General features: G+C 68.3%; 62 protein-coding genes, 1 tRNA gene and 1 pseudogene (2 of these 64 only partly in view). 30 read left to right on the forward strand and 34 right to left on the reverse strand.

The window, feature by feature from the left end:
* On the reverse strand, positions 1-222 hold the 5' portion of the coding sequence (locus tag HNQ67_RS09160; RefSeq protein WP_183254608.1) for a tetratricopeptide repeat protein. Its footprint begins 2664 nt before the window's first position; 222 of the gene's 2886 nt are visible here — the first part of the coding sequence; it begins with the start codon at positions 220-222; its stop codon lies off the left edge, out of view.
* A 37-nt stretch (positions 223-259) separates the two neighbouring features.
* Complete coding sequence (locus HNQ67_RS09165) at positions 260-772, reverse strand: CinA family protein (RefSeq protein WP_183254610.1); 513 nt, start codon at positions 770-772, stop codon at positions 260-262.
* A 108-nt stretch (positions 773-880) separates the two neighbouring features.
* On the opposite strand from HNQ67_RS09165, the gene HNQ67_RS09170 reads away from it, so the two are divergent.
* Positions 881-1288 carry a DUF983 domain-containing protein gene (locus HNQ67_RS09170; RefSeq protein ID WP_343054867.1) on the forward strand — a complete coding sequence of 136 codons (408 nt, stop codon included), beginning with the start codon at positions 881-883 and terminating at the stop codon, positions 1286-1288.
* 15 nt (positions 1289-1303) lie between these two features.
* Here the strand turns inward: HNQ67_RS09170 and HNQ67_RS09175 are convergent, their stop codons facing one another.
* Together HNQ67_RS09175 and HNQ67_RS09180 are read right to left on the reverse strand one after the other, a co-directional pair.
* The gene (locus HNQ67_RS09175) at positions 1304-1939 is read right to left on the reverse strand and encodes an NrsF family protein (protein ID WP_183254612.1); all 636 of its coding nucleotides are present in this window, start codon (positions 1937-1939) and stop codon (positions 1304-1306) included.
* Positions 1929-2465 (reverse strand): sigma-70 family RNA polymerase sigma factor, encoded by a 537-nt coding sequence (locus HNQ67_RS09180; RefSeq protein ID WP_343054868.1) that lies wholly within the window; start codon positions 2463-2465, stop codon positions 1929-1931. The genes HNQ67_RS09175 and HNQ67_RS09180 overlap by 11 nt, the downstream gene beginning before the upstream one ends.
* Before the next feature lie 156 nt (positions 2466-2621).
* On the opposite strand from HNQ67_RS09180, the gene HNQ67_RS09185 reads away from it, so the two are divergent.
* The 4 genes from HNQ67_RS09185 to HNQ67_RS09200 are packed head-to-tail and all read left to right on the forward strand — an operon-like array spanning position 2622 to position 4949.
* Positions 2622-2915, forward strand: a complete 294-nt coding sequence (locus HNQ67_RS09185) for a BufA1 family periplasmic bufferin-type metallophore (protein WP_183254615.1) — start codon at positions 2622-2624, stop codon at positions 2913-2915.
* Positions 2915-3763 (forward strand): MNIO family bufferin maturase, encoded by an 849-nt coding sequence (bufB, locus tag HNQ67_RS09190; RefSeq protein WP_183254617.1) that lies wholly within the window; start codon positions 2915-2917, stop codon positions 3761-3763. The genes HNQ67_RS09185 and bufB overlap by 1 nt, the downstream gene beginning before the upstream one ends.
* Positions 3760-4524 (forward strand): HvfC/BufC N-terminal domain-containing protein, encoded by a 765-nt coding sequence (locus HNQ67_RS09195; RefSeq protein ID WP_183254619.1) that lies wholly within the window; start codon positions 3760-3762, stop codon positions 4522-4524. Before bufB ends, HNQ67_RS09195 begins: the two co-directional genes overlap by 4 nt.
* Positions 4521-4949 carry a DoxX family protein gene (locus HNQ67_RS09200; RefSeq protein ID WP_183254621.1) on the forward strand — a complete coding sequence of 143 codons (429 nt, stop codon included), beginning with the start codon at positions 4521-4523 and terminating at the stop codon, positions 4947-4949. Before HNQ67_RS09195 ends, HNQ67_RS09200 begins: the two co-directional genes overlap by 4 nt.
* Positions 4950-4957: 8 nt before the next feature.
* On the opposite strand, the gene HNQ67_RS09205 is transcribed toward HNQ67_RS09200, so the two are convergent.
* Positions 4958-5034 (reverse strand) — tRNA-Arg (locus tag HNQ67_RS09205).
* 312 nt (positions 5035-5346) lie between these two features.
* Between HNQ67_RS09205 and HNQ67_RS09210 the strand changes: the two genes are divergently transcribed.
* The 5 genes from HNQ67_RS09210 (at position 5347) to HNQ67_RS09230 (ending at position 9904) form a co-directional block, all read left to right on the forward strand.
* Positions 5347-7824, forward strand: a complete 2478-nt coding sequence (locus tag HNQ67_RS09210) for a helicase-related protein (protein ID WP_183254623.1) — start codon at positions 5347-5349, stop codon at positions 7822-7824.
* On the forward strand, positions 7821-8108 hold the full coding sequence (locus HNQ67_RS09215; protein ID WP_183254625.1) for an RNA-binding S4 domain-containing protein: 288 nt from the start codon (positions 7821-7823) through the stop codon (positions 8106-8108). Before HNQ67_RS09210 ends, HNQ67_RS09215 begins: the two co-directional genes overlap by 4 nt.
* Before the next feature lie 64 nt (positions 8109-8172).
* Positions 8173-8514 (forward strand): ferredoxin FdxA, encoded by a 342-nt coding sequence (gene fdxA / locus HNQ67_RS09220; RefSeq protein ID WP_183254626.1) that lies wholly within the window; start codon positions 8173-8175, stop codon positions 8512-8514.
* A 322-nt stretch (positions 8515-8836) separates the two neighbouring features.
* On the forward strand, positions 8837-9400 hold the full coding sequence (locus HNQ67_RS09225; RefSeq protein WP_183254628.1) for a CarD family transcriptional regulator: 564 nt from the start codon (positions 8837-8839) through the stop codon (positions 9398-9400).
* An 87-nt stretch (positions 9401-9487) separates the two neighbouring features.
* Positions 9488-9904, forward strand: coding sequence for an OmpA family protein (locus HNQ67_RS09230; protein WP_183254631.1), 417 nt, complete (start codon positions 9488-9490; stop codon positions 9902-9904).
* Positions 9905-9916: 12 nt separating this feature from the next.
* On the opposite strand, the gene HNQ67_RS09235 is transcribed toward HNQ67_RS09230, so the two are convergent.
* Positions 9917-10390 carry a DUF3617 domain-containing protein gene (locus HNQ67_RS09235; RefSeq protein ID WP_183254632.1) on the reverse strand — a complete coding sequence of 158 codons (474 nt, stop codon included), beginning with the start codon at positions 10388-10390 and terminating at the stop codon, positions 9917-9919.
* Positions 10391-10600: 210 nt separating this feature from the next.
* Between HNQ67_RS09235 and rpmB the strand changes: the two genes are divergently transcribed.
* The 3 genes from rpmB to HNQ67_RS13825 all read left to right on the forward strand — a co-directional run bounded on the left by rpmB (position 10601) and on the right by HNQ67_RS13825 (position 14485).
* Positions 10601-10900, forward strand: a complete 300-nt coding sequence (gene rpmB, locus HNQ67_RS09240) for a 50S ribosomal protein L28 (protein WP_183254633.1) — start codon at positions 10601-10603, stop codon at positions 10898-10900.
* Between the two features lie 250 nt (positions 10901-11150).
* Complete coding sequence (locus tag HNQ67_RS09245) at positions 11151-12848, forward strand: M1 family metallopeptidase (protein WP_183254844.1); 1698 nt, start codon at positions 11151-11153, stop codon at positions 12846-12848.
* Positions 12849-12859: 11 nt separating this feature from the next.
* Entirely contained in the window at positions 12860-14485 is a 1626-nt protein-coding gene (locus HNQ67_RS13825) for an ATP-binding protein (protein WP_183254635.1), read from the forward strand.
* Here the strand turns inward: HNQ67_RS13825 and HNQ67_RS09255 are convergent.
* From HNQ67_RS09255 to HNQ67_RS09275, 5 genes are all read right to left on the reverse strand, one after another.
* Positions 14458-15234: a transglutaminase-like domain-containing protein gene (locus HNQ67_RS09255; protein ID WP_183254637.1), complete on the reverse strand. Its 777-nt coding sequence runs from the start codon at positions 15232-15234 to the stop codon at positions 14458-14460. The genes HNQ67_RS13825 and HNQ67_RS09255 overlap by 28 nt on opposite strands.
* Positions 15235-15286: 52 nt before the next feature.
* A complete protein-coding gene (locus HNQ67_RS09260; protein ID WP_183254639.1) occupies positions 15287-15511 on the reverse strand; it encodes a hypothetical protein in 225 nt (74 codons plus the stop codon).
* Between the two features lie 77 nt (positions 15512-15588).
* Complete coding sequence (locus tag HNQ67_RS09265) at positions 15589-16152, reverse strand: HNH endonuclease (protein WP_183254846.1); 564 nt, start codon at positions 16150-16152, stop codon at positions 15589-15591.
* 130 nt (positions 16153-16282) lie between these two features.
* Positions 16283-16939, reverse strand: a complete 657-nt coding sequence (locus HNQ67_RS09270; RefSeq protein WP_425486342.1) for a trimeric intracellular cation channel family protein — start codon at positions 16937-16939, stop codon at positions 16283-16285.
* On the reverse strand, positions 16936-17592 hold the full coding sequence (locus HNQ67_RS09275) for a DNA-3-methyladenine glycosylase family protein (protein ID WP_183254643.1): 657 nt from the start codon (positions 17590-17592) through the stop codon (positions 16936-16938). The genes HNQ67_RS09270 and HNQ67_RS09275 overlap by 4 nt, the downstream gene beginning before the upstream one ends.
* A 77-nt stretch (positions 17593-17669) precedes the next feature.
* On the opposite strand from HNQ67_RS09275, the gene gluQRS reads away from it, so the two are divergent.
* Positions 17670-18518, forward strand: coding sequence for a tRNA glutamyl-Q(34) synthetase GluQRS (gluQRS, locus tag HNQ67_RS09280; RefSeq protein ID WP_183254645.1), 849 nt, complete (start codon positions 17670-17672; stop codon positions 18516-18518).
* Here gluQRS and ppk2 read toward each other — a convergent pair whose 3' ends face one another.
* Entirely contained in the window at positions 18519-19268 is a 750-nt protein-coding gene (ppk2, locus tag HNQ67_RS09285; protein ID WP_183254647.1) for a polyphosphate kinase 2, read from the reverse strand.
* A 78-nt stretch (positions 19269-19346) separates the two neighbouring features.
* On the opposite strand from ppk2, the gene HNQ67_RS09290 reads away from it, so the two are divergent.
* Together HNQ67_RS09290 and HNQ67_RS09295 are read left to right on the forward strand one after the other, a co-directional pair.
* Positions 19347-20105, forward strand: coding sequence for an extensin-like domain-containing protein (locus tag HNQ67_RS09290; protein WP_183254649.1), 759 nt, complete (start codon positions 19347-19349; stop codon positions 20103-20105).
* Between the two features lie 205 nt (positions 20106-20310).
* On the forward strand, positions 20311-20514 hold the full coding sequence (locus HNQ67_RS09295; protein ID WP_183254651.1) for a cold-shock protein: 204 nt from the start codon (positions 20311-20313) through the stop codon (positions 20512-20514).
* 17 nt (positions 20515-20531) lie between these two features.
* Here HNQ67_RS09295 and HNQ67_RS09300 read toward each other — a convergent pair whose 3' ends face one another.
* Together HNQ67_RS09300 and HNQ67_RS09305 are read right to left on the reverse strand one after the other, a co-directional pair.
* Positions 20532-21482 (reverse strand): DMT family transporter, encoded by a 951-nt coding sequence (locus HNQ67_RS09300; protein WP_183254653.1) that lies wholly within the window; start codon positions 21480-21482, stop codon positions 20532-20534.
* A 205-nt stretch (positions 21483-21687) separates the two neighbouring features.
* A complete protein-coding gene (locus tag HNQ67_RS09305; protein WP_183254654.1) occupies positions 21688-22320 on the reverse strand; it encodes a hypothetical protein in 633 nt (210 codons plus the stop codon).
* A gap of 173 nt (positions 22321-22493) precedes the next feature.
* Here HNQ67_RS09305 and HNQ67_RS09310 point away from each other — a divergent pair, with 173 nt between their 5' ends.
* Positions 22494-23030, forward strand: coding sequence for a hypothetical protein (locus tag HNQ67_RS09310; protein WP_183254655.1), 537 nt, complete (start codon positions 22494-22496; stop codon positions 23028-23030).
* A gap of 287 nt (positions 23031-23317) precedes the next feature.
* Here HNQ67_RS09310 and HNQ67_RS09315 read toward each other — a convergent pair whose 3' ends face one another.
* From HNQ67_RS09315 to HNQ67_RS09335, 6 genes and pseudogenes are all read right to left on the reverse strand, one after another.
* Positions 23318-23521 (reverse strand): hypothetical protein, encoded by a 204-nt coding sequence (locus tag HNQ67_RS09315; protein WP_183254657.1) that lies wholly within the window; start codon positions 23519-23521, stop codon positions 23318-23320.
* Positions 23522-23598: 77 nt separating this feature from the next.
* The gene (locus tag HNQ67_RS09320) at positions 23599-24720 is read right to left on the reverse strand and encodes an ATP-binding protein (protein ID WP_246347521.1); all 1122 of its coding nucleotides are present in this window, start codon (positions 24718-24720) and stop codon (positions 23599-23601) included.
* Between the two features lie 93 nt (positions 24721-24813).
* Positions 24814-25035: pseudogene (locus HNQ67_RS13865) on the reverse strand (ATP-binding protein); the annotation flags it as partial.
* The gene (locus HNQ67_RS09325) at positions 25032-26159 is read right to left on the reverse strand and encodes a DUF262 domain-containing protein (protein ID WP_183254660.1); all 1128 of its coding nucleotides are present in this window, start codon (positions 26157-26159) and stop codon (positions 25032-25034) included. The gene HNQ67_RS09325 and the pseudogene HNQ67_RS13865, both read right to left, overlap by 4 nt.
* Positions 26160-26334: 175 nt before the next feature.
* A complete protein-coding gene (uvrB, locus tag HNQ67_RS09330) occupies positions 26335-28686 on the reverse strand; it encodes an excinuclease ABC subunit UvrB (protein ID WP_425486343.1) in 2352 nt (783 codons plus the stop codon).
* Between the two features lie 96 nt (positions 28687-28782).
* Positions 28783-29814, reverse strand: a complete 1032-nt coding sequence (locus HNQ67_RS09335; protein WP_183254662.1) for a mechanosensitive ion channel family protein — start codon at positions 29812-29814, stop codon at positions 28783-28785.
* A 119-nt stretch (positions 29815-29933) separates the two neighbouring features.
* Between HNQ67_RS09335 and HNQ67_RS09340 the strand changes: the two genes are divergently transcribed.
* Complete coding sequence (locus HNQ67_RS09340; protein WP_183254664.1) at positions 29934-30494, forward strand: methylated-DNA--[protein]-cysteine S-methyltransferase; 561 nt, start codon at positions 29934-29936, stop codon at positions 30492-30494.
* On the opposite strand, the gene HNQ67_RS09345 is transcribed toward HNQ67_RS09340, so the two are convergent.
* The 3 genes from HNQ67_RS09345 to HNQ67_RS09355 all read right to left on the reverse strand — a co-directional run bounded on the left by HNQ67_RS09345 (position 30491) and on the right by HNQ67_RS09355 (position 33244).
* Complete coding sequence (locus HNQ67_RS09345) at positions 30491-30754, reverse strand: hypothetical protein (RefSeq protein ID WP_183254666.1); 264 nt, start codon at positions 30752-30754, stop codon at positions 30491-30493. The two genes, HNQ67_RS09340 and HNQ67_RS09345, sit on opposite strands and share 4 nt — an antisense overlap.
* Before the next feature lie 31 nt (positions 30755-30785).
* The gene (locus tag HNQ67_RS09350) at positions 30786-32078 is read right to left on the reverse strand and encodes an Nramp family divalent metal transporter (protein WP_183254668.1); all 1293 of its coding nucleotides are present in this window, start codon (positions 32076-32078) and stop codon (positions 30786-30788) included.
* 74 nt (positions 32079-32152) lie between these two features.
* Positions 32153-33244, reverse strand: coding sequence for an FUSC family protein (locus HNQ67_RS09355; RefSeq protein WP_183254671.1), 1092 nt, complete (start codon positions 33242-33244; stop codon positions 32153-32155).
* A 115-nt stretch (positions 33245-33359) separates the two neighbouring features.
* Between HNQ67_RS09355 and HNQ67_RS09360 the strand changes: the two genes are divergently transcribed.
* Positions 33360-34184 (forward strand): sulfite exporter TauE/SafE family protein, encoded by an 825-nt coding sequence (locus HNQ67_RS09360; protein WP_183254673.1) that lies wholly within the window; start codon positions 33360-33362, stop codon positions 34182-34184.
* Positions 34185-34193: 9 nt separating this feature from the next.
* Here the strand turns inward: HNQ67_RS09360 and HNQ67_RS09365 are convergent, their stop codons facing one another.
* Both HNQ67_RS09365 and HNQ67_RS09370 read right to left on the reverse strand, forming a co-directional pair.
* Positions 34194-34700, reverse strand: coding sequence for a TIGR02281 family clan AA aspartic protease (locus HNQ67_RS09365; RefSeq protein WP_183254675.1), 507 nt, complete (start codon positions 34698-34700; stop codon positions 34194-34196).
* A gap of 118 nt (positions 34701-34818) precedes the next feature.
* Entirely contained in the window at positions 34819-35049 is a 231-nt protein-coding gene (locus tag HNQ67_RS09370; RefSeq protein WP_183254677.1) for a DUF1289 domain-containing protein, read from the reverse strand.
* Between the two features lie 70 nt (positions 35050-35119).
* Between HNQ67_RS09370 and HNQ67_RS09375 the strand changes: the two genes are divergently transcribed.
* Positions 35120-35917 (forward strand): crotonase/enoyl-CoA hydratase family protein, encoded by a 798-nt coding sequence (locus HNQ67_RS09375; RefSeq protein WP_183254679.1) that lies wholly within the window; start codon positions 35120-35122, stop codon positions 35915-35917.
* A gap of 36 nt (positions 35918-35953) precedes the next feature.
* Here HNQ67_RS09375 and HNQ67_RS09380 read toward each other — a convergent pair whose 3' ends face one another.
* From HNQ67_RS09380 to HNQ67_RS09390, 3 genes are read right to left on the reverse strand one after another with little or no spacing between them, the layout of a single operon-like run.
* Entirely contained in the window at positions 35954-36970 is a 1017-nt protein-coding gene (locus HNQ67_RS09380; RefSeq protein ID WP_183254680.1) for an HlyD family secretion protein, read from the reverse strand.
* 21 nt (positions 36971-36991) lie between these two features.
* The gene (locus HNQ67_RS09385) at positions 36992-37744 is read right to left on the reverse strand and encodes an ABC transporter ATP-binding protein (RefSeq protein ID WP_183254681.1); all 753 of its coding nucleotides are present in this window, start codon (positions 37742-37744) and stop codon (positions 36992-36994) included.
* Positions 37741-38913 (reverse strand): ABC transporter permease, encoded by a 1173-nt coding sequence (locus tag HNQ67_RS09390; protein WP_183254683.1) that lies wholly within the window; start codon positions 38911-38913, stop codon positions 37741-37743. Before HNQ67_RS09390 ends, HNQ67_RS09385 begins: the two co-directional genes overlap by 4 nt.
* Positions 38914-39073: 160 nt before the next feature.
* Here HNQ67_RS09390 and HNQ67_RS09395 point away from each other — a divergent pair, with 160 nt between their 5' ends.
* Together HNQ67_RS09395 and HNQ67_RS09400 are read left to right on the forward strand one after the other, a co-directional pair.
* Entirely contained in the window at positions 39074-41134 is a 2061-nt protein-coding gene (locus HNQ67_RS09395) for a S46 family peptidase (RefSeq protein ID WP_183254685.1), read from the forward strand.
* 191 nt (positions 41135-41325) lie between these two features.
* Positions 41326-43410 (forward strand): S46 family peptidase, encoded by a 2085-nt coding sequence (locus tag HNQ67_RS09400; protein WP_183254687.1) that lies wholly within the window; start codon positions 41326-41328, stop codon positions 43408-43410.
* A gap of 115 nt (positions 43411-43525) precedes the next feature.
* Here the strand turns inward: HNQ67_RS09400 and pgsA are convergent, their stop codons facing one another.
* Both pgsA and HNQ67_RS09410 read right to left on the reverse strand, forming a co-directional pair.
* Positions 43526-44170 carry a CDP-diacylglycerol--glycerol-3-phosphate 3-phosphatidyltransferase gene (gene pgsA / locus HNQ67_RS09405; RefSeq protein ID WP_183254689.1) on the reverse strand — a complete coding sequence of 215 codons (645 nt, stop codon included), beginning with the start codon at positions 44168-44170 and terminating at the stop codon, positions 43526-43528.
* 69 nt (positions 44171-44239) lie between these two features.
* A complete protein-coding gene (locus tag HNQ67_RS09410; RefSeq protein ID WP_246347522.1) occupies positions 44240-44881 on the reverse strand; it encodes a carbonic anhydrase in 642 nt (213 codons plus the stop codon).
* 217 nt (positions 44882-45098) lie between these two features.
* On the opposite strand from HNQ67_RS09410, the gene HNQ67_RS09415 reads away from it, so the two are divergent.
* On the forward strand, positions 45099-46103 hold the full coding sequence (locus HNQ67_RS09415; RefSeq protein ID WP_183254691.1) for a sodium-dependent bicarbonate transport family permease: 1005 nt from the start codon (positions 45099-45101) through the stop codon (positions 46101-46103).
* Between the two features lie 20 nt (positions 46104-46123).
* Positions 46124-46432 carry a DUF190 domain-containing protein gene (locus tag HNQ67_RS09420; RefSeq protein ID WP_183254693.1) on the forward strand — a complete coding sequence of 103 codons (309 nt, stop codon included), beginning with the start codon at positions 46124-46126 and terminating at the stop codon, positions 46430-46432.
* A 21-nt stretch (positions 46433-46453) separates the two neighbouring features.
* Here HNQ67_RS09420 and uvrC read toward each other — a convergent pair whose 3' ends face one another.
* The 3 genes from uvrC to HNQ67_RS09435 are packed head-to-tail and all read right to left on the reverse strand — an operon-like array spanning position 46454 to position 49133.
* Positions 46454-48346, reverse strand: coding sequence for an excinuclease ABC subunit UvrC (uvrC, locus tag HNQ67_RS09425; RefSeq protein WP_183254695.1), 1893 nt, complete (start codon positions 48344-48346; stop codon positions 46454-46456).
* A 16-nt stretch (positions 48347-48362) separates the two neighbouring features.
* A complete protein-coding gene (locus tag HNQ67_RS09430) occupies positions 48363-48809 on the reverse strand; it encodes a DMT family transporter (RefSeq protein ID WP_183254697.1) in 447 nt (148 codons plus the stop codon).
* Between the two features lie 9 nt (positions 48810-48818).
* A complete protein-coding gene (locus HNQ67_RS09435; RefSeq protein WP_343054872.1) occupies positions 48819-49133 on the reverse strand; it encodes an NUDIX domain-containing protein in 315 nt (104 codons plus the stop codon).
* On the opposite strand from HNQ67_RS09435, the gene HNQ67_RS13830 reads away from it, so the two are divergent.
* The 6 genes from HNQ67_RS13830 (at position 49104) to HNQ67_RS09460 (ending at position 52172) form a co-directional block, all read left to right on the forward strand.
* Positions 49104-49451, forward strand: a complete 348-nt coding sequence (locus HNQ67_RS13830; protein ID WP_343054877.1) for a hypothetical protein — start codon at positions 49104-49106, stop codon at positions 49449-49451. The genes HNQ67_RS09435 and HNQ67_RS13830 overlap by 30 nt on opposite strands.
* Positions 49444-50202, forward strand: a complete 759-nt coding sequence (locus HNQ67_RS09440) for an SDR family oxidoreductase (RefSeq protein WP_183254699.1) — start codon at positions 49444-49446, stop codon at positions 50200-50202. The genes HNQ67_RS13830 and HNQ67_RS09440 overlap by 8 nt, the downstream gene beginning before the upstream one ends.
* A gap of 3 nt (positions 50203-50205) precedes the next feature.
* Positions 50206-50610, forward strand: coding sequence for a dihydroneopterin aldolase (gene folB / locus HNQ67_RS09445; RefSeq protein WP_425486344.1), 405 nt, complete (start codon positions 50206-50208; stop codon positions 50608-50610).
* 58 nt (positions 50611-50668) lie between these two features.
* Positions 50669-51355 (forward strand): hypothetical protein, encoded by a 687-nt coding sequence (locus HNQ67_RS09450; protein ID WP_183254702.1) that lies wholly within the window; start codon positions 50669-50671, stop codon positions 51353-51355.
* A gap of 11 nt (positions 51356-51366) precedes the next feature.
* Positions 51367-51765 carry a hypothetical protein gene (locus tag HNQ67_RS09455; RefSeq protein ID WP_183254704.1) on the forward strand — a complete coding sequence of 133 codons (399 nt, stop codon included), beginning with the start codon at positions 51367-51369 and terminating at the stop codon, positions 51763-51765.
* 119 nt (positions 51766-51884) lie between these two features.
* Positions 51885-52172, forward strand: a complete 288-nt coding sequence (locus tag HNQ67_RS09460; protein WP_183254706.1) for a GNAT family N-acetyltransferase — start codon at positions 51885-51887, stop codon at positions 52170-52172.
* Between the two features lie 6 nt (positions 52173-52178).
* On the opposite strand, the gene HNQ67_RS09465 is transcribed toward HNQ67_RS09460, so the two are convergent.
* A protein-coding gene (locus HNQ67_RS09465; RefSeq protein WP_183254708.1) for an SDR family oxidoreductase crosses the window boundary here: on the reverse strand, positions 52179-52970 show its 3' portion. The gene runs 192 nt beyond the window's last position; 792 of the gene's 984 nt are visible here — the last part of the coding sequence; its start codon lies beyond the right edge, outside the window; its stop codon occupies positions 52179-52181.

The raw sequence follows: 52970 nt of genomic DNA on the forward strand, positions 1-52970 counted from the left end.
GATGATCTGGTCGCCCTCGCGTCGCACCCGGGACCGGGCGCCGATGACGCCGGCGAATTCAATCCGGGTGAACTCGGAGTTGGCGCCGATCCGAATGGTGATCGGATCCAGGGCGGCGCTGGTTTCCTGGGCCAGAGGCGCCAGGGGCGCGAACGCGACCGCGCCGGCCGCGGCGGCGACGACGGTGGTTCGCAGTATGCGCTTTGACGGGGCCCCGGACATGCGCGCGCACCCTCGCGCGCGTCGCCTTTCAACGCGGTTAACGGTTGGTGACCGCGCGCTCCATCATCCGCAGGGCGACCCGCAGGCATTCCAGCCGCACCGGGCCGCGGCCGATGTCGCCGAAATGGTGTTCCTCGAGCACCGTGGGGGCGCCGACGGCGGCGACGGCGAAATGGACAAGGCCCGGTTCGTCGCCCGGTCCCGCGGCCCCCGCGAAGCCGGTCACGGCCACGGCCACGCCGGCGCCGGAACTCCTCAGCGCCCCCTCGGCCATGGCTCGCGCCACCGGCTCGGACACCGCGCCGTTCTGTTCGATCAGGCGCGACGGCACGGCGACCTCCTCGGCCTTGGCCTCGTTGGTGTAGACGACGTAGCCGCGCTCGAAGGCGTGGGAACGGCCCTCGACATCGGTCAGGACCGAGGCGATCAGCCCGCCAGTGCAGCTCTCGGCCGTGGCCAGGGTCAGGCCCCGGTCGCAGGCTTCCTTCAACACCCGGTCGATCAGGGCCTCGACGTCGTCGGGAAGAGCGGGGCTGAGGGTTTCGGTCATGAACGCGCAACGGCCACGCTCGCCGCCGTGTTCCCCGCGACAATCCGGCCGGTTGTCCCGCCCCCTCTCCGGGCCGACATCAGGGCCTCCAGACGTCAGGACGCCGCCGTGACCAAGCCCGACTATCCGCCCCTGAAGACCCTCTCGACCGGCCTGCCCTGCCGCTGTCCGCGCTGCGGCGAGGGGCCGCTGCTGGAAGGCTATCTGACCATCCGCGATGCCTGCCCGGCGTGTGGCCTCGACTATGGGTTCGCTGAGCCGGCGGACGGTCCGGCCTTTTTCGGCATGAGCCTGGTCGGGGTGGTCGGGATGGCCCTGTTCATGTGGTTCGAGTTCAGCGTCCACCCGCCGGTCTGGGTGCATATGGTGGTGACCATGCCGCTCCTCGCCCTCGCCTGCCTCGGCGTGCTGCGGCCGCTGAAGGGCTGGCTGGTCGCCGAGCAATACGTCCACAAGGCCGCCCCGCCGGAGTTCAGCAGCGTCGGCAAGCACGGCGAGGGTTCGAAATGGCGCTGAGCGCCGGCTCCGGACCTACCAGCGCAGCGCGAACCGGCCTGCCACCGCGCCGATGACGCCCGCCGCGGCGATGCCGAGGGTGTACCAGGTCGCTACGAACGCGGCGGTCGATTCCGGGCAGTGCAGCACGCCATAGGCGGTCGCGGCCACGGCGCCGGCCGCTACACCGAGCGCCATGCCCGCAAAGGCAGGACGGGTCGGGGCCAGGGAGCGCGCCGCGAGGAAGACAGGGAGCGCCGCCGCCGCCGACACCATCAGGATATTGGGACCGCAGACCGTCCAGGTCTGGCCCAGCCAGACGGCCATGCGCTGGCCCGACGGGGCAAGCGCCAGCTCGATCGCGCCCCACACGGCGGCGATCGCGACCACGCCCAGCAGGGTCAGTAGCGGAGTGCGGGTGTCAGCGCCCGGCCGACCGGCCCTGAGACCGAGCCACAGCGCCGCGGCGGCGAGCGCGGCCGTGTATAGCCCCTTGAACATGAGCGCGGGGGACGACAGCACCTCGGCAAGTTGGTGTTGAACTCCGAGCAGGACGGTCACGGCCGCGATCGAGGCGATCCCCGCAGCGGACAACAGCCACGGGTTCAGCCGGGCCGGGCGTGCGGGCTGCAGGCCGGCGGCGAGGGCGTCGATCAGGTCGTCAGTTTTCATGGGACACGCTGGCCGCCAGGGCCTTCATTGAACGATGGACGCTGACCTTGGCCGCCCCCTCGGTGCAGCCGTTGCGAGCCGCCGCCTCGGCCAGGCTGTAGCCGCCGATGCGGACATCCTCGATCAGGCGGCGCTGGCGCAGGGGCAGGATCGACAGCACCTTGGCCAGATCCCGCCGCACCACGCCGTCCTCGACCGAATGTTCCGCCAGCAGCACTTCCGCATCCTCCAGCGGGACGTGCACCCGTCGCCCCTGGCGCCGGTAGTGGTCGATCAGCTTGTAGCGCGCGATGGCATAGGCCCAGGCCGTGAAGGCCAAGGACCGGTCGTAGGTCGCCCGCTTGGCATGAATGGCGATCAGACAGTCCTGCACAAGGTCCTCAACATCGGCCTCAAGACCGGTTAGCCGACGCCTGAAAAACGGGGTCAGGGCGCCGCGCAGTTCGGTCAACAGGGCGCGCCAGGCGACAGGGTCTCCATCGAGGCCCCGCAGCATCAGGCGCTTCAGCTCGGCTTCCCTGTCCACCACGCTCTCCTGTTCGCGCGGAACCGGGTGAAGGTTACACCCCCGGCCTCACCAGCAAAAATTTTTCCTGGGGCCGTAACCGGGGCGGAGGCGGCGTCGAACCCTCTCCTGTCAGGCCGCGCCACAACGGACCCGGCCCAGCTCAGGAGACGACTCATGACCACCCCTACCCAACTCCTCCTCGGCGCCGGCGCCCTGCTCGCGCTCGGCGCCCACGCCGCCACCGCCCAGGAGCGGCCCGCCCAGGCTCCCGAGAGAGAGATGGAGAAATGCTACGGCGTCGCCCTCGCGGGCAAGAACGACTGCGCCGCGGGTCCGGGCACCAGCTGCGCCGGCACCTCCACCCGCGACTATCAGGGCAACGCCTGGAAGCTGGTTCCCAAGGGCACCTGCACCAGCATCACCACGCCCCGCGGCAACGGTTCGCTGACCCCGATCGCGAACCGCTGATGACGAGCCTTCCGACCGCCGGCGTGAGCCTGAAGCCGCAGCATTTCGCGGAGGCTGAGGCGTGTCCGGCGGTCGGCCCCCGTCGCGGCCTGTGGTTCGAGGTCCACCCCGAGAACTATATGGTCGCCGGTGGACCTCGCCTGCACTGGCTTGACCGGGTTCGGGCGGTGCGCCCCTTGTCCCTTCACGGCGTCGGCCTGTCCCTCGCCGGCGACGAGCGGCCAGACCGTGACCATCTCGCCCGCTTCCGGGCCCTGATCGATCGCTTTCAACCCTTTCTGGTTTCAGAGCACCTGGCCTGGTCGCGGCGGAGCGGAGTCTATCATCCCGACCTGCTGCCGGTTCCCCGGAGCCGCGAGATGCTGACCCTGATCTGCGCCCACGTCGACGAGGCCCAGTCCGCGCTGGGGCGGACCCTGCTGATCGAGAACCCGGCCGCCTACCTGCGGATGGCCGGCCACGACTGGGACGAGGTGGATTTTCTGGCCGAGATCGCGCGGCGCACCGGCTGCGGCCTGCTGATCGACGTGAACAACGTCCACGTCAGCGCCTGCAATCTCGGCCAGTCGGCCGAGGACTGGCTCGACCGCGTACCGGCGGCGCTGGTCGGCGAAATCCATCTGGCCGGTCATCGGCCGGACCCGGTCTGGGGCGAGGATCTGCTGATCGACAGTCACGACGCGCCGGTCAGCGAGACGGTCTGGCGCCTGCACGAGCGGTTGCTGGCCCGCATCGGACCGCGTCCCACCCTGATCGAGCGCGACGGCCAGGTGCCCGCCTTCGACCGGCTGCTGGAAGAGCAGGCGCGGGCGGCCGGCGCCCTCGCCTCGACGAGGACGCCGGCATGACCGCATTCCACCACGCCTTTTCGCAGGCGCTGGAGGGCCATTTCGACGACCTTTGGCCCCACCTCGACCCGGACGACCGGACGCTCGGGGCGATCGCTGTCTACCGGAATACCGCGATCAAGGCGCGGATCGACGCTCTGGAGGCCAATTTTCCCACGGTCTCCCGACTGGTCGGCGACGACTGGTTTCGGGCTGCCGCGCGCGAGTTCGTCGAGGACAATCCCGGCGATGATCCCGCGCTGGCCGGCTTCGGCGAGGGCTTCCCCGCCTGGTTGGCCGCCTTCGAGCCGGCGCTGGGTCTCCCCTATCTCTCGCCAATGGCGCGGTTGGATCGCGCGTGGACGGAGGCGCATGTGGCGCCCGACGCCGACCCGCTGACGCCGGCGCGAGCGGCCGCGGCCGGGCTGGCCCTGACCGCCGCCCCGGCGCGCTTGCACCCGTCCGCCCGGCTTTTCTGGTTCGACTGGACGGCTCCGTCCCTGTGGCTGGCTCACCGCGAGCCCGAGGGATTCGAGGACCTCCCTTGGCGGCCCGACGCCGAGGGCCTGCTGATCCACAGGCCCGGCGCCGAGGTGATCGCCCGCCGCCTGAGCCGCGCCGAATGGGCCTTCCTCGACGCCGCCCGCGACGGCCGCCCGTTCGGGGCCGCCGCCCTTTCCGCCCGGGCCGCGCAGCCCGCCGTCGATGCCTCCGCAGTGTTCGCCGGGCTGCTGGCGGCCGGCGCCTTCGATTCCATCTGCCTCCGGAGCTTAAAGCCATGACCGCCATCGCCCGCTTCCACGACCGCGTCACCGGCGCCATCCCGGAGTGGCCGCTGGCCCTGCTGCTGCGCATCGGCGTCGCCGCGCCCTTCTTCCTGTCGGGTCGGACCAAGGTGGACGGCCTGCTGACCATTTCACCGTCGACGCAGTACCTGTTTGCTGAAGAATATCGCGTGCCCCTGCTCCCGCCCGAGACGGCCGCCCTGATGGCGACGTACGCCGAGCACCTGCTGCCGGCCCTGCTGGTTCTGGGTCTCGCCACCCGGTCTGCGGCCCTTGGCCTTCTGGCGATGACCTTGGTGATCCAGGTGTTCGTCGTGCCCGGAGGCTGGCCCACGCATCTGCTCTGGGCCGGGCCGCTGATCTACCTGATCGCGCGCGGCCCCGGCGCGGCGAGCCTCGACCGCCTGCTGAAGCTTGACTGAGGGATGGATGGCGACCCCGGCAGGACTCCAACCTGCGACCTCGGCTTTAGGAAAGCCTTGCTCTATGCAGCTGAGCTACGGGGCCATCGCCGGCTGACCTAGCGGCTCGCGGCGCGGGGGGGAAGCGGCCGAAAATGGAAAATCGCGCCGGCCTCTGTGGCCGGTCGCCCCCGCCGCCCCGGAGATGCGGCTTTGCATTGTGGTTAATCGCCGTTGAGATACAATATCTTGGGGTGAACAAACCCCGAATCGGGCCGTGTCGGCGATTCGGTCCTGATTCGTTTCGCCCCTGTTCCGCTGGCATGAGCTTCGCCGTTTACGCCCGCCGTTTACGCCCGACGGAATCGCTCCGGCGGCGCTTGAGGAACCGGGCGGGAAGAGCCACCTTTTCAGCATCATGAGCGACCGCGCCACCGGCCTGGCCCCCTCGCGCGTCATCGCGGTGCTGGGGCCCACCAACACCGGCAAGACCCATCTGGCGGTCGAGCGGATGCTGGGTCACGCCTCGGGTATGATCGGCCTGCCGCTGCGGCTGCTGGCGCGCGAGATCTACGACCGGATCGTCAAGCGGCGCGGGGCGGCGGCGGTGGCCCTGGTCACCGGCGAGGAGAAGATCGTCCCGCCGCGCGCCGTCTATTTCGTCTGCACCGTCGAGGCCATGCCGATGGAACGGTCGGTCGAGTTCCTGGCGGTGGACGAGATCCAGCTGGTCGCCGATCCCGAGCGGGGCCACGTCTTCACCCAGCGGCTGCTGCACGCGCGCGGCCGGTTCGAGACGATGTTCCTGGGCGCCGGGACCATGGCCCCGCTGATCCGGTCGCTGGTCCCCGATGTGGAGATCGTGTCGCGCGAGCGGCTGTCGACCCTGTCCTACGCCGGATCGAAGAAACTGACCCGCCTGCCCGCCCGCAGCGCGATCGTCGCCTTCAGCACCGAGCAGGTCTACGCCATCGCCGAACTGATCCGGCGACAGCGCGGCGGGGCGGCGGTGGTGATGGGCTCGCTGTCGCCCCGCACCCGCAACGCCCAGGTCGAGCTGTTTCAGTCGGGCGAGGTCGATTTTCTGGTCGCCACCGACGCCATCGGCATGGGGCTGAACATGGAGGTCGACCACGTCGCCTTCGCCGGCCTGAGGAAGTTCGACGGGCGGCGCACGCGCTGGCTGCACGCCCATGAGATCGGCCAGATCGCCGGGCGGGCGGGTCGGCACCTGAGAGACGGGACCTTCGGCGTGACCGGCGAGGCGCTGGATCTGGACCACGATCTGGTCGAGCAGGTGGTCGAGCACCGGTTCGACCCGGTCGAGGCGGCGGAGTGGCGCAACGCCCGGCTGGACTTCGACACCCTACCCGGCCTGTTGCGTTCGCTGACGGTGACGCCCGGCGTGCGCGGTCTGAACCTGACCCAGCCGGCGCTGGACGAGACCCTGCTGCGGCGGCTGATCAAGGACGAGGACGTGGCCCGGATCGGTCGCTCGCGCGGGGCCATCATGAGACTGTGGGAGGCCTGCCAGCTGCCCGACTTCCAGAAAACGACGCTGGACGAGCACGCGCGGCTGGCCAGGGAGATTTTCGAGGCGTTGACGGGAAAGCGGGGGCGGCTGACCGCGGACTGGGTCGCGCCCCGCTTCGCCGACCTCGACCGCGACGACGGCCAGATCGATCAACTGTCGGCCCGACTGAGTGGGGTCAGGACCCTGAGCTACATCGCCAACCGCCCGGACTGGCTGGATCAGGCCCAAGGCTGGCGTGACCGGACCAGGGCGCTGGAGGAGCGGCTGTCCGACGTGCTCCACGAGCGGTTGACGGCGCGCTTCGTGGATCGTCGCACCACCGCCCTGATGCGGGCGCTCAACGTGCGGGAGGATGCGGTGGCGGACGTCAACCCCGACGGCGCGGTGGTGGTCGAGGGACACGCGGTCGGGCGTCTGACCGGTGTCGACTTCCAGATCGACAAGGGCGGCAGTGCGCTGGAGGACAAGGCGCTGCGGCATGCCGCGCGGCAGGCGGTGACGCCCGAGATCGCCCGGCGTCTCGGCCGGCTGGCGGCCGACGGCGACGAGGCCTTTTCGGTGACGCCGGCCGGGGCCGTGCTGTGGCGCGGCGCGCAGGCCGGTCAGATCGTGGGCGGCGACTGGTTCGCGCCCCGCGTCCGGCTGCTGGGAGACCTCGGCCCGACGGCGGCGCGCGAGCGGGCCCAACGGCGGCTCGAGGCTTGGCTGGCGGCCGAGGCCGGGCGGGCGCTGCGGCCGCTGCGGCGGCTGAGGTCCGCCGTGGAGAGCGGCGCCCTGAAGGGCCTGCCGCGGGGGCTGGCCTACCGGCTGGTCGAGGCGGGCGGCATCGTCGGCCGGCGCGAGGTGGAGCGCGACCTGGCCGCGCTGAGCCAGGTCGAGCGGCGGACGCTGAAGACCTTCGGCGTCCGCCTCGGCGCGCATTCGGTGTGGCTCCCGGCCTTGCTGAAGGGGCGGAGTCCCGCGGTGGCGCAGGCTTTTGTCGCAAGCGAGCCGTTCCGGCCGGGCGCGGCGGCCCTGACCCTGTTGCCGGACCCGCCCCCGTCCGCCCGGCTGTTGTCTGCCTTCGGCCTGCGCGCGGCAGGGCGGTTCGCGGTCGGCGTCGACATGCTGGAATCCCTCGCCGAGCGGCGGGCGCGGACCAAGGGCGTGTTGAGCGAGACCGATCTGGCGGAACTGGGGATCACCGTGGAACAGGCGAAGGCGCTCGCGGGCGCGCTGAAGACGACCCGGGCCCGGCAACCGGATCGCCCCGACCGCAAGCCGAAACCGGTCAAGGATTCGCCCTTCGCGGCCCTGTCGGCGCTGACGGCGCCGCCCGTCCCCGCCCGCCGCAAACGGCCCCGGCGCCGGAAGCCCGCATGAACGAGGCCGTCTGCCGCATCGACGTCTGGCTATGGCGGGCGCGTTTCGCCAGGACCCGCTCCCTGGCCGCGGCCCTCGTGGAACGGGGCGCGATCCGGCTGACGCATAACGGGATGCAGACCCGGCTCGACAAGCCCAGCCGCAGCGTCCATGTCGGCGATGGATTGGTCTTCGCGCTGGGCGGTCGGCTGATCGACCTGACGGTGCGGGGACTGGGTTCGCGGCGGGGTCCGCCCGAGGAGGCGCGGAGCCTCTACGCCCTCCGCGACGCGGGGCCCGGTTGACACCGCCCCCCGCCGGGGTCATCTGCGCAGCCCGTCCCCAGCAACCGCGACCGCTTTCCGCTCAATGACCTACATCGTCACCGACGCCTGCGTGAAATGTAAGTTCATGGACTGCGTCGAGGTGTGCCCGGTCGACTGCTTCTACGAGGGCGAGAACTTTCTCGTCATCGCGCCGGACGAATGCATCGACTGCGGCGTCTGCGAGCCGGAATGCCCGGTCGACGCCATCAAGCCGGACACCGAGGACGAGCCGGATGGCAAATGGCTGATGGTCAACGCCGAATACGCCAAGGTGTGGCCAAACATCACGGTGAAGGGCGCGCCGCCCGCCGACGCCGAACAATTTGAGCGGGAAACGGGCAAGTTCGAAAAATACTTCTCGCCGCAGCCCGGCAAGGGCTCCTGAGACGCCGGACTCCCCGCCAGGCCTCGGCCGCACACTCTCCGGAGAGGATTTACATCCTTTGGTGCGGTGACGCTGTGGACGTTTTGAAATTCCGCAGATTTGTGATAGGTTACTGTCATTGGGTCGGGCGGTCTGCGATTTCTTCGCGCCGCCCGAGTTTGCGACAGAATCCCGTCCATGCAGGCGGGATCGGCCAGAGGTTTGGTGATCCGATTCCGTATTGACGACTGACGTTCCGCGCCGGCGGCTGCTGCCGCGGGACGAGCCCCTGTCGTTTTAACGGATCCGTTTTGCCTGTCTTCCGCGCCGGGAAAGGAATGACATGACGAACAAGACTGGTCTGGAATTCAAGGTTGGCGACGCGGTCGTCTACCCGGCGCACGGCGTCGGCAAGGTGGCGGCTGTCGAGACCCAGGAAGTCGCGGGGATGTCGCTGGAGGTCTATGTCGTGACCTTCGACCACGAGAAGATGACCCTGCGGGTGCCGACCAAGAAGGCCAAGACCGCCGGCCTGCGCTCGCTGGCCGCCGATGACGTCGTGTCCAAGGCCCTGACGACCCTGAAAGGCCGCGCCCGCATCAAGCGCACCATGTGGTCGCGTCGCGCCCAGGAGTACGAAGCCAAGATCAACTCGGGCGACCTGATCTCGATCGCCGAGGTGGTCCGCGATCTGCACCGCGCCGACAGCCAGCCGGAACAGTCCTATTCGGAGCGCCAGCTCTATGAATCGGCTCTGGATCGCATGGCCCGCGAAGTCGCCGCGGCCAACCGCATCGACAAGGACGCCGCCGTCGAGCTGCTCGGCAAGTCGCTGAGCGCCAAGAAGGCCGTCATCGCCGCTGCTGAAGCCGCCGAAGCCGAGGCTGAGGAAGCCGAAGCCGCCTGATCGAGCTTAATCCCTCGATGGACCAGAAACGCCCGCCTTTACGGCGGGCGTTTTGCTGTTCAGACTGGCCGTCGGGAGGATTTGATCATGCTGAACATGGTTACGGCCGCGTTGGTCATCGCTCTGTCAGGAGCCGCGCAACCGTCGCCGGACTGCACAAACGTGAAAGTTTACTTCGAAACCGGCGATGCCAACCTGACCCCCGGAGCGGAGAGTCTCGTTGATAGTACCTACCATACGTTCACACTGATAGAAGACCCGGGCGCGACTGCGACAATCGTCGGTCATATCGATGGCGACGAGCGGGCTCGCGGCCTGACCGCCCTCGATGAGGAACGTGTGACAGCCGTCTGGAGCCGCCTTGAGACCCGCCGCGCCGGAAGCGACGCGCCGTGGACCTTTACGGTCAGCAGTATGGACGACACAGCCCCCGCGCGCGTCGCCTCAGGCCGGGAGCCGCGGAACCGGCGAGTCGAGATCCGCATCTGCCCGATGGGCGCCTGACGCGCGCCCGACTCAGAAATACTCGGCGTTGGCCGGACACTGGGCGCTGATGCGACGGGCGGTGATGGAGGCCGGCAGATAGGGCGTGCCGCGCGCCAGTTGGGCGCCGCCGCGAAAGGTGAAGCTCTCCTGCTGGTAGGTGCCGTTCAGACGCACATTGACCCGGCGGTTCTTGTGGTCGGTGCAGGTGCCCTCGAACCGGGCACTGCCGTTGCCGACCTGACGCACCGGATAGGTGCAGCGCCAACGGCGGGTCGAGAGACCGCCGAAGAAACGGTTGATCTCGCTGGGGCGAACGCATTTGGTCTCCGTGTCGCGCACGCCGACGGCGCTGGTGGTGTATTCCCAGTAGCCGGGCAGGACGGTGTCGGCGCTCGACTGAGCGGTCATCGCGGCCTGCGGCTGGGCGGGCGCGCCGAGGAACAGGGCGCCGGCGACGACAGGGGCGGCGACAGCGGCGACACGGAGGAGGGCGGAAGGCTTCATCAAGGTCCCCGATCTGAAATTCGGTCTCATGACTAGAGGGGATATATGGCGGCAATTGAACGGCGGCTGAACAGCGCCGCCGCGCGCTCCAAGTCTTGACGGGACGAGGACTCCTCCTCTATACGCCCCCCTCTCGCGCGGGATGACCTCCCGCGCGCACCTGTTTCATGCGTCCGCTTCGTCCCGCGGACCGCTCCGAAGGATAGTCAGATGTCGCGTCGTTGCGAACTCACCGGTATCGGCCCGATGGTCGGCCATAGCGTGAGCCACTCGAACATCAAGACCAAGCGCCGGTTCCTGCCGTCGCTGAAGGCCGTCAAGGTGACCTCGGAGGCCCTCGGTCAGACCTTCTCGCTGCGCATCTCCAACGCCGCGCTGCGCACCCTCGACTACAAGGGCGGCCTCGATCCGTTCATCGTCAAGGCCAAGGACGAGCAGCTGTCGGTCGCGGCCCAGCGCATCAAGCGCCAGGTCAAGGCCAAGCTGGCCGAACAGGCCGCCGCCGCCTGATCGGCGAGGACACCCAGATTGAAGGGGCCGGTGGAAACACCGGCCTTTTTCTTGTTTGCAGCGCCCGTGCCGGGGCGACGGAGGCGCACCGGAGCGACCCCGCTTAGCGGTTGCGCCGGCGGTGGCGGTCTTTAGGTTGACGGCGGTCCATCGTCGGGAGTCCTCCGTGTCCGTGATCGCCTGTCGCGCCGCCCTGATGGGCGCAACCCTGTTCGCCCTCGCCGCCTGCGCGTCCAACGGCGGCCATGCCATGGCTGACACGCCGCGCCCGGCCCGCGAGGCTCCGCTCGCCGGTCCGGTTCCCGCCCGTCAGTCGACCGCCTTCACCCTCGGCACCGATCAACCCCGGGCCCCCGAGCAACTGGCGGTGATCTTCGACAAGGCCGACCTGTCGATCAAGGTGATCCCGGACGACAGGGCCATCGACGCCGTCGCCGTGCTGGACTTCACCGCCACCGCGCCGGTCGAGCGGCTGGTGGTCGAGCTGGACACCATACTGACGGTTTCGGAGGTCGACGTGGACGGCGTCCCGGTTCCCCCCGACCGCTGGTCGAACCCTGAGGGCCGGATGTCGGTCGAGTTGGGTCGCACCCTCGCCGCCGGCGAGACGGCGCGGCTGCGCATAGCCTATTCGGGCCGGCCGCGGGTGGCCCCCCACGCTCCGTGGGATGGCGGCTTCGTCTGGGCCACGGCCCCGTCGGGCGAGCCGTGGATCGCCACGGCGGTGCAGCCCGAGGGCTGCGACATCTTCTGGCCCTGCATCGATCATCCGCTGGCCGAGCCGGGCCGCGTCGACCTGCACATCACCGTGCCGTCCAACCTGTCCGCGCCCTCGAACGGCAAATTCCTCGGCACGGTGGATCACGGCGACGGCTGGACGACGTGGAACTGGTCAGCGGCCAATCCGAACACCTACGCCATCGCGCTCAATATCGGGCCGTACGCGGAGGTCTCCGCCGATTACCGCAGCCGTTTCGGCAACGTCGTTCCGATGTCCTACTGGCACCTGCGGTCCGACGATCCGGCCAAGGTGGCGGCGCTGTTCGCCCAGTTCGCGCCGATGATGGACTTCTACGAGGCGACGGTCGGTCCCTATCCGTTCGGCGACGAGAAGATGGGCGTGGTCGAGACGCCGTACCTCGGAATGGAGCACCAGACGATCAACGCCTACGGCAACGAGTACAAGCTGGACGGCCGCGGCTTCGACTGGCTGCTGCACCACGAGTTGTCGCACGAGTGGTTCGGCAACCAGCTGACCAACCGCAACGCCGACGACATGTGGCTGCACGAGGGATTGGGCAGCTACATGCAGCCGCTCTACGACCGCTGGCTGCACGGCGACCGCTTCATGGAAGCCTCGCTGCTCGACCAGCGGCGCGGGCTGATCAACAAATTCCCGGTCGTGTCCGGCGAAGAGAAGTCCGAGGACGAAGTCTACCAGAGCGACCGCGGCCCCGGGCTCGACATCTACAACAAGGGATCGCTGATCGCGCACAGCCTGCGCCTGCTGATCGGCGACGAGGCCTTCTTCCGCTCGGTCACGCGGCTGGTTTACGGCACAGCGACGCCGCGGCCAGGCGAGTTCCAGCCGCGCTACGGCACGACCGACGAATTCCTGTCCATCGTCCACGAGGAGACGGGACAGGACCTCACCTGGTTCTTCCAGGGCTATCTCTACCAGGCGGCCCTGCCCGACCTGCGCCAGACCCGGGCGGGCGGCGAGCTGGTGCTGGAATGGGTGACGGGGAACGGCGGCGTCTTCCCCATGCCGGTCGAGGTCGAGGTCGATGGTCGCCGCCGCACCGTTTCGATGGACGGAGGCCGCGGCCGCATCGCCGCCCCTCCCGGCGCCCATGTGCTGATCGATCCGGACAACAAGGTGCTGCGCCGCTTGGACTTCATTGAGGAATGGAAGGCGGCGGGCAATCACGCGCAACCTTTGCCTTAATCGAGCTTTAGGTGCCGACTGATGCGGGAGAGCGGCAACTGAAGCGACGAATCCGGATCGGCTCGAGAGGGCGGCTGCTCATCATCATCGGCGGCATCCTGCTCATGCCCGCCATCCTGCTGCTATCGTGGGCACTGGTGCTTGGCCTGTCGCGAGCGCAGTCCTCCGTCGAGAACGGGGCGCTGGTCCGCGCCGAAACCATGCGCAATGCGGCGGACAATCAGTTGGCCGTCGATCTCGGCGCTCTGCGCACCTTTGCGACATCCACGGCCCTCGCCCAGCGAAACTGGGAGGCCGCCGCGACCCGCGCCTCGACCGTGGTCGAGGTGAACCCGGGATGGAAGGCCGTGTTGGTCGTCCGCCGAAGCACGGGAGAGGTCGTGATGCGGGCCGGCGCGGCCGACGGGCCTGATCCCGCCGTGTCGGGTGCGGCTCCATTTGATGTGGTGCGCGACGGAACTGGCTGCCCCTGCGTCGTGCTGCGGCAGCCCATCGCGGCGACGCCCGATCACGACGTCGTCGCCCTCATTGATCCCGGAACCTTCCAACCGATGGCCATGGCGGCCGCCGACGACGGACGCGTAACCGCCCTGGTCGACGCGGAAGGCCGGTTCGTCGCCCGGTCGCTCGACTATCCGGCCCGGGTCGGCCGCCCGGCGACGCAGTATGTCCGCTCGGCCGTCCAGAGGGGCGGCAAGGGCTTCTATCGCGGCCGCACCTACGAGGGTCTGGAGAACTACACCGCCTATGTCACCTCGGACCTGAGCGGGTGGTCCGCGCATGTCGCGGTGAACCGGAAACTGATCGATTCCCCGCGCTTCTGGCTGTTTTTCGTTATTGTCGGCGGAGCGTGGCTGGCGCTCATGGCCGCGGGCGGCGTTCTCGTCTACGGGCTGATCGATCTGAACGCCCGGCGCCAGGCCGACGCCCGGATGCTACGACTGCAGAAGAGTGAAGCGATCGGACAGTTCGCCAGCGGGGTGGCCCACGACTTCAACAACCTGCTCACGGTGGTCATCGGCAACCTCGAGCAAATCCGTTCCGACGCGCAGGCGGCCCCGGACATCACGCGCCGCGCCGGGATGGCGCTCGAAGCGGCCCAGCGCGGCGCCCGTCTTTCGAACCAGCTTCTCGGTTTCGCCCGTGACGGCCATGCAGACGCCGGCCCTGTGGATGTCATCGAGTTACTGAACGACGTCAGCGAACTGGTTCGCCAGTCCGTTGGCGGCGGGGTCGCGGTGACGGTGCGGGCCGATCCCCACGCCAACCTGGCGCACGCGAACCGCGACCAGTTGGAGTTGGCGATCCTGAACCTGGCTCTCAATGCCCGCGACGCGATGGCCGGCCAGGGATCCCTGACCGTCGAAACCTCTCTGCAAGGTCGGTGGGTCGAGATCGCGGTGGAGGATTCAGGACCCGGCGTGCCCGCCGAGGCGCGCGGACGGCTGTTCGACCCGTTCTTCACCACCAAGCCCGAGGATCAGGGGACGGGTCTGGGCCTCGCTCAGGTTCAGGACATGGCGACCCGCGCCGGAGGCGACGTCCGCGTGGAGGATGCTGTGGGTGGCGGAGCCCGATTCGTGATCGTATTGCCGGTCGCCGGCTCCGGTCAGACGGCTTCGGCTGTCACCGACTGACGCACCAACCGGCAGCTGCCTTGCGTGGTCAGAAAGGCGATGTCGGCGGCGTCGCGCCCGCAGGCGATCCGTACAAGGCCCTCGACCGGGGCCAGGCCCGTGGGATCGACCAGCCACCAGCCATTCGACAGCCAGACCTCAAAGATGGCGTGGAAGTCCGGCGGGGACAGCTGGTGGGCATAGGCGCTGACCGCGCGCGCCGGAATGCCCGAGGCGCGGCACAGTGTGATGCCCATGTGGGTGAAGTCGCGGCACACCCCGGCCCGGTCGATGAAAGTGCGGGCGGCGGTGGTTTCGGTATCCGAAACCCCTGCTTCGTAGTCGATCTCGGCCTTGATCCAGTCGAGGATTTTCAGCACCCGGTCGCCGCCGACCGTCCCTCCGAAGGTTCGCTCGGCGAACCGTCCGAACTGGTCGGACGGGCAGTAACGGCTGGCGTTTAGATAGGGCAGGACCTCGGCGGGCAGGTCGTTCCAGTCGTGCTGGATGGTGACCGGCGGCAACCCCTTGAGCGTGCCGTTCTCGACCAACGCTTCATAGGTCAGCGCCACCTCGCCAGACAGGTGGGCGCGCAAAGTTCGGGCCCCGAACTCTTCGTCCCGGCTCTCATTGAAATCGACTGTGGGGTGGGTCGTCAGCCGCTCCTCCAGGATGCTCTGGCCCGGCCAGTGCGCCACTTGAATCTTGTAGATGGCGTCAGTGGGTGGATCGAAGCGGTAGACGAGATCGGCGCGAACACGGATTTTCATGGGGCCGGCCTGAGCCAGCCCCATGGTTTCGTCAACCCGTCGGGAACGCGAGTCAATCGCTGTCGGAAGCGTCGTCCGAGACGACCACGACAGCCGCGGCGATCACGCCGGCTATGGCCAGAAGACCGATCAGGGGAACCCCGGCGAAGTCGCTGGAGGCTTCAGATTGGGCCCCGACGCGGTCGCCCACGCGGGCAACTCCGCTTTGACCAGCGGCTACGGCTTGCCCCGCGACCAGCAGCGAACCGGCGGCGAGGGCGGCAAGTGTCTTCTTCATGGATATCTCCCGATCAACTCGCCCAGATAACCCGCGCAGCGCGTGTCCGTTCCCGTAACGCGGGTGGGTAAATCGATTCAGGGTTCCAGCTCGATGTCCCAGTAGAGGTAGTCCAGCCAGCTCTGGTGCAGATAGTGCGGCGGGAAACGTCGGCCGAACTCCTGCAGTTGCCAGGCGCTGGGACGGTGCGGGGCCCGGCGCATCGGCATACCTGCCTGCTGCGGCGTGCGGCCGCCCTTCCGCAGATTGCAGGGGCTGCAGGCCGCAACGATGTTCTCCCAGGTCGTACGGCCCCCGCGGCTGCGCGGAATCACATGGTCGAAGGTCAGCTCCGTCGTGGCGCTGCAGTACTGGCAGGCGAAACCGTCGCGCAGGAAGACATTGAACCGGGTGAAAGCCGGCTGCCGGTCCTGATCGACGTAGTTTTTCAGCGCGATCACGCTGGGCAGAACGATCTCCATCGAGGGGCTGCGCACGACCTTGTCATAGGTCGAGACCACATCGACGCGATCCTGGTACACCGCCTTGATCACCTCTTCCCATGGCCAGATCGACAGCGGGTAGTAGGACAGCGGGCGGAAGTCGGCGTTGAGCACCAGCGCGGGCCAGCCGGACGGGGGGCGGTCCAGGACCTGCATCAGGCCCTCGCCGTGCGAACGAGGTTTAACGACGCGACCGGACTGAAGACACGTCTCCTTCCCTGGCTGTCCGCGAATCCTACGCCTGATTCGACAGCTTGGCGATGACCACGGGAAGACGCCTGCGCGACGCTCAGTTGCGCGAAGGAGCACCCGGGAAGGAAGGCAGTCGCCAGCCCCAGCGGAGCGAGCCGGCCCGAAGAATGAATCCGCACGGAGCGGCGATCAGGGCGGCCTCGACATTCGACAGGCCCAGGCCCTTGAGGGCCGTGTATACGACCGCCGCCAGAATGGCCGCCGAGACGGTGATCTCGCGACGCAGCAGGATAGATGGCTGGCCCGCCAGAAGATCGCGCACCACCCCGCCGAAACAGGCAGTCAACGCGCCCATGACGATGCAGATCAGGGGCGCGAAACCGAGGGCCTCGGCCTTGGCGGCGCCCATCACTCCATAGGCTGCCAGACCGATGGCATCGAGCCACAGCAGGGCGCGGAAACGCCAGTCCTGCCGGCCCAGGAACCAGACGCCCAACGCAGCGGCCAGGCAGACGCCGATGTATTTCCAGTCATGGACCCAGAACACGGGGGCGTCGATCAGCAGGTCGCGCAAGGTGCCGCCGCCGACCCCGGTGATCGCCGCGAAGAACGCCAGCGTCACCAGGTCGTGTTTCTCGCGTGCCGCCGCGAGGGCGCCCGTAGCCGCGAAAACCGCCACGCCTGCGTAGTCGACCACATAGAGGGTGGGCAGGATCGGCTCGGACAGGGCTTCCAACGTCGGCGGGTCGATCAACGGGGCGTCTCCTCCAGCGCGATCTCGCCGCGCTTGACCGCTCCATACCATCCCCAAAGGAGATGCGCCGCCACGCTTCGGTGCGGACGCCAGATTTCGGCGCGGGCGCAGGCCTCCTTCTCGCGGGGTCGAAGGGCCGCGCCGTCGGCCCAGCGGATGGCTTCCTGCAGGGCGATGTCGCCGGCGGGAAAGATGTCCCGCCGGCCCTCGCAGAACATCAGAAAGGTCTCGGCCGTCCACTTGCCGACGCCCTTGATGGCGGTCAGCCGCGCCACGGCCTCCTCGTCCGACAGCGTCTCCAGATGGTCGAAATCGATCCGCCCGTCGACGTGGGCGCGGGCGATCTCGTGACCATAGGTCGCCTTCTGGATCGAAAGCCCGAAGCCGCGCAGGGTCTCGATATCCGTCGCCAGCGTGCGTTCGGGAGTCACCTCGCCGCCTAGCCCCGCCTCGACCCTTGTCCAGATGGCGGCGGCCGACGCCAACGATACCTGCTGGTCGACGATCATGTGGAACAGACCCTCGAACCCGCCGACCCGGCGCCGCCACTCGAAGGCCGGCGTTTGTTCGTGGGCGCGGGCCAGCGCCGGATCGATTGCGACGACCGCCCGGCGCGCCGCCCCGATATCGTCCTGCCAATAGGGGGTCTGCATCGGAAGACCGTAGCGGGCGACCGGAAAGCGGCAAGTCGCCGGATGTGATCGTGTCCGCTTGCCGCTATCGTCGTTCGATGTTCGTCACCCGCTTCGCGCCCTCGCCGACCGGCCGCCTGCACAAGGGCCATGCCTTCTCGGCCCTGACGGCGTGGCAGGCGGCGCGCGTGGCCGGCGGCCGTTTCCTTCTGCGCATGGAGGACATCGACCCGACGCGGCGCCGGCCGGAGTTCGACGCGGCCATCCTCGAGGATCTGGCCTGGCTTGGTCTGGACTGGGAACAGCCGGTCCGACGTCAGTCCCACCATTTGGCGGAATACGCCGCCGTCGTGAATACGCTGAACCGGCGCGGTCTGCTGTATCGGTGCTTCCGCACCCGTAGGGAGATTCTCGACACCATCGGCGACGCGCCTCATGGCCCGGCAGAGGCGGTGAGCCCGGGGCCGCACCCGGCGGACGAAGAGGCGCGGCTGCTGGCGGAGGGTCGACGATTTGCGTGGCGGCTTTCGTTGGACCGCGCCCGTGAAGCCTTGGGACAGGAGGTTTGGGGCAGCCTGACCTTCACAGAGGAAGGACAGGGCCCCAGGGGCGAATCGGGGATCATCCCGGCCCGGCCGGAGACGGCAGGGGACGTGGTTCTGGCCCGCAAGGATGCCGGGACCGCCTACCATCTTGCCGTGACCCACGACGACGCCCTGCAAGAGGTCAGCCACGTCATCCGCGGCGAGGACCTGTTCGAGGCCACCCACATCCAGGTGCTGATCCAGGCGCTGATGGGCTGGCCAACGCCGGTCTATCGGCACCATCGGTTAATGACCGGGCCCGACGGAAGGCGTTTCGCCAAGCGGGACGGCTCGGTGACGCTGGCGCAACTGAGGGCGGAAGGTGCAAGCCCGGAGACGTTGCGCGCGGACCTGGGATTCTGATCAGGCGGCGAGCCGTCCGTCCGACTTCGCGGCGGGGAAGACCACGCCCGGATCAGGCTCCGGACCAGCCTCTCCCGGCCCGCCTATCGCTTTCAGGATGTAACGCATGATGTTGAGTCGCGCCGTCTTTTTTCGATCGGTGGCGACCACCGTCCAGGGGGCGGCGGGATGGTCGGTTTGGTCCAGCATGCGGTCGCGGGCGGCGGTGTAATCGTCCCAGCGGTCCTGCGCCTCAGCATCGAGCGACGAAACCTTGAACCGCTTCAGAGGGTCAGCGACCCGGGAGGCCAGGCGCTCGGCCTGCTCGGCCCTGGAGATGTCCAGCCAGAGCTTGATGATCTTCAGCCCGCCGTCGGCCAGCATCCGCTCGAAGTGCGGCGCGTCTTCCAGGAACCGGGCGTACTGACCGGGCTCGCAGAAGCCCATGACCCGCTCGACCCCGGCCCGGTTGTACCATGAGCGGTTGAACAGCACGGTTTCGCCCGCGGCCGGCAGGTGCGTCACATAACGCTGGAAATACCACTGGCTGGTTTCCCGGTCGGTCGGCTTCGGCAGCGCCACGACACGCGTCTGCCGCAGGGCCATGTGCTCGGTGATGCGCTTGATGGCGCCGTCCTTGCCGGCCGTGTCCCGCCCCTCGAAGACGATCACCGTCTTCCGGCCCTTGTCGATCGTCCAGGCCTGGGTCTCGACCAGCAGGATCTGGAGTCGCTCCAGCTCGGCTTGGTATTTGTCGCTTTTTCTGGCCACGGGGCAGGATGCGCCGAACCTGCCGCTGGAGCAATGCCGGTGGCGGAGGGCAGCGCCGCCGCGTAAGGCTGGCCGTCGATGGACCGCGATTTCGCAGATTTCTGGAACCTGCTGTGGGAAGCCGGGCTCGGCCTGTGCGCGGCCTTCGCCCTGCTCAACATCTTCGCGCCGCACCAGGACCTGCCGTGGAAGCCGCTGGACCTGAACCGGCCGATCGGCCAGGCGACGGCGGCCAAGGTGGCCGATTTCGAGCTGACCCGCACCGCCGCCCCCGAGGAGACCAAGGCCGTCACCGACGCCTGCATCCAGGTCCTGCGCGAGGCCGGCGTCGAGGTCGAGCGGGCCGAGGATCGCGACGACGGCGGCTTCTGCGTTGTGCGCGGGGCGGTCCGCATCACCGGCGGGGCCGTCACCCTCCTGCCCGGAAACCCCGTCATGCAGTGCCCGCTGGCGGTGCGCTACGTCATCTGGGAGCGCCAGGTGCTGCAGCCGGCGGCGGAGCGGAGCTTCGGCAGCCGGGTCGCCAGGATGAACGACGCGGGCACCTACAGCTGCCGCCGCATCTACGGCCAGACCGATCCCAATGCGCGGCCCAGCGAGCATGCCCGGGCCAATGCGCTGGACCTCGGCGGCATGACGCTGGAGGACGGCCGCCGGATCTCGGTGCTGGACGACTGGGACGGCGAGGGTCCCCGCGGGCCTGAGGGCCGGTCGTTCCTGACGCGCGTCCGCGACGGGGCCTGCCGGGTCTTCTCCACCGTCCTGACCCCGGACTATAACGAGGCCCACGCCAACCACCTGCATCTCGACGGGGCCGAGCGCGGGCTGTGCGCCTAGCCGCCGCTAACCCTGTTCGCCGCCCGGGCGAATCGGTTTGCGGTTGACCGTCTCCGGTTTTTCGGGAGAGAAATGCCCCCGCAGTCCGGATTTCGCGCGGCGTCCACACCCGTGCTCGCTCCTTCGCTGAATGAGCTCGTCCAGATGGGCTGTCGGGCGTCCCCTTAGGGGCGTCCGCCTGGAAAGCGCGTTCAGGAGACGCAATATGGCGACCGGCACGGTCAAGTGGTTCAACCCCACCAAGGGCTTCGGCTTCATTCAACCCGACGGCGGCGGCCAGGACGTGTTCGTCCACATCACCGCCGTCCAGAAGGCGGGCCTGCAAGGCCTCGATGAGAACGCCAAGGTCGAATACGAGCTGGAATCCCAGCGCGGCAAGACCTCGGCGGTGGACCTCAAGCTCCTCTGAGCTGACACCTCCTTCTTCTACGGGACGGGCGCGGAAGTTTCGGCTTCCGCGCCTTTCTTGTTTTCGGGACCGGCCAACGGCGCGGCGGGCCCCGGCTTCACCCGGGCCGACCACTGGGCCAGCACCACTCCGGCCAGCAGGGCCGCCGCGCCGCCGAGCTGGGCCGCCGTCATGGTCTCGGCGAACAGCATCCAGCCGAGCAGGGCCGCGACCACCGGCTGGATCAGCACCGTCACCGCCGTCAGGGCGGCGGGCAGCCGGCCCAGCGCCCAGGCCACCCCGCCCTGCCCGGCCACATGGACCAGCCCCAGCCCGGCGCAGGCCAGCCAGCCCGCGGTCGAGGCCGGCGTCAGCGGCTCGCCCAGGACCACGGCCACGCCGAGCAGCAGCGGCAACCCCAGCCCGGTGGTCCACAGCATGATCCGCGACGCGGAGACCCGCCCGCGCAACACCTTCACGGTCAGGAAATAGCCGGCGTACCAGAGCGCCGTCACGGCGGCGAACAGGTCGCCCAGCCGCGGGTCCGAGCCCTGGCGGCCGTCCGCCCCCGCCGACATCGTCCACGCCCCGAACAGGGCCAGGGCCAGGGCCGCGAGGAACAGGGCCCGCGGCCGCTCGCGGAACATCAGCCAGACCACGGCCGTCACGATCACCGGGGTGAGGTTGGTCAGGGTGGTGGCGTTGGCCACCGAGGTGAAGCGGATCGAATAGTGCCAGAAGGCCAGGTCGAGCACGAAGAACAGCGCCGCCAGCCCCATCAGCGGCGACGGCCGGCCGATCCCGCCCGCCCCGGCCGCCTGCCCGGGCCGCCAGACCAGCAGCAGCAGCCACGGCAGGGCGAAGGCGAACCGCCACATCCCCGCCGCCGCCGGCCCGGTGTCGGCCAGCCGCACCAGGATCGGGGCCAGCCCCAGCACCGCCGCCGAGGCGAGGAGGATCAGCAGGGGGGCGGCGCGGGAGGCGGTCATCAAATGCGTATACGGCCTTCTCCCCTCGGGGGAGAAGGTGGCCCGGCAGGGCCGGATGAGGGGGGGCCCGATGCGAACCGGCCGCCCGCCGATCCGAAGCGGGCTTCCCCCTCATCCGCCCCTCCGCGGCGCCCGTCGGGCGTCGCCCTCCACCCCCGGTGGTGAGAAGGGATCGATGCGGTCACCGGAAAATCCCCAAACCCTGTCATTCCGACACTCCCGGACCCTCGTCGCGGGGCGGGAGGTCGGCGTATTCGGGCGGCAGGGGTCGGCCGGCGGCGATATCCTCGGCGAGGCGCAGGGCGCGTTCGCGGACCCAGCGCAGGGTCAGGGCCTGGCCGGCCTCGCGGTCGCGCTCCTGCTCGGCCGGATCGTATTCGACCCATTCGAACAGGGCGTCGAGGCGGGCGATCTCATTGGCCGCCCGGGCCAGCCGCAGGGCCGTCAGCCCGCGCCCGCCCTTCACCGCCTCGGCGGCGGCGGCGAGGGTGCGCCGGGCCAGGTCGCCCGGGCGGATCTGGATCGGCGACGTCCAGGCGGCGACCACCTCGTCCTCGGTCAGGGGGGCGTCGGGATCGGGCGGCAGGCCGGGCGCGGCGAGGACGCCGGAAGGGCCGCTCGGCGGGACGCGCCCCAGCGGCCACGGCGTCGACCGCGCGGCGAAGTCGCGCTTGGTCCAGCCCTCGCGCCGGGCCCGGCGGCGCAGGGCCGTCTCCGACACCCCGAAGCGGGCGGCGACGGTGGGGGCCGACAGGCCGGACAAATAGGCCCCGCGGATCAGGCTCCAGGTCTCGGCGCTGGCGGTGACGTAGCGGGTGGTCGGCAGGCGCGCGTTCATGTTGGAGTCCCCTCCCAATACTGGAGCGGATGGTAGCGGTTGGACCCGTCAGAATCGGACGCAGGGCGGTCGGGTTGGCGGCTTGACGACCGGGATTGGCCGGGTTGGCAGGGTCGGGGTTGGCAGGCCGGCGATCTGCTGTCACTCGTTGCAGTAGAATCGTGGAGGGGCCGATGCGGAGATGGGCGGGATGGGCGGCGGGCGTGGCCCTGCTGGCCGGGGGCGGTGAGGCGTGGGCGCAGACGCCGGACGACAAGCCGGTGACGACGCTCGGCCCGGCCGAAGTCCGCGCCCTGGCCATCGAGACCGGCGGGACGCCGGGGGCGGTCGAGCATCTGGAGGACAACGAGTACCGGATGGAGATCCTCTACCCCGACGACCTGTGGGTTCATTTCGAGGGCTGGAGCTGCACCGGCGACGGCGAGGCCAAGCGCTGCGCCGAGTTCATCCTCTACGTCTGGTTCGAACTGGACAGCGAGGCCGAGGCCCTCGCCCGGGAGCATGAGATCGACATCGCCTGGCTGTCCGACGTGGCGGTCGGCAATGAGCTCAAGGTCTGGCGCATGGACTATCTGTCCGGCATGACCCGCGGCCGCATGCGCGGCATGTTCGAGACCTTTCTCCAGACCGTCGCCGTGGCGCGGGAGATAGCCTTTCCGGTCAAGGGAGGGGCCGGCGCCGGCGGAAAGACCGCGACCAAGGGGGGCTGAGGCGGGGGCTTCTGCCTGTCCTTCTCCCATGCGGGTGGAGGGGCGACGCCCGACGGGCGCCCCGCAGGGGCGGATGAGCCAAGAGAGAGGGCGTTTTGTCATCCCGGCCGGACCCCGGCGCAGGCCGGGGGGAGAGCCGGGACGGCGGCGCTCCCCTCAGGCCCGCTCCCGGAAATCGCAGCGCGATTGTCCGGGAGACAGGCGGCGGCGAGCCCGGTCACCCGTCTCCCGGATAGCGGCTCGCGCCGCTTCCGGGAGGGTGGGGTTGGGCGGCCAGGCGTCCCGGATCACCGCTGCGCGGCGTCCGGGATGACAAGCGCCCGCACGGGTGTTGGTGGGCGGGGCGGCCGGTCGGCCGGACAAGCGGGGCAGAAGCCGTGCCCGGCCATCCAGCCCTCGGTCAGATGGCGCGCCTGCTGGGTCGCGCTGGTGTAGACGGCGCTCGGCTCGGCGAAGCCGAGACTGCACCACGAGTTGGTATCGTCCCCCATCCAACCACCGTAGTGGGTGGTGGGTCAGAGACCACCTCCAGCGATCTCACTATTAAAAAATGGTGGGTGCGCTCTTCTTACTCGTCTAGTCCGTCGATCAACTCGGAGAGCGCCTTAGCTACCGCTCGCGCAGCCTCCTCACTCCCGTCCTGATCGTTCCAAAGTCTAAACATCGGTGGGAAAAGCTGGGTCCGCGACAAACCGAGTTCGACCGATAAGTCGTGGTACCAGTCGTGCGCCTCTTTGCCTTCTAGCGTAGCCAACAGCCGGGGGATGTCCTCCCGACCGACAATGGCACCGAACGCCCCAGGATTTTCCGTGACTAGAGTGCGAAATGTTCGCTCGATCGGGATGTCGCCAGGCAGAAAGGTCGAGCGCGCGCGGGGCTCCTCTGCGGTCGTGGTCCTCACATCCCCATCGAACAGCCCCACGATCTTAATACGGCGCGTGTCAGCCATCTGAGCCAAGCTAGCCGCGATGTTTCCCTCGCCGTTCCGCACGGTCACATCAATGCGACGGGCTAGCCTTGGATCATACTTTTCAAGGATCCACCGGCAGAACTCCGCCCCTGCCATATCTTCAACCAAGACGATCGCTGAGATTGGCGGATCGATGCCTAATTGGGTCAGCAGTGAAGGTGGTGCGGAAGCATCGAATGAGACCCCCTCTCGTGTGCGTATGAGGAACACAAGCGCTTCATCTGGCATCGGAGCTATCATCGGACCAGAGTGAGTGGCCACCACGGCGCACAGCTTCTTCTCAGTCACTTTAGATAGTATGTGAGAGCCGACAGCCTCTTGTGAGGCTTGAGATAGAAACGTCTCCGGTTCTTCGAGGAGAATGATCGAATTCTCTTTCGCTCGGAACAGAGTCCACCAGATTAGAAAGGCCGCCAGCTCACCTGCGCCCATAGACCGACTGTCATATCGATCCTCCCCATATGACACTTCGAAAAATGGTATGACTCGGTCAAACTCTTCGATCTCAAATAACGAAACAGAGCGGTACCCTCTTCTGGTAATGAACTCTACTTCTCCTAACTCATCGTCCGTTAGTTTGTACTCGCCGATCCCGCTCGTTATTCCCTCATCCGCTTGAAGGTCCGCTAGCATGGAAAGAACGATATCCACCTCCTGAGAGGTGTCCAAGTGTATCACGTCGAGACCATGCGAGGCATCGCTACTCGTCTCAGAAGCCACGAAGGAAGCGGAACATGTATGTTCAACATCTACGACCTTTAGAAGGACGGATGCGGTTCCAGTAGCCAGTCTTCGCGCAATAAAGTCCGAGCGCCGAGCGCCCTCCGGCGCCAAGGCTCCCCATAAAGCCTGCAAGAGCGTGCTCTTGCCTGCGCCATTCGCGCCCGAAATGAAAGTGATAGGAGAATAGAACGCGACTTCTCCCGAGCCCAGGCCAAGCAAATTGTCAAAAGCGAAGTGCTCTATACGTACCGGCCAGGTTGCCGCCCGCTTCTTGAGACCCCGTCTGAGGTCTGCTGCCCGGGCGGCTTTCACAGCAGCCCACCCCAGTGCTCCAAGTCAAATACCTGCAAGGCAGCATGCTCAAACGTCACATCATCGCGCTGCGAAACGGCGTCCTCGAGCGAGCGCAATAGGGAAGGCTCTACCGGGGCAGGAGGAACTTCGTTCAAGGCAAAACAGTAAATGTACCAAAGGACAATATCTCTAAGGACGACTGACGATACGTCCGTTACACGGAGACTTGCCCTGTCCTCGAAAACAGCGGCCGCCTCAGTGATATAGTGGGCTGTATATTGGCCATTCCTCGCAGCAGAAAACGCTGACACAATGCCGGGATGTGGATCCGACTCCTCAAAACGGGAAAAAAACAGCAACCATGAGATTAAGCTAGCCTTGTTGAGGCGATAATGCGGGGACTGCCGCATCGCACCTGAAAAATGCTCTATTGTTCGCCACGCGCGCTGCACTACGTCATCAGGAAACCCATGCCGGCTCCTGAAGCGCTCGGAAATCCGACTTTCCGTTCCCTTGATGGCGAAGCTACCGTTCTCCAAGAAGAATAATAGCCTCGCGATAATATCGTCATATGCCAGCCGCGTGTTTGAGAATCCTAGTGAAGAGGATGTGTTTCCGGACGAAACGAAATAATTCACCAACTCTTTCAGTTGCGCCCGTGCCGGGCCGTACAGGGCGTTGCGCTGCTCCCCAGCGGTGAGCATTGTTGGCTGGTTCAGCCTATAGAATAGTTCGCTCGGTTCTTCGGGTTGATAATCGAATATAATGAAGCAGCGCAAAGAGTAATTATTTATGCTTCTGACGACGTCAATGTCCAGTTTTGAATACACCTTACGGTGCAACGATCTGACATAAGGGTCCTCAGGAGTTATGTTTCCATCTATAGAGAATTTATCCTCGAAGAAATCACGGATTGAGACGAGACGTTGCTGCCCATCAAGAACCTCGAAACGCGACCCTGCGGTTTCGACGAGGTGGATCGGGGGAATAGACCAGCCCCTAAGGATGGTATCGACAAGCCGCTTCTTCTTTGGCGAAGACCAGACCTCCTGCCGCTGGAATTCCGGTTGAAGGTCAACCGCGCCGGAGGACATGCGCGCCACGAGTGACTGGAGATCAGGCTCCCAAGGTTTAAGCTTCATTTTATCTGCCGCGACGGTTTAGCGCCCAACGTGGGCGAACGCCTTGAGTCTCGTCAATCATATTCCTCACGTCACGCCTTCGCCGCATCAAACCGGTCTGGTCCTCAGTCTACCGGCGTCATCTGCTTGGCCTGACCCGGGTCGACCGGCCTCCACCGCACTCCGCCCCCCCCCCCTACCGCCCCTTCCGGAACGCCTCCGCCTTCTCCGCCGCCGCGTCGGCCCGCCACCGCTTCGGCGCGCTCTTGTCCACCTGCTCCCCCTCGGCGGTCAGCACCTCATTGGCGAACTCCAGATCCAGCAGCTTCATGCGCTTGATCTCGTCGCGCAGGCGGGCGGCCTCCTCGAACTCGAGGTTGGCGGCGGCCTCGCGCATGCGGCCTTCGAGGTCCTTGAGGGCGGCCTGGAAGTTGGTGCCGACGAAGGGTTTGGAGGCCTCGGCCACGCCGGGCGAGGTCAGGCGGTCCATCTCGCGGCTCTCATAGGGCGAGGCCATGATCTCCTTGATGTCGCGCTTGACCGACTCGGGCGTGATGCCGTGTTCGGCGTTGTAGGCCTCCTGCTTCTCGCGGCGGCGATTGGTCTCGGCGATGGCGCGCTCCATCGAGCCGGTCATGCGGTCGGCGTAGAGGATGACGCGGCCGTCGACGTTGCGGGCGGCGCGGCCGATGGTCTGGATCAGCGAGGTCTCGGAGCGCAGGAAGCCCTCCTTGTCGGCGTCGAGGATGGCGACCAGGCCGCACTCGGGGATGTCGAGGCCCTCGCGCAGCAGGTTGATGCCGATCAGGACGTCGAAGGCGCCCATGCGCAGGTCGCGCAGGATCTCGATCCGTTCCAGGGTGTCGACGTCGGAGTGCATGTAGCGGACGCGGACGCCCTGCTCGTGCATGTATTCGGTCAGGTCCTCAGCCATCTTCTTGGTCAGGACGGTGACCAAAGACCTGTACCCGAGACGAGCGACGTTCTTTACCTCATCGATGACGTCGTCGACCTGGTTGCGGGTCTGGCCGCTGACCGGGCGGATTTCGACCGGGGGGTCGATCAGGCCGGTGGGACGGATGACCTGTTCGGTGAAGACGCCGCCGGTCTTCTCCATCTCCCACGGGCCGGGGGTGGCGGAGACGAAGACGGTCTGGGGGCGCATGGCGTCCCATTCGTCGAACTTCAGCGGGCGGTTGTCGATGGCGCTGGGCAGGCGGAAGCCGTATTCGGCCAGGGTGGATTTGCGGCGGTAGTCGCCGCGGTACATGGCGCTGATCTGGCCGACGGTGACGTGGCTCTCGTCGACGAACAGCAGGGCGTTGTCGGGGATGTATTCGAAGAAGGTGGGCGGCGGCTCGCCCGGGGCGCGGCCGGTCAGCCAGCGGCTGTAGTTCTCGATGCCGGCGCAGGAGCCGGTGGCCTCCATCATCTCCAGATCGAAGCGCACCCGTTGTTCGAGGCGCTGGGCCTCGAGCAGCTTGCCGTTCTCGACCATCCAGTCGAGCGTCTCCTTGAGCTCGGCCTTGATGCCGGTGATGGCCTGGTTCAGCGACGGCCGCGGGGTGACGTAGTGGCTGGCGGCGTAGACGGTGATCTCGTCGAGGTCGGCGGTCTTCTTGCCGGTGAGGGGGTCGAACTCCTGGATGGATTCCAGCTCGTCCCCGAACAGCTGGATGCGCCAGGCGCGGTCCTCCATGTGGACGGGGAAGACCTCCAGGGTGTCGCCGCGCTTGCGGAACATGCCGCGCTCGAAGGCGGCGTCGTTGCGCTTGTACTGCAGGGCGATGAGGTCGGCGCGCAGCTTGGCCTCGTCGATCTGGTCGCCGACCTTCAGGGTGAAGGTCATGGCGGTATAGGTCTCGACCGAGCCGATGCCGTAGATGCAGGAGACCGAGGCGACCACGATCACATCGTCCCGCTCGAGTATCGCCCGGGTGGCGGAGTGGCGCATGCGGTCGATCTGCTCGTTGATCGAGCTGTCCTTCTCGATATAGGTGTCGGTGCGCGGGACGTAGGCTTCCGGTTGATAATAGTCGTAATAGGATACGAAGTATTCAACGGCGTTGTCAGGGAAGAACGACTTGAACTCGGAGTAGAGCTGGGCGGCGAGGGTCTTGTTGTGGGCGAGGATCAGGGCCGGGCGCTGGGTCTGTTCGATGACCTTGGCCATGGTGAAGGTCTTGCCCGAGCCGGTGACGCCGAGCAGGACCTGATCGCGCTCGCCGGCCTTCGCGGTCTCGACCAGTTCGGCGATGGCGGCGGGCTGGTCTCCGGCGGGGGTGTATTTGGTCTCGAGCCGGAACGGGATGTGCTTGCGGCCGGAGGGCCGGTCGGGCCGGTGCGGGGTCCAGTCGGCGGGCTTGCCGGGAGCTTCCTCGGGCGTCAGACGCGGGCCGGTGACGGGCGCGAACATCGGCATCCGGCTGGTCGCCGCGGCCGGATCGTGGAGGAAGGAGACCGGGGCCTCGGCCACGCCCGGGGTGTGTTCGGGCTTGCGCGTGCCCTGGGGCGTGGTCTGGGTCGATTTCCGGGGAGAACGGGCCATGAACGCAATCTAGGGCGGGGAACGGGGTTTCGCCACAACGTCCGGCGCGCGCGGGGGATGCGGATGGCGACGGCCGACAGCGGCTGACAGCCGGATCTAGCGCGTCGCGGGCCCCGGCTCCTCGCCGTTGGCCGTCTCCTCTTCGGGCGTCATCAGATCCTCGGCGGCGTCGTTGACCGGAGGCGCGCGCGGCGCCGGCGCGGCGGGCTTCGGCTCCGACGGCGCGCCGGCGTTGACCGCCAGGCCCAGGGTCTTCAAGGCGTCGTCGCCCTCGCGGCCGAAGACGCTGCGCAGACGCAGGTCGGTCTGCGGGAAGGGGATCTCGACCCCGGCCTTGTCGAGGGCGTCGGCGATGGCCCAGGTGTAGGCGGCGTGCATGGCGCCGGGCCGTTTGACCGCCTCGCGCGTCGGCCAGACCAGCAGCTCGAAATTCAGGCTGGAGTCGCCGAAGCCGGTCAGCCAGACCTGGCTCTTGCGGGTGTCGGTTTCGGGCAAGGTGAAGGGGCTGTTGCGGGCCGCTTCCAGCACCGCTTCGCGCACCGCGGCCCGGTCGGCGCCATAGGCGACGCCGAACGGAATATGGATGCGGCGGGTATCGCCCTTGAGCGTCCAGTTGGTGACCGAGCCCTCGATCAAATGCGAGTTGGGCACGACGATATTGAGGTTGTCGTTGGTGCGGATGCGGGTGGCGCGCGGCCCGACCTCGGCGATGACGCCGCGCACGCCGTCCTCCAGTTCGATGAAGTCGCCGACCGAAACCATGCGGTCGAAGATCAGAAAGAGACCCGAGACGAATTCCTTGACCACCCCCTGCAGGCCGAGGCCGACACCGATGCCGATGGCACCGGCGAAGACCGCCAGCGACGACAGGTTCAGCCCCGCCGTCGACAGGGCGGCGAAGACGCCGAACAGGATCAGCCCGTAGCTGGCCAGCTTTTCCAGCACATAAAGGGCGCCGGCGCTGCGGGTCGAGCGCTCGCGCAGGCGTCGCAACGCCCGGGTGGCCACCCACGACAGCGCCCAGGCCGCCACCAGCACGACAAGGGCGGCGATCAGCCCTCCGATCGTGATCGACGCGCCGCCGATACGGAACAGCTGTTCCTGGTCGATTTCACTGAGGTTCGGCATCAAGCGTCAGCGTATGGCGCCCCCGGCGGTTCCGCCAGAGGTCGCGGCGGTCGTGTGTTGCGAGCGATCAGAGCCGAATAGCGCGAGCATCCGCGCCCGCGCCGGGGCAGACTGGCCCCATGTCCCGCGCCGATGCCGCCCCTTCATGCTCGCCGCCCTCTGCCCTGACCCTGTCGTGGGTGGACAGCCCGATCGGACCGCTGGCCCTGGCCTGCGACGACGCGGGTGTGCTGCGCGGGCTGTCGTTCTCGGGTCCGGGCGGTGACGGGCTGATCAAGGCGATGAAGCGCGAGTATCCGATGGCCGCGCTGGCCGACGGCGCGGCCCCGGCGGCGCTGGTTCGAACCCTGGGCGCTTATTTCGACGGTGACCGCGAGGCGCTGGGCCGCGCGCCATGGTCGCTGGACGGTGCGGTCGCTGGCGACGGTTTCCACGCCCGGGTATGGCGGGCGCTGGCCGAGGTGCCGGCGGGCGTCACCATCAGCTACGGCGAGATGGCGAAGCGCGCCGGAGAGCCCGGGGCGGCGCAGGCGGCGGGCACAGCCCTGAACCGCAATCCCATTCCGCTGGTGCTGGTCTGCCACCGGGTGGTCGGCGCCGATGGGGCGCTGGTCGGCTTCGGCGGCGGGCTGGAGCGCAAGGGCTGGCTGCTAAGGCACGAGGGCGCGCTGCTGATCTAGGTGTTCCAGCCGAAGATTGTGACGTCCTGGACGTGTCCGCGTTGGGTCGTGCACTGGACACCCGATCGACCGTTGTGAACGGGTTCCCAGCCATAGATCACCTGTTCGGTTCCCGGCACGGTCTGTACGACGGCCGGCCCGTCCAACTGGACACCGCTTGCGGCCGCACGGGCGCGGCAGGCCTCTTCCGTCGACATGGTCTGACAGCCCGAAACGGCGACGAGACAGACCGAAGCGAAGAGAGGCTGCAGAATTTTCATTGTTCGCATTGAGATGAGCGCCGCACCTGATTTAGCTGAACAGACCGATCAGCTCTCGCCCGGCCAGCACGCAGAACAGCAGGCCGCCCGCGATCAGCATGCTGTTGGAAAGCCAGCCGCTGCGCCACCCGGCCGGCGTTCGCGATGAGTTGAGCAGCCAGATCAGGGTCAGGGCGAGGAAGGGCATGAACAGGGCCCCGAGCGCGCCATAGGCGACGATCAGACCGAACGGCCGGTCCATGAACAGCAGGGCCATCGGCGGGACGGTGAGCCACAGCAGATAGCCGCGGAAGGCGGGGCTGCCCTCGCCCCTGGCGGTCGGGTCGGCGGCGCGACCGCGCAGATGGGCCCAGAAGTCGGCGAACATCAGGCTGACCCCGTGCCAGACGCCGATCAGGGACGAGAAGCTGGCGGCGAAGAAGCCGACGAGGAACATCACCCCGACGACGTCGCCGAACCGCTCGCGCAGCACGCCGTCGAGGTCGAGCAGGCCCCGGTCGCCCCGAGCCAGGGCAATGTTCGAAGCGTAAAGCAACTCGGCGCCGACGATCAGCATGGCCACGACGAAGACGCCGGTGACGGCGTAACCGACCCGGTTGTCGAGCCGCATGACCCGCATCCAGGCCGGGCCGCGCCAGCCCTTCTCGCCGATCCAGTAGCCGTAGGCGGCCAGGGTGATGGTGCCGCCCACTCCTCCGATCAGGCCGAGGGTGTAGAAGGTCGACCCCTCGGGCAGGGTCGGGACCAGGCCGCGCGCCATGGCCGGCAGGTCGGGGGCGACGATGACGGCGAGGCCGACCACGGTGACGAACATCACCGCGACCAGTGCGGTCATCAGTTTCTCGAACACCGGATAGCGGTTGAACCAGACGAGGATCAGGCCGACGACGCCGCAGATCATGGCCCAGCCCTTGAGATCGAGGGCGAGGGCCGTGCCGTCCAGCAAGGCGGCCAGCGGCAGGGCCGAGGCGGTCATGGCCGTGGCTCCATAGACGAAACCCCAGACGGCCACATAGACGCCGAAATAGGCGCTGGCCCAGTTGAGCCGGCCGCCGAACCAGCCCGGCCCGAGACTGGACCAGCCCTCGAAGATGGTCCGACCGGAGGCCAGCGACCAGCGGCCGACGCCCTCGGCCAGCGAGATCTTCAGCAGGGTTCCGACCACCGCCGCCCATAGCAGGGCGTAGCCGAACATGGAGCCGGCCACGAGGGTGGCCACCAGATCGCCGGCCCCGACGCCGGTGGCGGCGGCGACGATCCCGGGACCGATCAGCCGCCAGTGGGAACCAGCGGACGGAGTCGTGGGGGCGGGGGCATCGGTCATGCGGCGGGGCTCCTGTGCGAGGAGCTTAGCCGCAGCCGATGCCGCTTGTCCCGGCCCACGAGGGCCCGTCCGTGCTAGCGCCTGATGTCGACCCGAGCTTCCAGATCGGCCCATCGCCGGGTCAGGTCGCGCAGTTCGTCGCGCAGACGCATGGCCTCAGACCGGCTGATCCGACCACTGCGCTCGCCAGCGACGATGCGGGCCTCGATCTCGGCCGCGCGGGGATCGTAGCCGTATCCGCCATCGTCCCAACCGACATCGCCGACGCGGCGATTGAGGTCGGCAAGCCGGACTGTCAGGTCCTGCTGTTCACGAGTGCTGAGGCCGTCGCGGCGGTAGTCGGCCTCCAGCCTGACCAGGGCGTCGAAGTCGGCGCGCAGGCGGGCGCCTTCGCTCCTCGACAGCGAGCGTTCGCGAACGCCGGCGTCGATCCGGCTGAAGAAGGCGACCCGCTGGTCCGCCAGCGGCCGCCAGCCGTAGCTCATGTCGTCGTCGTCGCGGCGCTCGTCCCCCACGCGCTGCGACAGGACGCGGTAGCGGTCGCGCAGGTCCCGGCGCTCGCTGGTAGTCATGCGACCATCGGCGGCGTAGCGGGTCTCGAGCTGGACGAGGGCGTCGTAGTCGTCCCGCAGTCGATCGGCCTCGTACCGGCTGATCGAGCCGTCGCGGACCCCGGCGTTGATGCGGGCGTCGAGGTCGGCGCGGCGCTGATAGAGCGGGCGACGACCCCGGCCCCAGTCCTCGTCCAGAACGCGATCCTGATCTGCGGTCTGGACGCCAAACAGGGCCCCGAGCAGGGCGCCGAATACATCGCCCGGCTGATCCCGCCTTGTTTGGCCATAGTCCTGGCCCGCGCCGTAGGGATCGTCGGGATAGAGCGGTCCGACGGTGGCGGAGGCGCCGTTGCAGCTGAGCACGCCGTCCCGATTGGTCAGAGCGCTGCGGCAGTCGACGCTGCGGATGGAGCTCCAGCGGTAGCCGCCGTTGGTCTGGCATTCGGCCGAGACGTAGCCGTTGGCGAGTTGCTCGACATTGCGGCACGACGAGGGAACGGCCCCGGGGCCGGTCTGGTAGCTGGTATAAGGGGTTTGGGCTTCGGCGGCGCCAGCGGCGGTCAGAACCAGCGCGCCAGCCGCGAGAGCCGACAGGGTGTAAGTCGCGGTCATGTGAGGCCTTTCCGGCGATAAGTCAGGAGCGGGAAGAACGGCGTTCGGAGCGGAAGGTTGCCCCCGATCCGCGGCGCCCCTCCCTTCGCCCCTCCGGCTCCGCTAGTGCTTGCTGATGACCGCCCTGCCCCTCAACGAGGTCCTGATGCTCCTCGCCGCCCTGGTGGCGGCGGGGCTGGCGGGCGGCGTGATCGCCGGCCTGTTCGGGGTCGGGGGCGGCACGGTGATCGTGCCGGCGGTGTTCTACGCCTTCGAGGTGCTGGGGATCGGCGGCGAAGGCAATCTGCACACCGCGATCGGGACCTCGCTGCTAACGATCGTCGCCACCTCGTGGCGGTCGCTGAGGGCGCACCGGACCCACGGAGCGGTCGACGAGGGGGTGCTGAAGACCTGGACGCCTTGGGTCGCGGTCGGGGCGCTGGTCGGGGCCGCCGTCGCGGGCGTCACCTCGATGGCGGGGCTGGCCCTCGTCTATGCCGTCTGCCTGGCGGCGGTGGCGGCTCAGATGGGGCTGATGCCGGAGGGTCATGCGCTGCGCAAGGACCTGCCGACGGGCTGGGGGCGACGGGGTCTGGGGACCGTGATCGGCGGGCTGTCGGCGATGATGGGCATCGGCGGCGGCAGCTTCGGCGGCATGCTGATGTCGCTGTGCGGGCGGCCGATCCACCAGGCGGTGGCGACCGCCTCGGGCTTCGGGGTGGCCATCGGGACGGCGGCGACGCTTGGCTTCGTCGTGTTCGGCTGGGACGCCGGCGGGCGTCCGCCGCTGTCGCTCGGCTACGTCAACGTCCCGGGCGCGGTGGTGATGGCGGTGCTGACCACGGCGGTGGCGCCGTGGGGAGCGAAGCTGGCGCATTCTCTGGACCGGCGCGTGCTGCGCAAGGCGTTCGCGCTGTACCTGCTGGTCGCCGCAGCGCTGGTGGTCGCCAAGGCGGTGTGAGGCCTGGCCCTAGGGGCGCAGCGTGATTTCGACCGGGGTGGCGCTGAACGAGGACAGGCGGCCGAGGTAGCTCATCCCGAGCAGGGAGTGCGGCAAACCGGCCTCGACGACCAGGGCCTCGACACTTTCGACGCGGGCGCCGGCGACGGCGACGTCGAGAAGCTGGACCGGGGCGGCGCGCACGGGTCCGGAGGCGGTGATCACCGTGCCGGAAAAGTCCTCTGCCTCAAGCCTGAGACCGAGGCGGGCGGCGTCGTCGCGGGTCAGGGCCACGACGCTGGCGCCGGTGTCGACCATCACGCGGACCGCGCGGCCCTCGATCAGGGCGTCGGCCCAGTAGTGGCCGTCGGCGGCCTTGAGCACCTGGGCGGGACCGCCGGTGGCGGGCGCGGCGGCGACCGGCACGGCGGCCTGGGCCTGACTGCGCAGCCCCGCCTGATCCATCCACCAGGCGGTGGTCAGGGCCGAGGCGACGGCGAGGGCCATGACGGCCGCGGAGGAGAGGTCGAACCGCATGGCCGTGTTGTCGCACGGCGCCGTTGGTATGCGGTGAAGAGGGATGGTTGGCGGAGGGTTAAACGCGCAGCAGGCAGCAGGCAGCAGGAGAGAGCGTCCGGAGGCTGCAGCCAGTCGGCTATTTCGAATCCTCCGTTGCCTGCTGCCTGCCGCCTGTCGCCTCCCTCGCCGGGAGCTCCGCCATGATCCGGGCCCGCTCGGCGTCTGACAGGCTGCTCCAGCCGCCGATCTCGGACAGGGTGCGCCAGCACCCGAGGCAGAGGCCCGAGGCGCCATCGACGATGCAGACCTTGACGCAGGGCGTGGCGATCGAGCGGGGCGGGCCGGGGAGCGACGGCGGAGCGGACATGAGGGACCAGTAGCCGCTCGAAGGCGCGCGGGGAATTGTCGGCGGCGGCCGGATGGGGCACTGCTGGCGCATGACCCTGATCCAGACGGAACGACGCGGCGCGATCGAAATATGGACGCTGTCCCGGCCCGAGCGGCTGAACGCCCTGCCCGACCTCGAAGACGGCGAGGCCTTCGCGGCGGCCTGCGCGGCCGTCAACGCCGACGCCGCGGTGCGCTGCGTGGTGATCACGGGCGAGGGCCGGGCCTTTTCCGCGGGCGGCGACCTGAAGGCGATGCGCGACCGGCGCGAGCTGTTCGCCGGGTCGGGGGCCGAAATCCGCGACCGCTATCGCCGGGTGGTGCACCGCATTGTCCGGTCGCTGTACGGGCTGGAGGTTCCGCTGGTGGCGGCGGTGAACGGCCCGGCCATGGGGCTGGGCTGCGACATCGCCGGACTGGCGGACATCCGGCTGGCCTCGAGCGAGGCGACGTTCGGCGTGCCGTTCCTGAAGCTGGGCCTGTTGCCCGGCGACGGCGGGGCCTGGCTGCTGCCGCGAAACGTCGGCTATGCGCGGGCGGCGGAGATGCTGTTCACGGGAGATGCGATCGATTCGGCGACGGCGGAACGGTGGGGTCTGGTCAATCGCGTCGTCCCGCCGGATGCGCTGATGGAGGAGGCGCTGACGGTCGCCGGCAAGGTCGCGGCGCACGGCCCCCAGGCGCTGCGCATGGCCAAGACCCTGTTGCGCCAGGGGCGGGACGTGAATTTCGACCAGATGCTGGAGATGACCGCCGCCATGCAGGCGCTGGCTCACCTGACCGGGGATCACGACGAGGGCGTGGCCGCCGTGCTGGAGAAGCGGCCGGCGGTGTTCGACGGGACCTGAGGTCGGGGCGTGATCGGCGGTGCCGGTCGTCGTTCCCTACCCCGCCCGTGCCGAGGTCTGCATCGAACGGTCGGCGGGGACGCCGGCGGCGACGGTGCGGGGCGCGCCGGCGGTCTCGCCGGGCTTCATGAATTTCACCAGCACCCGCTGGCCGATCAGCAGCGGGGCGTCGCCGGCGGTGACGACCACCTCAACCACCCGCTCATCCGAGCGCTGCGACGGGTCGTCCGAGGCCAGCTTGCGGGCGCCGAAGACGGCGGCGCGGCGCAGGACCGACCCGACATAGACCTTGGAGGGATCGCCCTCGGGCGTAATCTCGACGGCCTGACCGGGCGTGATGTTGGGGATGTCGCTCTCGACGATCTCGGCCCGGGCGATGCGCGGGGCGTCGGGCTCGAGGTCGAACATATTGGACACGTTCAGGGTCGAGGCGCCGGCGCCGGGGTTGGCGTAGCGGCGCACGATGCGGCCCGACTGGGGCGCGCGGATCACCGTCAGTTCGACATTGTAGGCGGCCTGGTCGCGGCGGGCGCGGGCGGTTTGAACCGCGGCCTGCTGTGAGGCGAGACGGGCCTGGGCGGTGGCGATGGCGTCGCGGGCCGCGTCCATGCGGGCGGCGGCGACGAAGTTGGAATCGACGAGGGCGGCAAGGCGGTCATGCTCGCGCTGGGCGGTGCGGATGTCGACCTGCAGCGAGCGCAGCTGGCTCTCGGCCTGGGCCACATCGGCGGCGGCGCTTTGCAGGGCCAGACGGGGCTCTTCGTCTTCCTGGCGGGCGAGGATCTGGCCGGCGACGACGCGGTCGCCTTCCTGCACCAGGACCTCGCGGACCACGCCGCCGCGGCGGGCCGCGATCTGGATAATGCCGCCCTCGACATCCACCTTGCCGTTGGCGATGGCCGCGTACGGGCTCTCGACCTTGCGGGCCGCGGCCTGCTCGTCCTCGGCCTTCTTCTTTGCAGCGCCCGCCTGCATCACGTTGAAGCCCACGATCGCGAGAATGATCACGACCAGGCCGATCCAGAGCCATTTGTTTTTCAGCAATCGGGGCATGGAGTCAGTCCTTGGGATCGGTCAGTGCGAAGCGAGGGTGGCGTCGGGGTTGGGCGTGCGGCGCTGGTCGTCGATGATCACGCCGTCCTCGATCTTGATGACGCGGTCGGCCCATTCCTCGAGTCGGGGGTCGTGCGTCACGCAGATGACCGCGGCGCCGTGTTCGGTGGCGGCGCGGCGCAGAAGCCGGATGACGACCTGGCCGTTCTCGCCGTCGAGGGCCGAGGTCGGTTCATCGGCGAACAGGATCTGCGGGTTCTTGGCCAGGCAGCGGGCGATGGCGACGCGTTGCTTCTCGCCGCCGGACAGCGCCGAGGGCCGCTGGTTGAGGCGGGCCCCGAGGCCGACCTCCTTGAGCGTCTCGGTCGCCTGCCGTTTGGCGTCGCCCTTGGGCATGCCCTGGAATTTCAGCACCACCTCGACCTGTTGCAGGGCGGTCAGGGCCGGGAACAGGTTGAAGCCCTGGAAGATGAAGCCGCAGTTGTCGAGGCGGAAGCGGTCGATCCGCCCGGATGACAGCTTCCACAGATTGTCGATGTCGAGGGTGTCGACCCGGCCTTCCTCCGGCCGGAGCAGGCCGGACAGGGCGGCGATCAGGGTCGACTTGCCCGAACCGGACGGCCCCATGACCATGGTCAGATCGCCGTGCCGGGCGTCGAAGTCCACGCCCTTCAGCACCTCGATGAAGGCCTTGCCGGACTTGAAGCGCTTCACCAGGCCCTTGGCCTCGATGGCGAAGTCGCCATGCTTGCCGTGAGTCTTCGTCGGGCTCATCGCAGCAGGTCCGCCGGTTGGCTGTTCTTGAGGATGCCGAGGGACAACAGGCCCGACAGCATGGCGATGACGACCAGACCGCCGCCGACGATGAGCAGCAGGACCGGCGGCAGGGCGATGATCACGGCGTTGGCCATGGCCAGCATCTGGACCAGCCAGGTGAGGCCGATGGCGGCGGCGACGCCGACCAGGCCGACCCAGAAGCTGAGCTCCATGACGATGCGGTTCAGCGAGCCCATGCCGACGCCGAGGGCGCGCAGCGAGGCGAACTCCTTGATGTTGGCCATGATGGCGCCGCGCAGGGTCTGCCAGGTGATGGCCACGCCGATGATGGTGCCCAGCACCACGCAGCCGCCGATGATGATGACGAGGATGCCTTCCTCGAACATCGCCCCGGCGTTGGCGTCGGCCAGTTCCTGGCGGGTCCAGGCCTTCCACTGACCGTCGCCGAGGACGTTCAGCTGGGCGGCGACCCGCTCGGCCTGGGCCGGGTCGCGCAGCTTGACCATCAGCGGGCCGACGCGGGGGCCGGTGTCGGCCTGGCCGAGCATCCGCAGGGTGTCGCGCGACATGACGATGTTGGCCTGCATCATGTTGGGATAGCCGCGGGTGATGCCGACGACGGTCACGGTCTGGCCGTTGTACAGCGCCTTGTCCCCGAGCTTGACGCCCAGCTTGGTCACGGCCGTCTCGTCGATGGCGACGGTATAGGGCTGGCGCAGGGCGTCGACGAGTTCCTGCGAATAGTCGGTGGGGATGGTCACGGCGCCGGGCGTCGTGTCGATGATGCTGGCCTGGACGAACTGCTGTTTCGGGGCGCGCTGGCGGGCGCGGTCGGCCTGGGACATGGTCGGGTCGACGTTCTTGACGCTCTGGAACGAGCCGCCGGCGCCGTCCAGCGGCTGGACCTCAACCACCTGCGGGTTGCGGTAGGCCAGGGGGATGAAGCGGCGCGGCACGCCCGAGGGCCCGCCGATCAGGCTGGTCGCGCCCGGCTGCATGATGATGATGTCGGCGCTGGACCGCTCGATGGTGGCGGTGAAGCCCTTGCCGATGCCGATGAAGACCCCGGTCATGGCCAGCACCAGCAGGCCCGACAGCGCCAGCGCCATCACCGCCGCCATGTAGCGGCGCCACTCATAGAGCAGGGTTGAAAGTGCAAGCGACATCGAAGTGAACAGCCCCCCAGTTCCCTGTTATCTGACGGCCCCGAGGGTGAGGGCCAAGTTAAATCGGGTTAAGGCCATGTGGACGGGGTTCGTTCATCGGCGGTATGCATGGGTTTTCGACTGACTGGCCGAAGCCCCGGCCGCCCTGGAGTCATCACCCATGATCCTTCGTTCACTCCGCGCCGCCATGGCCGCGACCGCCTCAATCGCCGCCGTCGGTGGAGCCGTGGCCATCATGGCCGCGCCGTCCGCCGCCCAGGCCGACGAGGGGATGTGGACCTTCGACAATTTCCCGATCCAGACTGTGAACCAGAAATACGGCACACGGATCGACCAGGCTTGGCTGGACCGGGTGCGCAACGCCTCGGTGCGCATCCAGGGCTGTTCCGCCTCATTCGTTTCCGACGAAGGACTGATCCTGACGAACTGGCATTGCGTGGTCGGCTGCGTCCAGGAGCTTTCCGACGCCCAGCGGGACTATGTGAAGAACGGGTTCACGGCGGGAACCCGTGAGGAAGAAGTGCAGTGCCCGGGCCAGACCGCCGAGGTGCTGACAGAGATCACCGACGTAACCGACCGCGTGATCGCGGCCGGTGAAGGGCTGGAAGGCGCCGCCTTCAACACCGCGCGCCAGGCGGCGGTCAACCAGATCCAGACCGAGGCCTGCGCGGGCGATGCGAAGTTCAACTGCCAGGTGATCAGCCTGTATCGGGGCGGCCAGTACAGCCTGCACAAATTCCGCAAGTACGACGACGTCCGACTGGTCTTCGCCCCGGAGAACCAGGCGGCCTTCTTCGGCGGCGACCCCGACAATTTCAACTTCCCGCGCTACGCCCTCGATGCCGGCTTCCTGCGCGCCTACGAGGACGGCAAGCCGGTCGAGTCGCCGAACTTCCTGAAGTGGAACCCCGAGGCGCCCAGCGAGGGCGACGTGACCTTCGTGTCCGGCAATCCGGGCTCGACCTCGCGCCTGCTGACCATGAGCCAGCTGGAGCGGCTGCGCGACCAGCAACTGCCGATCATGCTGATCCAGACGTCGGAGCTGCGCGGCCGGCTGCTGGAGTATTCGCTGACCGGCGATGAGGCCAAGCGGACCTCTTTCGATCCGATCTTCGGCCTCGAGAACAGCTTCAAGGTCTACTACGGCCAGCAGGGCGCCCTGACCGACCCGGCCTTCATGCAGGCCAAGCGTGAGGCCGAAGCCGAGTTGCGCACGCGCGTCGCCGCCGACCCGAACCTGAAGCAGCAAATCGGCGACCCATGGACCGAACTTGAGGCCGTACAGGGCGTGGCCCGCGACCTCTACCTGCCCTACCGCCAGCTCGAACAGGCGGCGGGCGGCGGTTCCCAGCTCTACGCCATGGCCCGCGCCATCGTGCGCTCGGCCGGGGCGGACGAGGCCCGGCGCGCGCGTCTGGCCGCCACGGTCGGCGAGGAGACGCCGATCTCGACCGACATGGAAGAGCTCCGGCTGCGCTACTGGCTGTCGAAGACCCGGGAATACCTGACCGTCGACAATCCCCAGGTGAAGGCGATGCTGGGCCGCGAGAGCCCGGAAGCCCTGGCCGGGCGCCTGATCGACGGCACGCGGATGGCCGACGCCGACTTCCGCCGCCAGGCGGCCGGCATGACGCTGGAGCAAATGAAGGCCGCCGACCCCCTGCTGGCCTTCGTGGCCGCCAATGACGAGGCGGCGCAGGCGATCGCCGGCCGCTGGGCCGCCGAGGTCAACGCCCCGACCGCCCGCGCCGCCGAGAAGGTCGCCCAGGCCCGCTTCGCCGTCTACGGCACCAACCAGTATCCCGACGCCACCTTCAGCCTGCGGCTGTCGTACGGCGAGGTGAAGGGCTGGACCTATCGCGGCGTGACCGTGCCGCCGTTCACCTACATCGGCGGCCTGTACGAGCGGGCGACCGGTTCGGAGCCCTTCAACCTGGCCCAGGCCTTTGCCGACAACGAGGCGCGGGTGAACAAGGCGGTCGTCTACGACTTCGTCTCGACGAACGACATCATCGGCGGCAACTCCGGTTCACCGGTGATCAACGCCGACGGCGAGGTCATCGGCGCGGCTTTTGACGGCAACATCCACTCGCTGGGCGGATCGTTCGGTTACGACGGGGACCTGAACCGGACGGTCTCGGTATCGACGGCGGCCATCACCGAGGCGCTGCGCAACGTCTATCCGAACCCGCGCATCCTCGCGGAGCTGGGCGTTCGGTAACCCGTCGTCTCCCCGACGGCCAAGCCGAAGGGGAGGAAGACCGCGAAGTAGCGGAGGGGCTGGTTCCCCGCCGCCGGTTCGTGAGCTAGCGTGAACACAGCAACCAACCGGAGGGGTCTGCGCAAAGCGTCGGCCCCTCCACCACGTCGTGGTCCCCCTCCCCGTCGAGGGATGGGCAGGAGACAAGAACCATGCGCCTCACCCCCGCCTTCGCCGCCGCCCTGATGACCCTCGCCGCCGGGACGGCTGCAAAGGCCGAAGAGGGCATGTGGACTTTCGACAACTTCCCCATCGCGCGGGCCAACCAGACCCTGGGCACCAGCATCGACCAGGCCTGGCTGGACCGGGTGCGGCTGTCATCGGTCAAGTTCGGCGGCTGCTCGGCGGGGATCGTCTCGGGCGAAGGTCTCGTAATGACCAACAACCACTGCGTCTCCAGTTGCGTCGCCAATCTGTCGACCCAGGCGGTGAACTACGCCGAGACCGGCTTCGCGCCCCGGGCCCGCGAGGACGAGCTGAAATGCCCCGGCGGCTCGGCCGAGATCCTGACGGAGATTTCCGATGTGACGGCGCGAATGCACGCCGCCGGCGAGGGGCTGGACGGCCAGGCCTTCACCCGCGCGCGCGACGCCGAGGCCGGCCGGATCGAGCAGGAGGCCTGCGCCGGCGACGCCAGCTTCCGCTGTCAGGTGGTCAGCCTCTACCGGGGCGGTCAGTTCAAGCTTTACAAATTCCGCCGCTACACCGACGTGCGTCTGGCCTGGGCGCCGGAAGACCGGGCCGCGACCTTCGGCGGCGATCTGGACAATTTCAGCTTCCCCCGCTTCGCCATCGATGCGGCCTTCATCCGGCTGTACGAGAACGGCCAGCCGGTGGCGACGCCGACCCACTTTACGTGGAAGTCCGACAAGCCGGTCGAGGGCACGCCGGTGTTCGTGTCCGGCAGCCCGGGCTCGACCCAGCGTCTGCTGACCCAGGACCAGTTGATGACGGTGCGGGACGTCGTCCTGCCGCTGGACCAGCTGATCGCCTCGGAGCTGCGCGGGCGGATGATCCGCTTCTCGGAAGAGAGCGAGGAGAACGCCTTCATCGCCATGGACCCGCTCTCGAGCGTGGAGAACACCTACAAGCGCGGGCGCGGCCGGATGGCGGCGCTGACCGACCCCGCCTTCATGGCCGGGCGGGCCGAGGCGGAGGCGGACTTCCGCCGGCGCGTGGCGGCCAACGCCGCCCTGGCCGCGCAGGTTGGCGATCCGTGGGGTGACCTGGCGGCGATCCAGCCGGTGATGCGCGAGCTCTATCCCGCGATGGCCCTGCTGGAAGGCGGCACCGGGGTCGGCACCACAGGCGCCGGCGGCGGCTCGCAGCTGTTCAGCTGGGCGCGGACGCTGGTGCGTGGCGCCCAGGAGCGGGAGAAGCCGTCGGCCGAGCGCCTGCCGGAATATGCGGACAGCCGGCTGGCGGCGGTTCAGTCCAGCCTGTTCGCCGAGCGGCCGGTCTATCCGTCGCTGGAGCAGCTGCGGCTGGAGTGGTGGCTGTCGAAGACCCGCGAATGGCTGACCGTCGACGATCCCCGCGTGCGGGCCCTGCTTGGCCGGGAGTCGCCGGAGGGTCTGTCGGAGCGGCTCGTCGAGGGCACGAGCCTGGCCGATCCGGCGGTGCGCCGGGCTCTGTGGGAGGGCGGCCTGGCGGCGATCGAGGCGTCCGACGATCCGATGATCAAATATCTGTTGTCGATCCAGGACGAAACGCGCGCGGTCCGCGCCGACTGGGAGGCCCGGGTCGAGGCTCCGACCAGCCGGGCCTCCGAACGTCTGGCCGCGGCGCGGTTCGCGGCCTATGGCGAAAGCGTCTATCCGGACGCAACCGGCACGCTGCGGCTGACCTATGGCAAGATCGAGGGCTCGGACGTACCGGGCCAGCGCTGGGGCGCCTTCACCACCTTCGGCGGACTGTGGGACCGGGCCACGGGCGCGCCGCCGTTTGATGTCGCGCCGAAGCTTCTGGCGGCGAAGGACCGGATCGATCCGGACACGGTGATGAACATGGCCGTGTCGTCCGATACCATCGGCGGCTCGTCGGGCTCGCCCGTGGTCACCGCGGCGGGCGAGATCGTGGGGGCCAATTTCGATTCCACCGTCCTGACGCAGCGCAACGCCTATGGCTACGACCGCAACGTCAACCGCTCGGTGATCGTGACCACCGCGGCGGTGACGGCGGCGCTGCGCGACGTCTATGGGATGGAGCGGCTGGTCGAGGAAATGGGGGTCGAGTGAGGGCTTGGGGCTTGGGGCTTGGGGCTTGGGGCTTGGGGCTTGGGGCTTAGGGCTTAGGGCTTAGGGCTTAGGGCTTAGGGAGGACTACCGGAACCCAAGCCCTAAGACCTACGACCTAGATCTGGCTCATCTTCTGGCGGGCCTTGGCGAAGTACTGCCAGCCCGTCCAGAGGGTGACGAGGGCGGCGATCCACAGCAGGATGTAGGCGAAGGTCTGGAACGCCGGCAGCCACTCGAACGGGAGGCCGAAACCTTCCCACAGAGGGGCCAGGGCCAGTTGCAGAGCGGCCAGCGCCACCATCTGGAGAACCGTCTTCCACTTGGCCAGAAGCGTGACCGGCAGCTTGACCTTGCCGGCCACCGTCTCGCGCAGGGCTGACACGGCGAACTCACGGAACAGGATCAGGCCGCAGGGAATGGCGGCCTGCGGGACCGAGCCCCAGGCGAGCACGCCGAGGATGGCCCCGGTGATCAGCACCTTGTCGGCGATAGGGTCGAGGATGGCGCCCCAGCGTGTCGTGGCGTGCCAGCGGCGGGCCAGGAAACCATCCACCCAGTCCGTCGACGCGGCCACGATGAAGATCACGAAAGCCGTGCGCGCAAACCGGAACTGGTCGCTCGGGCTGAGCAGATCAGCCGGCAGGAAAGGCAGCCCCTGCGGCGCGGCGCCGGCCAGGATCAGGAACATCACCACCCCCGCGATCAGGCGCAGGCCCGTCAGGATGTTGGGGATGGGATTGGCGGGTTGGGTGGGGGTCATCGACGACATCCGTGTTCAACGCCGATCTGCCACGCTTCGCTGCATGAAGCGAGCGGTCAGGTGAGCCGTTCAGTCCAGCGCCTCGAACGGACCCGGCCCGTTCAGGGCGCGCAGGATGCCGTCAGCGATGCCGAAATGCAGGCCGCTGAGCACCAGCGTGCCCGCGGCTTCCCGTTCGGCGATCCACGGAAAGGTGCGCAGGTTGTCGAGCGACAGGCGGACGATGGCTTCTTCCGACGCCTGTTCCACCTCATCCGGTTCTACCGCTTCAGCCACGCGGCGCACCACCGGCGTGCCTTGGGCGATCCACGGGGCGACGAAGTCCTGAACGCTGTCAGGCGCTCCGCTGCGCATGGCCGAGACGCCCCCGCAGTGGGCATGACCCATGACCACGATGCGGGAGACGCCGAGCACCATCACACCGAACTCCAGCGCGGCCGAGACGCCGTGCAGATGGCCGTCGGGTTCATAGGGCGGGACGAGGTTGGCGACGTTACGCACGACGAACAACTGGCCCGGCGCGGCGTCGAAGATAAGGGCGGGGTCGGCGCGGCTGTCGGAGCAGGCGACGACCAGGGTGTGCGGCTTCTGCCCCTCGGCAGCGAGGGCTTCGTACTCGGCCTTCGCCTCCGCCCAGTGGCCCTCGCGGAAGCGGCGGTAGCCCGCGATCAAGGCGTTTCCTGCGTCCCCGGACATCTGCACTCGTCTCATCCCGATAATTTGCGGCCGCCCGGCGATTGCCGGGTCCGAGCCTGCCTCAACAGTCACGCGTCCCCGGTCCGAAAGGCGGATCCAGACGACGGGTGTGATCGACAACCAGCCTCCCGGGGCCGTTGACCGGAGATCGGGCTTGGCAACCCTCTCCAGAACCGGCTAGGCCCAAGAAACCAGCCCTGCTTCCGCGATTCAGCACATCCGGGAAACCCCTGTGAACGAATTTCTTCAGCTCGCTGCGGGCAATCTTCTATCGCCGATGGTGCTGTTTTTCGCCTTGGGCGTGACGGCCGGCTGGCTGAAGTCCGACCTCGCCCTGCCCGAAGCGGTCAGCAAGGGGCTGTCGCTCTATCTGATGCTGGCGATCGGCTTCAAGGGCGGAGCCGAACTCGCGGCCAGCGGCCTGACCGGGACGATCGCAGTCGCCCTGGTTCTGGCTATAGCGCTCAGCTTCACTCTCCCCGTGCTTGCCTACGGGCTGCTCCGGTCCCTTGGGCGACTTGACGTCACCAACGCAGCGGCCATCGCGGCGCACTACGGCTCCGTCAGCGTTGTGACCTTCGTCGCCGCCACCGGCTTTCTGGGTAACCGGGGCATTCCGTTCGAAGGCTACGTCGTGGCCATGATGGCGCTGATGGAGACGCCAGCCATCGTCACCGGCCTGCTGCTCGCCCGACGCGCCCGGAGCGCCGCCGGCGCCGAGGCGGCGGCGCTCCGCACCCCGCTGTTCTCCAGGGATGTGGCCCGCGAGGTCTTCCTCAGCGGCAGCGTCGTCCTGCTGGTCGGAAGTTTCGCCATTGGCTGGGCCACCGGCGAAAAGGGCCTGGCGATCATGGCCCCGGCGATCGTCGACCCCTTCAAGGCCGTCATCGCCGTCTTCCTGCTCGACATGGGTCTTCTGGTCGGGCGTCGACTGCCCGACTTCCGGGCAGTCGGATGGCGCGTCATGGCCTTCGGCCTCTACATGCCGGTCATTGGCGGGACGATCGGCCTGCTGTCCGCCCATGCCATCGGCCTGTCCCCGGGCGGCGTGACGCTCGTCGCCGTGCTCGCCGCGAGCGCCTCCTACATCGTGGTGCCCGCGGCCATGAGGATGGCGCTGCCCAAGGCCAATCCGGCGGTCTATGTCACCCTGTCCCTGGCCGTAACCTTCCCGTTCAATCTGATTGTCGGCATTCCACTCTATAACGCGGCGGCGCGGCTCCTCGCCGCGATGTAGCGCGAAAGGACCCTTCCCCGATGCAGCTCTACAAGAAGAAGAAGCTCGAGATCATCGTCGAGGCGGCCCGCTCGCGCGCCATCATCGAGATGGTCGAGAAGGCGGGCGCCCACGGCTACACAGTGGTTCCCCAGGTATCCGGCAAGGGTAATCGCGGAGTGCGCGACGACGCCCATCTCTCCGACGTGTTCCGAAATGTGATGATCATCGTCATCGCCGCCGAGGACATCGCGCACCGCATTGTCGACCAGTCCCAGCCCCTGCTGGAACACTATGCTGGGATCGTTGTGGTGTCGGATGTCGAAGTGGTCCGCGACGAGCATTTCTAGCTCCGCCCGCCCCTTTGAACCTTACGCCTTCCTGAAGAAGGCGTGGATGCGCTCGGCGAGGGCGTGGCTGACGCCCTCGACTTTTTCCAGATCGACCACCGCAGCGCGGCTGACGCCCTTGGCCGAGCCGAAAGCGTGCAACAGGGCCTTCTTGCGGCCGGGACCGACGCCCTCGATCTCATCGAGCGGATTGCGCTTGATGTCCATCGAGCGGCGCTTGGCGTGGGCGCCGTTGGCGAAGCGGTGCGCCTCGTCGCGCAGACGCTGGATGTAGTAAAGCGCCGGCGACTTGAGCGGCAGCATGAAGGGCGGCTTGCCGGGCATGAAGAAATGCTCCTTGCCGGCGTCGCGGTCGGGGCCCTTGGCGACGCCGACGGCGAGGATGTCGTCGAGGCCCAGATCGGCCAGCACCGCCTGGACTTCGGCCAATTGGCCGGCCCCGCCGTCGATCAGCAGCAGATCAGGGCGCTCGACCGCCTCGCCCTCGTCCTCGTCCTTGACCAGCCGGGTGAAGCGGCGGCGCATGACTTCGCGCATCATGCCGTAGTCGTCGCCGGGAGTCAGAACCTCGCCGCGGATGTTGAACTTGCGGTACTGGTTCTTGCGGAAACCCTCCGGCCCGGCCACGACCATGCCGCCGACCGCGTTGCTGCCCGAGATGTGGGCGTTGTCGTAGATCTCGATCCGCTCCGGACGACTGTCCAGACCGAAGGCCTCGCAGACCTCGTCGAGGATTTTCGACTGGGCCGAGGTCTCGGCCATCTTGCGGCCGAGCGCTTCGCGGGCGTTGGTCAGGGCGTGGTCGACCAGGGCTTTTCGGTCGCCTCTCTGCGGCCGTTCGACGCTGACGACGCGGCGGCCGTCGGCCACCTTCGCCTTCATCGAGAAGGCCTCCTCGAGTAGATCCTTCTCGTGCGGGACGACGTTGGACAGTATCTGCCGAGGGACCGGCTTGTCCTCGTAGAACTGACCGAGGAAGGCGGCGAGGATTTCCGGATCGGTGTCGCTGCGGTCGACGCGCGGGAAGTAGGCGCGGCCGCCCCAGTTCTGGCCGGCGCGGTAGAAGAAGACCTGCACGCAGGCCTGACCGCCGTCGGAGTGCAGGGCGAAAACGTCAGCCTCCGCCACGCTCTCGGCGGTGACCGAGTTCTCCATGGCGATGGCCGACAAGGCGCGGATGCGGTCGCGGACGCGGGCGGCCTGCTCGAAATCCATGGCGTCGGAGGCCGCCTGCATTTCCCTGGACAACCGGCCGATGACGGCGCGCGACTTGCCGCGCAGGAAGGCTTCGGCCTCGTCGACCAGGGCGCCGTAGTCGTCCAGCGAGATCAGGCCCGTGCAGGGGGCCGAACAGCGCTTGATCTGGTGCAGCATGCACGGCCGTGTGCGGGTCTCGTAGACGCTGTCCGAACAGGAGCGCAGCAGGAAGGCCTTCTGCAGGGTGGTCAGGGTGCGGTTTACGGCCCAGGTCGAAGCGAAGGGGCCGAAATAGTCACCCTTCAGGGTGTGGGCCCCACGATGCTTGCGGACCTGGGGCGCGCGGTGGTCGCGGCGGATCATCAGCTCGGCGAACGACTTGTCGTCGCGCAGCACCACATTGAAACGGGGCTTGAGCTTCTTGATGAAGTTGGATTCGAGCAGCAGGGCCTCGGTCTCGGAGGCCGTGACCACGAGCTCCATCGAGCGGGTCAGCGACACCATCAGGCCGATGCGCTGGGTGTGGAAGCGCCCCTGCGCATACTGGAGGATGCGCTTCTTCAGCGACCGCGCCTTACCGACATAGAGGCAGGCGCCATCCTCGCCATACATGCGATAGACGCCCGGCTTGTCGGGCGCACGCCGGGCCTCGTCGCGGATCAGGTCGGCGGCGACCAGCGAGGGCGGCGAATCGGCGGGCAGGCTCTCCTCGGTCATCGGGACCGATATAGGCCTAGAATTTCCGGACCATAAGAACACCGGCGATTACGAGGCCGATACCGGCGACGCGGCCGAGGCTGATCGGATGCTTCGGCATCCCCATCGCCCCGAAATGGTCGAGCACCAGGCTGAGCAGTAACTGGCCCGCGACCATCAGTATGATGGTGGTCGCCACGCCCAGCCGGGGCACGCCCCAAGCCGCCGCCACCACGAAGATCGCGCCATAAAGTCCACCTATCCAAGCATACCAGGGCAGCGCCCGCGAGGCGGCGATATCCGGCCGGACCTGCAGGACGACCGCGAGGACGCCCAAGGCCGCCGTCCCGACCGCGAACGACACGAAGGCCGCGTTCACCGGTGATCCGACCGCCCCCATCATCCTGGCGTTCGTCGGGGCCTGCAGCGCAGTGGCGGCGCCGCCCAGAACGACGGCCAGGATGGCGAGGAGCGAAGGGTTCATCGGGTTTCGCTACCAGCTTGTGGCGCTCTCCGCATCGCCGAAAATCTCGACCAGCCGGTCCCGGGTCGCGCGGTGGGTGTCGTCTGGCAGGGCGCGGGGGTCGAACCAGCCGATCTCGGCGATCTCGCCACGGCTGGAGCGGTCGGTCAGGGTGAAGCGGTCGATGCGGTAGACGAGGACGTGATCGCCGCGAAAGAAGCGCTCGTTGGAGTGGACGCTGACCAGCACCGGGCGGCCCTCGATTATGACGCCAGCCTCCTCGCGCATCTCCCGGACCAGGGCCGCCTCGCAGGTTTGCCCGCGCTCGACGCCGCCGCCCGGCAACCACCAGCCGTGCAGATAGGTGTGTTTGACCAGCAGGACGCGGCCTCGCCGTCCACCGTCACGCCGCGCACGCCCAGCGTCATGCCCCGGCTGATCCGCGACCAGGCGAAGAACAGCGGACGGGTGAGGGGCTCGATCCGCGTGCGCCACGTCGTCATGGAGAGAACGATAGGGCCTGCCGTCGGCTTGAACAGCCGGGCCGCGCGCTTTATTGGCGGCGCAGCACAGGAGCATCGCATGCTGGCCCTCTACATCATCCTCGGCTTCGTGGCCGTCCTCGCCGCGATCAATTTCATCGAGTTCGGCCGGGTTGACTGAGCCGTCGGCCCGGACCGGGGCCGTCCTCGTCACCGGCGGGGCGAAACGGATCGGGCGCGCCATCTGTCTGGAACTGGCCGTCGCCGGTTTCGACATCGCTGTCCACCATCACACCTCGGATGACGAGGCCGCCGAGCTGGTCCGCGATATTGAAGGCCTCGGACGCCGGGCTGTCGCCCTGTCCGCGGATCTGACGGATGTTGTCGCGACCCACGAACTGGTGGGCCGCGCGTCGGAGGCGTTGGGACCGCTGTCGGTGCTGGTCAACAACGCCTCGGTGTTCGAGGACGACCGGCTGGACACCATCACCGGCGATAGCTGGAACGCGCATCTGGACACCAATCTGCGGGCGCCGGTGTTGCTGGCCCAGGTTTTCGCACGTCAGGCGCCGGAAGGGGCGGCGATCGTCAACATCCTCGATCAGCGAGTGCTGAAGCCGGACCCGCGCTTCTTCTCCTACGCATTGTCGAAAGCGGCCCTGTGGCACGCCACCCGCACCATGGCCCAGGCGCTGGCGCCGCGCATCCGCGTCAATGGCGTGGGACCGGGGCCGACCCTGCCGTCGGTGCACCAGACCGGCGAGGAATTCGCCGCCGAGGCTGCGGCGGTGCCGCTGCAACGCGCCGGTAATCCCGAGGCCGTCGCGGCCGCCGTGCGATGGCTGGTGGACGCGGCGCTGGTGACGGGTCAGATGATCGCCGTCGACGGGGGCCAGCACCTGGCCTGGAAGACCCCGGACATCGTGGAGTAGCCCGTGGCCGCCTCATCCCCCCTGCCCTTCCCGGGCGCCGACGCCGCGCCGGGTATTCGCCGCGAAGGCCTGAACGTCTTCGTGCGCGGGCTGGAGGTGGCGGCGGGCATCGGCGTGCACGACCACGAGTTGGGCCGACTGCAGCGGCTGGTCATCGACGTGACGCTGGAACTGGCCCCGGCGGCGATCGAGCGGTTGGCGGACACCATCAACTACGAAGCGGTGGTCGAGGCGGCTCGAGTCATCGTGGCCGAGGGCCATGTCGGCCTGGTGGAGACCTTCGCCGAGCGGCTGGCTCTCGCCATGTTGGCGGACGGCCGGGTACGGCGCTGCACGGTGCGGATCGAGAAGCCGGGCGCGCTGGACGGCGCTGCTGCTCCCGGGTGCGAGGTAATTCTGGCGCGCTGAACCGGTTGCGCCCCCGACGGCGGACCGTCATTCTGATACGAGAACACGAAAGACCCCCATGGCCGAACCCGGCGATCCGAACGCGCCCGATGATCACGACGACCTGATCGGCTTCGCGTCGCCCGCGTCGCTGCAGGGCCGCGCCCGTTCGTCGGAGACGCCGGTCGGGGCCGGGTCCGAAGCCGTGGCCGGGTCGGAAATCAGCTCCCCCGGGTCCGAGACCGAACCCGACCTGTTCACCGCTCCCGCCGCAGCCACCACCCCGGTAGAGCCGGAACCCGACCCCGCTGAGCCGCCGTCCCCGGTTGAAACCCCGCCAGCAGAACCGGCGCCGGTCGCAGCCGCTTCCATCTTCGAACCCTCGCCCGAGTTCTCGGCCCGCCAGCGGCGACGCGAGCCTCCGGCCATTCCAGGAGGCGGCATGGGCTTGTACGCTGTCTATTCCCTAATCCTCTTCGCCGTCCCCACGCTGGGAGTCTCGGCGATCATCGGCCTGCTCGCCGTCACCGGCCGCCCCGGCCCGGAGGAGCCGCTGGCGCAATCACACTTCATCTATCAGCAGCGCACCCTGTGGGCCGCCGCCGTGGCGGTGATGATAGGGCTGATTTTCTTCCTGGTTCCGTTCGGACTGGGACCGGCCATCATGTTCATCGCCGCGCTGTGGCTGGTCGCTCGTGGGGCCGCCGGGGTGTGGACATTGAAGGCGGTGCGGCCGATCGCCGACCCCCGTAGCTGGTGGATCTGAAGGAGCTCGCCATGACTTCCACCCCTCCCCGGGACGAACCCGTCTTCCGCAGCGGCGGACATGGAGACGGCAAGGTCGCCGCTCTCGTCGCCTGGGCGCTGTATATTCTGTCAATCCCGAGCGCGAACATCCTGGTGCTGGTGGGTCTCGTCGTGGCATATGCCGGACGCAGCTCCGCGACGGGGCTGGCCCTGGAGCACCTCAACGCCCAGATTCGTCTGTTCTGGTCGGTATTCTGGTGGACCATCGCCTGCTGGATCGCGATCGCCGTCAGCGTCGTCGCCAGCGTGATCCTGATCGGCATTCCGTTCCTGATCGTGTTTGCGTTGCTGTGGTTCCTGATCAGTGTCTGGTTCACGGTGAAGAGCATCTTCGGCCTGATCAACCTGCTGGGCGACCGGGCGCCCTGAGGGTCTGCGGGCGACCACGACAGCGGATTCATCGCGGTCGCAGCCGGCGGGGAACAGACGGCCGACGCCGGAGTTGGCCCTGCGTCGGGTCGCCGACGCAGTGACGGAGTCCATTCCCCATGACCGATCTACGCGATGTCACCGCCGACCAGCGGTTTGAACAGGGCTTCACCGACGCCGACGGGCAGACGCGGACGGTGTTCGCCGACTACGCCGTCCAGGGGAATATACGGGTCATCCTGCACGTCGAGGCCGACCCCGCGCTCCGGGGCTCCGGCGCCGCCGGGACGTTCATGCAGGCGCTGGCCGAACATGCCCGCGCGGAAGGTCTGAAGCTGGCCCCTCGGTGCAGCTACGCCGTGGCCTGGCTCAAGCGGCACGGGGAGTACGACGACATCGCCGCCTGACGGCGGTCAGCCGCCGTAGCCGCCGATGACCGGCAGGATCTCGCCGGTGATGTAGCTGGAGCACTGCGGCGAGGCGAGGAAGACGTAGGCGGGCGCCAGTTCCTCAGGCTGGGCGGGGCGCTTCATCACCGTGCCGGAGCCAAATTTCGCCACCTTCTCCGCCGGCTGATCGGCGGGGTTAAGCGGGGTCCAGACCGGTCCGGGCGCCACCACGTTGACGCGGATGCCCCTCGGGGCGAGGTGCGTCCCCAGCGAGCGGCCGAAGGCGTGGATGCCGCCTTTGGTCATCGAATAGTCGAGCAGGCTGTCATTGCCTCTGATGCCGGTCACAGACCCGGTCATCACGATGGCGCCACCGGGCTTGATGTGTGGGACGGACGCCTTAACCAGGTTGAAATAACCGTAGAGATTGGTCTTCAGCGTGCGGTCGAAATGTTCGAGGGTCAGGTCTTCGAGCGCCTCGACGTGCTCCTGAAAGGCCGCGTTGGGGACCACAACATCCAGCCGCCCGAACGCGTCCAGGGTGGCCTTGACCGCGGCTTCGGAGAAAGCGGGATCCGCGACGTCGCCCTTGAGCACGATCGCCTTGCGGCCCTCGGCCTCGACGGCCCTCTTTGTATCCTCGGCGTCGCCTTCCTCGTCGAGGTGGCAGATGGCGATGTCGCAGCCCTCGCGCGCGAACAGCACGGCCACGGCGCGCCCGATGCCGGAATCGCCGCCCGTGATGATGGCGGCCATGCCTTCGAGCTTGCCGGATCCCTTCCAGAACGGCGCGTCGTACATCGGGGCCGGGTCCAG

This window comes from Brevundimonas basaltis, assembly GCF_014202075.1.
GTDB lineage: Bacteria > Pseudomonadota > Alphaproteobacteria > Caulobacterales > Caulobacteraceae > Brevundimonas > Brevundimonas basaltis.

Coding starts and splice junctions, on each gene's coding strand:
- HNQ67_RS09165 (WP_183254610.1), bottom strand. CDS start 772: ATGACCGAAACCCTCAGCCCCGCTCTTCCCGACGACGTCGAGGCCCTG.
- HNQ67_RS09175 (WP_183254612.1), bottom strand. CDS start 1,939: ATGAAAACTGACGACCTGATCGACGCCCTCGCCGCCGGCCTGCAGCCC.
- HNQ67_RS09185 (WP_183254615.1), top strand. CDS start 2,622: ATGACCACCCCTACCCAACTCCTCCTCGGCGCCGGCGCCCTGCTCGCG.
- bufB (WP_183254617.1), top strand. CDS start 2,915: ATGACGAGCCTTCCGACCGCCGGCGTGAGCCTGAAGCCGCAGCATTTC.
- HNQ67_RS09195 (WP_183254619.1), top strand. CDS start 3,760: ATGACCGCATTCCACCACGCCTTTTCGCAGGCGCTGGAGGGCCATTTC.
- HNQ67_RS09200 (WP_183254621.1), top strand. CDS start 4,521: ATGACCGCCATCGCCCGCTTCCACGACCGCGTCACCGGCGCCATCCCG.
- HNQ67_RS09210 (WP_183254623.1), top strand. CDS start 5,347: ATGAGCGACCGCGCCACCGGCCTGGCCCCCTCGCGCGTCATCGCGGTG.
- HNQ67_RS09215 (WP_183254625.1), top strand. CDS start 7,821: ATGAACGAGGCCGTCTGCCGCATCGACGTCTGGCTATGGCGGGCGCGT.
- fdxA (WP_183254626.1), top strand. CDS start 8,173: ATGACCTACATCGTCACCGACGCCTGCGTGAAATGTAAGTTCATGGAC.
- HNQ67_RS09225 (WP_183254628.1), top strand. CDS start 8,837: ATGACGAACAAGACTGGTCTGGAATTCAAGGTTGGCGACGCGGTCGTC.
- HNQ67_RS09230 (WP_183254631.1), top strand. CDS start 9,488: ATGCTGAACATGGTTACGGCCGCGTTGGTCATCGCTCTGTCAGGAGCC.
- HNQ67_RS09235 (WP_183254632.1), bottom strand. CDS start 10,390: ATGAAGCCTTCCGCCCTCCTCCGTGTCGCCGCTGTCGCCGCCCCTGTC.
- rpmB (WP_183254633.1), top strand. CDS start 10,601: ATGTCGCGTCGTTGCGAACTCACCGGTATCGGCCCGATGGTCGGCCAT.
- HNQ67_RS09245 (WP_183254844.1), top strand. CDS start 11,151: ATGGCTGACACGCCGCGCCCGGCCCGCGAGGCTCCGCTCGCCGGTCCG.
- HNQ67_RS09255 (WP_183254637.1), bottom strand. CDS start 15,234: ATGAAAATCCGTGTTCGCGCCGATCTCGTCTACCGCTTCGATCCACCC.
- HNQ67_RS09260 (WP_183254639.1), bottom strand. CDS start 15,511: ATGAAGAAGACACTTGCCGCCCTCGCCGCCGGTTCGCTGCTGGTCGCG.
- HNQ67_RS09275 (WP_183254643.1), bottom strand. CDS start 17,592: ATGCAGACCCCCTATTGGCAGGACGATATCGGGGCGGCGCGCCGGGCG.
- gluQRS (WP_183254645.1), top strand. CDS start 17,670: ATGTTCGTCACCCGCTTCGCGCCCTCGCCGACCGGCCGCCTGCACAAG.
- HNQ67_RS09290 (WP_183254649.1), top strand. CDS start 19,347: ATGGACCGCGATTTCGCAGATTTCTGGAACCTGCTGTGGGAAGCCGGG.
- HNQ67_RS09295 (WP_183254651.1), top strand. CDS start 20,311: ATGGCGACCGGCACGGTCAAGTGGTTCAACCCCACCAAGGGCTTCGGC.
- HNQ67_RS09300 (WP_183254653.1), bottom strand. CDS start 21,482: ATGACCGCCTCCCGCGCCGCCCCCCTGCTGATCCTCCTCGCCTCGGCG.
- HNQ67_RS09305 (WP_183254654.1), bottom strand. CDS start 22,320: ATGAACGCGCGCCTGCCGACCACCCGCTACGTCACCGCCAGCGCCGAG.
- HNQ67_RS09310 (WP_183254655.1), top strand. CDS start 22,494: ATGCGGAGATGGGCGGGATGGGCGGCGGGCGTGGCCCTGCTGGCCGGG.
- HNQ67_RS09315 (WP_183254657.1), bottom strand. CDS start 23,521: ATGGGGGACGATACCAACTCGTGGTGCAGTCTCGGCTTCGCCGAGCCG.
- HNQ67_RS09325 (WP_183254660.1), bottom strand. CDS start 26,159: ATGAAGCTTAAACCTTGGGAGCCTGATCTCCAGTCACTCGTGGCGCGC.
- uvrB (WP_425486343.1), bottom strand. CDS start 28,686: ATGGCCCGTTCTCCCCGGAAATCGACCCAGACCACGCCCCAGGGCACG.
- HNQ67_RS09335 (WP_183254662.1), bottom strand. CDS start 29,814: ATGCCGAACCTCAGTGAAATCGACCAGGAACAGCTGTTCCGTATCGGC.
- HNQ67_RS09340 (WP_183254664.1), top strand. CDS start 29,934: ATGTCCCGCGCCGATGCCGCCCCTTCATGCTCGCCGCCCTCTGCCCTG.
- HNQ67_RS09345 (WP_183254666.1), bottom strand. CDS start 30,754: ATGAAAATTCTGCAGCCTCTCTTCGCTTCGGTCTGTCTCGTCGCCGTT.
- HNQ67_RS09350 (WP_183254668.1), bottom strand. CDS start 32,078: ATGACCGATGCCCCCGCCCCCACGACTCCGTCCGCTGGTTCCCACTGG.
- HNQ67_RS09355 (WP_183254671.1), bottom strand. CDS start 33,244: ATGACCGCGACTTACACCCTGTCGGCTCTCGCGGCTGGCGCGCTGGTT.
- HNQ67_RS09360 (WP_183254673.1), top strand. CDS start 33,360: ATGACCGCCCTGCCCCTCAACGAGGTCCTGATGCTCCTCGCCGCCCTG.
- HNQ67_RS09365 (WP_183254675.1), bottom strand. CDS start 34,700: ATGCGGTTCGACCTCTCCTCCGCGGCCGTCATGGCCCTCGCCGTCGCC.
- HNQ67_RS09370 (WP_183254677.1), bottom strand. CDS start 35,049: ATGTCCGCTCCGCCGTCGCTCCCCGGCCCGCCCCGCTCGATCGCCACG.
- HNQ67_RS09375 (WP_183254679.1), top strand. CDS start 35,120: ATGACCCTGATCCAGACGGAACGACGCGGCGCGATCGAAATATGGACG.
- HNQ67_RS09380 (WP_183254680.1), bottom strand. CDS start 36,970: ATGCCCCGATTGCTGAAAAACAAATGGCTCTGGATCGGCCTGGTCGTG.
- HNQ67_RS09385 (WP_183254681.1), bottom strand. CDS start 37,744: ATGAGCCCGACGAAGACTCACGGCAAGCATGGCGACTTCGCCATCGAG.
- HNQ67_RS09390 (WP_183254683.1), bottom strand. CDS start 38,913: ATGTCGCTTGCACTTTCAACCCTGCTCTATGAGTGGCGCCGCTACATG.
- HNQ67_RS09395 (WP_183254685.1), top strand. CDS start 39,074: ATGATCCTTCGTTCACTCCGCGCCGCCATGGCCGCGACCGCCTCAATC.
- HNQ67_RS09400 (WP_183254687.1), top strand. CDS start 41,326: ATGCGCCTCACCCCCGCCTTCGCCGCCGCCCTGATGACCCTCGCCGCC.
- pgsA (WP_183254689.1), bottom strand. CDS start 44,170: ATGACCCCCACCCAACCCGCCAATCCCATCCCCAACATCCTGACGGGC.
- HNQ67_RS09410 (WP_246347522.1), bottom strand. CDS start 44,881: ATGAGACGAGTGCAGATGTCCGGGGACGCAGGAAACGCCTTGATCGCG.
- HNQ67_RS09420 (WP_183254693.1), top strand. CDS start 46,124: ATGCAGCTCTACAAGAAGAAGAAGCTCGAGATCATCGTCGAGGCGGCC.
- uvrC (WP_183254695.1), bottom strand. CDS start 48,346: ATGACCGAGGAGAGCCTGCCCGCCGATTCGCCGCCCTCGCTGGTCGCC.
- HNQ67_RS09430 (WP_183254697.1), bottom strand. CDS start 48,809: ATGAACCCTTCGCTCCTCGCCATCCTGGCCGTCGTTCTGGGCGGCGCC.
- HNQ67_RS09450 (WP_183254702.1), top strand. CDS start 50,669: ATGGCCGAACCCGGCGATCCGAACGCGCCCGATGATCACGACGACCTG.
- HNQ67_RS09455 (WP_183254704.1), top strand. CDS start 51,367: ATGACTTCCACCCCTCCCCGGGACGAACCCGTCTTCCGCAGCGGCGGA.
- HNQ67_RS09460 (WP_183254706.1), top strand. CDS start 51,885: ATGACCGATCTACGCGATGTCACCGCCGACCAGCGGTTTGAACAGGGC.